At 63.8% G+C, this 54,662-nt stretch carries 57 protein-coding genes and 1 pseudogene (1 of these 58 running past the window's edge); 39 read left to right on the top strand and 19 right to left on the bottom strand.

Annotated elements, in window-relative coordinates; genetic code table 11:
• From HFL01S_RS17285 to HFL01S_RS17260, 6 genes are all read right to left on the bottom strand, one after another.
• Nucleotides 1-727 carry the 5' portion of a succinylglutamate desuccinylase/aspartoacylase family protein gene (locus HFL01S_RS17285; RefSeq protein WP_066260861.1) on the bottom strand. It extends 395 nt beyond the left edge of the window, so 727 of the gene's 1,122 nt are visible here — the first part of the coding sequence; its start codon is at nucleotides 725-727; its stop codon lies beyond the left edge, outside the window.
• Nucleotides 728-749: 22 nt separating this feature from the next.
• Nucleotides 750-1,466: an ABC transporter permease gene (locus HFL01S_RS17280; RefSeq protein ID WP_066260859.1), complete on the bottom strand. Its 717-nt coding sequence runs from the start codon at nucleotides 1,464-1,466 to the stop codon at nucleotides 750-752.
• The gene (locus tag HFL01S_RS17275) at nucleotides 1,466-2,167 is read right to left on the bottom strand and encodes an ABC transporter permease (protein WP_066260857.1); all 702 of its coding nucleotides are present in this window, start codon (nucleotides 2,165-2,167) and stop codon (nucleotides 1,466-1,468) included. Before HFL01S_RS17275 ends, HFL01S_RS17280 begins: the two co-directional genes overlap by 1 nt.
• 26 nt (nucleotides 2,168-2,193) lie before the next feature.
• Nucleotides 2,194-3,054, bottom strand: a complete 861-nt coding sequence (locus tag HFL01S_RS17270; protein ID WP_066260856.1) for a transporter substrate-binding domain-containing protein — start codon at nucleotides 3,052-3,054, stop codon at nucleotides 2,194-2,196.
• Nucleotides 3,055-3,485: 431 nt separating this feature from the next.
• Nucleotides 3,486-5,906 carry a MobH family relaxase gene (gene mobH, locus HFL01S_RS17265; protein ID WP_066260854.1) on the bottom strand — a complete coding sequence of 807 codons (2,421 nt, stop codon included), beginning with the start codon at nucleotides 5,904-5,906 and terminating at the stop codon, nucleotides 3,486-3,488.
• A gap of 133 nt (nucleotides 5,907-6,039) precedes the next feature.
• Nucleotides 6,040-6,579, bottom strand: coding sequence for a hypothetical protein (locus HFL01S_RS17260; RefSeq protein WP_066260852.1), 540 nt, complete (start codon nucleotides 6,577-6,579; stop codon nucleotides 6,040-6,042).
• Between the two features lie 560 nt (nucleotides 6,580-7,139).
• Here HFL01S_RS17260 and pilL2 point away from each other — a divergent pair.
• The 23 genes from pilL2 (at nucleotide 7,140) to HFL01S_RS17150 (ending at nucleotide 28,238) form a co-directional block, all read left to right on the top strand.
• Nucleotides 7,140-7,661 carry a PFGI-1 class ICE element type IV pilus protein PilL2 gene (gene pilL2 / locus HFL01S_RS17255; protein WP_084383447.1) on the top strand — a complete coding sequence of 174 codons (522 nt, stop codon included), beginning with the start codon at nucleotides 7,140-7,142 and terminating at the stop codon, nucleotides 7,659-7,661.
• A gap of 68 nt (nucleotides 7,662-7,729) precedes the next feature.
• Nucleotides 7,730-8,650, top strand: a complete 921-nt coding sequence (locus tag HFL01S_RS17250; protein WP_157538930.1) for a hypothetical protein — start codon at nucleotides 7,730-7,732, stop codon at nucleotides 8,648-8,650.
• The gene (locus HFL01S_RS17245) at nucleotides 8,647-9,231 is read left to right on the top strand and encodes a hypothetical protein (RefSeq protein ID WP_157538929.1); all 585 of its coding nucleotides are present in this window, start codon (nucleotides 8,647-8,649) and stop codon (nucleotides 9,229-9,231) included. Before HFL01S_RS17250 ends, HFL01S_RS17245 begins: the two co-directional genes overlap by 4 nt.
• 14 nt (nucleotides 9,232-9,245) lie before the next feature.
• Nucleotides 9,246-10,040 (top strand): lytic transglycosylase domain-containing protein, encoded by a 795-nt coding sequence (locus HFL01S_RS17240; protein WP_084383446.1) that lies wholly within the window; start codon nucleotides 9,246-9,248, stop codon nucleotides 10,038-10,040.
• A 110-nt stretch (nucleotides 10,041-10,150) separates the two neighbouring features.
• Nucleotides 10,151-10,624 (top strand): PFL_4695 family integrating conjugative element protein, encoded by a 474-nt coding sequence (locus HFL01S_RS17235; protein ID WP_169802349.1) that lies wholly within the window; start codon nucleotides 10,151-10,153, stop codon nucleotides 10,622-10,624.
• Complete coding sequence (traD, locus tag HFL01S_RS17230; RefSeq protein ID WP_084383442.1) at nucleotides 10,621-12,945, top strand: type IV conjugative transfer system coupling protein TraD; 2,325 nt, start codon at nucleotides 10,621-10,623, stop codon at nucleotides 12,943-12,945. Before HFL01S_RS17235 ends, traD begins: the two co-directional genes overlap by 4 nt.
• Nucleotides 12,946-12,950: 5 nt before the next feature.
• Nucleotides 12,951-13,697, top strand: a complete 747-nt coding sequence (locus HFL01S_RS17225) for a TIGR03747 family integrating conjugative element membrane protein (protein WP_066260841.1) — start codon at nucleotides 12,951-12,953, stop codon at nucleotides 13,695-13,697.
• A gap of 104 nt (nucleotides 13,698-13,801) precedes the next feature.
• Nucleotides 13,802-14,161 (top strand): integrative conjugative element protein, RAQPRD family, encoded by a 360-nt coding sequence (locus HFL01S_RS17220; protein ID WP_066260839.1) that lies wholly within the window; start codon nucleotides 13,802-13,804, stop codon nucleotides 14,159-14,161.
• Nucleotides 14,162-14,195: 34 nt separating this feature from the next.
• Nucleotides 14,196-14,429, top strand: a complete 234-nt coding sequence (locus tag HFL01S_RS17215; RefSeq protein ID WP_066260838.1) for a TIGR03758 family integrating conjugative element protein — start codon at nucleotides 14,196-14,198, stop codon at nucleotides 14,427-14,429.
• Between the two features lie 76 nt (nucleotides 14,430-14,505).
• The gene (locus tag HFL01S_RS17210) at nucleotides 14,506-14,928 is read left to right on the top strand and encodes a TIGR03745 family integrating conjugative element membrane protein (RefSeq protein WP_084383439.1); all 423 of its coding nucleotides are present in this window, start codon (nucleotides 14,506-14,508) and stop codon (nucleotides 14,926-14,928) included.
• A 48-nt stretch (nucleotides 14,929-14,976) separates the two neighbouring features.
• Complete coding sequence (locus tag HFL01S_RS17205) at nucleotides 14,977-15,474, top strand: TIGR03750 family conjugal transfer protein (RefSeq protein ID WP_066260836.1); 498 nt, start codon at nucleotides 14,977-14,979, stop codon at nucleotides 15,472-15,474.
• 23 nt (nucleotides 15,475-15,497) lie between these two features.
• Nucleotides 15,498-16,307 carry a PFL_4703 family integrating conjugative element protein gene (locus HFL01S_RS24760; RefSeq protein ID WP_084383438.1) on the top strand — a complete coding sequence of 270 codons (810 nt, stop codon included), beginning with the start codon at nucleotides 15,498-15,500 and terminating at the stop codon, nucleotides 16,305-16,307.
• Nucleotides 16,308-16,359: 52 nt separating this feature from the next.
• Entirely contained in the window at nucleotides 16,360-17,493 is a 1,134-nt protein-coding gene (locus tag HFL01S_RS24755; RefSeq protein ID WP_084383437.1) for a TIGR03749 family integrating conjugative element protein, read from the top strand.
• A gap of 15 nt (nucleotides 17,494-17,508) precedes the next feature.
• Complete coding sequence (locus tag HFL01S_RS17190) at nucleotides 17,509-18,951, top strand: TIGR03752 family integrating conjugative element protein (RefSeq protein ID WP_066260834.1); 1,443 nt, start codon at nucleotides 17,509-17,511, stop codon at nucleotides 18,949-18,951.
• Nucleotides 18,938-19,438, top strand: a complete 501-nt coding sequence (locus tag HFL01S_RS17185; protein ID WP_066260832.1) for a TIGR03751 family conjugal transfer lipoprotein — start codon at nucleotides 18,938-18,940, stop codon at nucleotides 19,436-19,438. The genes HFL01S_RS17190 and HFL01S_RS17185 overlap by 14 nt, the downstream gene beginning before the upstream one ends.
• A gap of 56 nt (nucleotides 19,439-19,494) precedes the next feature.
• Nucleotides 19,495-22,479: a conjugative transfer ATPase gene (locus HFL01S_RS17180; protein ID WP_066260831.1), complete on the top strand. Its 2,985-nt coding sequence runs from the start codon at nucleotides 19,495-19,497 to the stop codon at nucleotides 22,477-22,479.
• A gap of 17 nt (nucleotides 22,480-22,496) precedes the next feature.
• A complete protein-coding gene (locus HFL01S_RS17175; RefSeq protein ID WP_066260829.1) occupies nucleotides 22,497-22,754 on the top strand; it encodes a hypothetical protein in 258 nt (85 codons plus the stop codon).
• Between the two features lies 1 nt (nucleotide 22,755).
• Nucleotides 22,756-22,929, top strand: coding sequence for a hypothetical protein (locus HFL01S_RS25170; RefSeq protein WP_157538928.1), 174 nt, complete (start codon nucleotides 22,756-22,758; stop codon nucleotides 22,927-22,929).
• Nucleotides 22,930-22,987: 58 nt separating this feature from the next.
• Nucleotides 22,988-23,428, top strand: a complete 441-nt coding sequence (locus HFL01S_RS17170) for a TIGR03757 family integrating conjugative element protein (protein WP_066260827.1) — start codon at nucleotides 22,988-22,990, stop codon at nucleotides 23,426-23,428.
• 13 nt (nucleotides 23,429-23,441) lie between these two features.
• Nucleotides 23,442-24,773, top strand: a complete 1,332-nt coding sequence (locus tag HFL01S_RS17165; protein WP_066260826.1) for a TraU family protein — start codon at nucleotides 23,442-23,444, stop codon at nucleotides 24,771-24,773.
• Between the two features lie 30 nt (nucleotides 24,774-24,803).
• Nucleotides 24,804-26,174, top strand: a complete 1,371-nt coding sequence (locus HFL01S_RS17160; protein ID WP_084383432.1) for an integrating conjugative element protein — start codon at nucleotides 24,804-24,806, stop codon at nucleotides 26,172-26,174.
• Between the two features lie 12 nt (nucleotides 26,175-26,186).
• On the top strand, nucleotides 26,187-26,582 hold the full coding sequence (locus HFL01S_RS17155) for a hypothetical protein (RefSeq protein WP_157538927.1): 396 nt from the start codon (nucleotides 26,187-26,189) through the stop codon (nucleotides 26,580-26,582).
• Nucleotides 26,583-26,600: 18 nt separating this feature from the next.
• A complete protein-coding gene (locus tag HFL01S_RS17150; protein WP_066260821.1) occupies nucleotides 26,601-28,238 on the top strand; it encodes a conjugal transfer protein TraG N-terminal domain-containing protein in 1,638 nt (545 codons plus the stop codon).
• 305 nt (nucleotides 28,239-28,543) lie between these two features.
• Here the strand turns inward: HFL01S_RS17150 and HFL01S_RS17145 are convergent, their stop codons facing one another.
• From HFL01S_RS17145 to HFL01S_RS17135, 3 genes are read right to left on the bottom strand one after another with little or no spacing between them, the layout of a single operon-like run.
• Nucleotides 28,544-28,765, bottom strand: a complete 222-nt coding sequence (locus HFL01S_RS17145; RefSeq protein ID WP_066260819.1) for a hypothetical protein — start codon at nucleotides 28,763-28,765, stop codon at nucleotides 28,544-28,546.
• A 7-nt stretch (nucleotides 28,766-28,772) separates the two neighbouring features.
• Entirely contained in the window at nucleotides 28,773-29,201 is a 429-nt protein-coding gene (locus HFL01S_RS17140; RefSeq protein WP_066260818.1) for a type II toxin-antitoxin system VapC family toxin, read from the bottom strand.
• Nucleotides 29,202-29,206: 5 nt separating this feature from the next.
• Nucleotides 29,207-29,464 (bottom strand): type II toxin-antitoxin system prevent-host-death family antitoxin, encoded by a 258-nt coding sequence (locus HFL01S_RS17135; protein ID WP_066260937.1) that lies wholly within the window; start codon nucleotides 29,462-29,464, stop codon nucleotides 29,207-29,209.
• A gap of 94 nt (nucleotides 29,465-29,558) precedes the next feature.
• Between HFL01S_RS17135 and HFL01S_RS17130 the strand changes: the two genes are divergently transcribed.
• The 4 genes from HFL01S_RS17130 (at nucleotide 29,559) to yfcF (ending at nucleotide 33,090) form a co-directional block, all read left to right on the top strand.
• Complete coding sequence (locus HFL01S_RS17130; protein ID WP_066260816.1) at nucleotides 29,559-30,335, top strand: SprT-like domain-containing protein; 777 nt, start codon at nucleotides 29,559-29,561, stop codon at nucleotides 30,333-30,335.
• Between the two features lie 270 nt (nucleotides 30,336-30,605).
• Nucleotides 30,606-31,715, top strand: a complete 1,110-nt coding sequence (locus HFL01S_RS17125; protein WP_066260815.1) for a saccharopine dehydrogenase family protein — start codon at nucleotides 30,606-30,608, stop codon at nucleotides 31,713-31,715.
• A 4-nt stretch (nucleotides 31,716-31,719) separates the two neighbouring features.
• Nucleotides 31,720-32,208 (top strand): SRPBCC family protein, encoded by a 489-nt coding sequence (locus tag HFL01S_RS17120; RefSeq protein ID WP_066260813.1) that lies wholly within the window; start codon nucleotides 31,720-31,722, stop codon nucleotides 32,206-32,208.
• Between the two features lie 258 nt (nucleotides 32,209-32,466).
• A complete protein-coding gene (gene yfcF / locus HFL01S_RS17115; RefSeq protein WP_066260810.1) occupies nucleotides 32,467-33,090 on the top strand; it encodes a glutathione transferase in 624 nt (207 codons plus the stop codon).
• Between the two features lie 133 nt (nucleotides 33,091-33,223).
• On the opposite strand, the gene HFL01S_RS17110 is transcribed toward yfcF, so the two are convergent.
• Nucleotides 33,224-34,663: a sensor histidine kinase gene (locus HFL01S_RS17110; protein ID WP_066260808.1), complete on the bottom strand. Its 1,440-nt coding sequence runs from the start codon at nucleotides 34,661-34,663 to the stop codon at nucleotides 33,224-33,226.
• Nucleotides 34,660-35,316, bottom strand: a complete 657-nt coding sequence (locus HFL01S_RS17105; RefSeq protein ID WP_066260807.1) for a response regulator transcription factor — start codon at nucleotides 35,314-35,316, stop codon at nucleotides 34,660-34,662. Before HFL01S_RS17105 ends, HFL01S_RS17110 begins: the two co-directional genes overlap by 4 nt.
• Before the next feature lie 124 nt (nucleotides 35,317-35,440).
• Here HFL01S_RS17105 and HFL01S_RS17100 point away from each other — a divergent pair, with 124 nt between their 5' ends.
• The 3 genes from HFL01S_RS17100 to HFL01S_RS17090 all read left to right on the top strand — a co-directional run bounded on the left by HFL01S_RS17100 (nucleotide 35,441) and on the right by HFL01S_RS17090 (nucleotide 39,336).
• A complete protein-coding gene (locus tag HFL01S_RS17100) occupies nucleotides 35,441-37,423 on the top strand; it encodes a S9 family peptidase (RefSeq protein ID WP_169802348.1) in 1,983 nt (660 codons plus the stop codon).
• A gap of 62 nt (nucleotides 37,424-37,485) precedes the next feature.
• A complete protein-coding gene (locus HFL01S_RS17095) occupies nucleotides 37,486-38,463 on the top strand; it encodes a GNAT family N-acetyltransferase (protein ID WP_245644844.1) in 978 nt (325 codons plus the stop codon).
• 96 nt (nucleotides 38,464-38,559) lie between these two features.
• Nucleotides 38,560-39,336, top strand: coding sequence for an alpha/beta hydrolase family protein (locus tag HFL01S_RS17090; RefSeq protein WP_218008641.1), 777 nt, complete (start codon nucleotides 38,560-38,562; stop codon nucleotides 39,334-39,336).
• Nucleotides 39,337-39,489: 153 nt separating this feature from the next.
• Here the strand turns inward: HFL01S_RS17090 and HFL01S_RS25165 are convergent, their stop codons facing one another.
• The 3 genes from HFL01S_RS25165 to HFL01S_RS24750 all read right to left on the bottom strand — a co-directional run bounded on the left by HFL01S_RS25165 (nucleotide 39,490) and on the right by HFL01S_RS24750 (nucleotide 41,666).
• Nucleotides 39,490-39,930 (bottom strand): hypothetical protein, encoded by a 441-nt coding sequence (locus HFL01S_RS25165; RefSeq protein WP_157538926.1) that lies wholly within the window; start codon nucleotides 39,928-39,930, stop codon nucleotides 39,490-39,492.
• A 184-nt stretch (nucleotides 39,931-40,114) separates the two neighbouring features.
• Entirely contained in the window at nucleotides 40,115-41,056 is a 942-nt protein-coding gene (locus HFL01S_RS25160; RefSeq protein ID WP_157538925.1) for a hypothetical protein, read from the bottom strand.
• 103 nt (nucleotides 41,057-41,159) lie between these two features.
• On the bottom strand, nucleotides 41,160-41,666 hold the full coding sequence (locus tag HFL01S_RS24750; protein WP_084383428.1) for a peptide chain release factor-like protein: 507 nt from the start codon (nucleotides 41,664-41,666) through the stop codon (nucleotides 41,160-41,162).
• A gap of 134 nt (nucleotides 41,667-41,800) precedes the next feature.
• Between HFL01S_RS24750 and HFL01S_RS17080 the strand changes: the two genes are divergently transcribed.
• Entirely contained in the window at nucleotides 41,801-42,829 is a 1,029-nt protein-coding gene (locus HFL01S_RS17080) for an integron integrase (protein ID WP_066260803.1), read from the top strand.
• A gap of 292 nt (nucleotides 42,830-43,121) precedes the next feature.
• Here HFL01S_RS17080 and HFL01S_RS17075 read toward each other — a convergent pair whose 3' ends face one another.
• Together HFL01S_RS17075 and HFL01S_RS17070 are read right to left on the bottom strand one after the other, a co-directional pair.
• Nucleotides 43,122-43,322 carry a hypothetical protein gene (locus HFL01S_RS17075; protein WP_066260802.1) on the bottom strand — a complete coding sequence of 67 codons (201 nt, stop codon included), beginning with the start codon at nucleotides 43,320-43,322 and terminating at the stop codon, nucleotides 43,122-43,124.
• A gap of 242 nt (nucleotides 43,323-43,564) precedes the next feature.
• Nucleotides 43,565-44,239 carry an SOS response-associated peptidase gene (locus HFL01S_RS17070; protein ID WP_066260801.1) on the bottom strand — a complete coding sequence of 225 codons (675 nt, stop codon included), beginning with the start codon at nucleotides 44,237-44,239 and terminating at the stop codon, nucleotides 43,565-43,567.
• 44 nt (nucleotides 44,240-44,283) lie between these two features.
• On the opposite strand from HFL01S_RS17070, the gene HFL01S_RS17065 reads away from it, so the two are divergent.
• The 7 genes from HFL01S_RS17065 to HFL01S_RS17035 all read left to right on the top strand — a co-directional run bounded on the left by HFL01S_RS17065 (nucleotide 44,284) and on the right by HFL01S_RS17035 (nucleotide 50,252).
• A complete protein-coding gene (locus HFL01S_RS17065) occupies nucleotides 44,284-44,724 on the top strand; it encodes a LexA family protein (protein WP_157538924.1) in 441 nt (146 codons plus the stop codon).
• A gap of 31 nt (nucleotides 44,725-44,755) precedes the next feature.
• Entirely contained in the window at nucleotides 44,756-46,066 is a 1,311-nt protein-coding gene (locus tag HFL01S_RS17060; RefSeq protein ID WP_066260800.1) for a Y-family DNA polymerase, read from the top strand.
• Between the two features lie 173 nt (nucleotides 46,067-46,239).
• The gene (locus HFL01S_RS17055; protein WP_157538923.1) at nucleotides 46,240-46,725 is read left to right on the top strand and encodes a PH domain-containing protein; all 486 of its coding nucleotides are present in this window, start codon (nucleotides 46,240-46,242) and stop codon (nucleotides 46,723-46,725) included.
• Between the two features lie 98 nt (nucleotides 46,726-46,823).
• Nucleotides 46,824-47,525 carry a DsbC family protein gene (locus HFL01S_RS17050; RefSeq protein ID WP_245644843.1) on the top strand — a complete coding sequence of 234 codons (702 nt, stop codon included), beginning with the start codon at nucleotides 46,824-46,826 and terminating at the stop codon, nucleotides 47,523-47,525.
• A 38-nt stretch (nucleotides 47,526-47,563) separates the two neighbouring features.
• Entirely contained in the window at nucleotides 47,564-48,235 is a 672-nt protein-coding gene (locus HFL01S_RS17045) for a hypothetical protein (RefSeq protein WP_066260794.1), read from the top strand.
• On the top strand, nucleotides 48,232-49,161 hold the full coding sequence (locus HFL01S_RS17040) for a DUF3262 family protein (protein ID WP_157538921.1): 930 nt from the start codon (nucleotides 48,232-48,234) through the stop codon (nucleotides 49,159-49,161). The genes HFL01S_RS17045 and HFL01S_RS17040 overlap by 4 nt, the downstream gene beginning before the upstream one ends.
• Nucleotides 49,162-49,211: 50 nt before the next feature.
• Nucleotides 49,212-50,252, top strand: coding sequence for a hypothetical protein (locus HFL01S_RS17035; RefSeq protein ID WP_066260792.1), 1,041 nt, complete (start codon nucleotides 49,212-49,214; stop codon nucleotides 50,250-50,252).
• A 781-nt stretch (nucleotides 50,253-51,033) separates the two neighbouring features.
• Here HFL01S_RS17035 and HFL01S_RS17025 read toward each other — a convergent pair.
• Together HFL01S_RS17025 and HFL01S_RS17020 are read right to left on the bottom strand one after the other, a co-directional pair.
• Nucleotides 51,034-51,951 (bottom strand): NYN domain-containing protein, encoded by a 918-nt coding sequence (locus HFL01S_RS17025; protein WP_066260790.1) that lies wholly within the window; start codon nucleotides 51,949-51,951, stop codon nucleotides 51,034-51,036.
• 93 nt (nucleotides 51,952-52,044) lie between these two features.
• Nucleotides 52,045-52,416: a hypothetical protein gene (locus HFL01S_RS17020; RefSeq protein ID WP_066260789.1), complete on the bottom strand. Its 372-nt coding sequence runs from the start codon at nucleotides 52,414-52,416 to the stop codon at nucleotides 52,045-52,047.
• A 539-nt stretch (nucleotides 52,417-52,955) separates the two neighbouring features.
• On the opposite strand from HFL01S_RS17020, the pseudogene HFL01S_RS24745 reads away from it, so the two are divergent.
• Nucleotides 52,956-53,508, top strand: a pseudogene (locus HFL01S_RS24745) (IS5 family transposase); the annotation flags it as partial.
• 310 nt (nucleotides 53,509-53,818) lie between these two features.
• On the opposite strand, the gene HFL01S_RS24740 reads toward HFL01S_RS24745, so the two are convergent.
• The coding region (locus HFL01S_RS24740; protein WP_218008640.1) for a tyrosine-type recombinase/integrase at nucleotides 53,819-54,662 on the bottom strand (844 nt) is incomplete at its 5' end.

Below are 54,662 nucleotides of genomic sequence, written 5' to 3'. Positions count from 1 at the left end.
CGACGGTGGTGCTGGCGCAGCCCAGGGGGATGGGCGCCTGGTCGGCGAAGTGATCGCGCAAACGCCACCAGGGGCCGGACAGCGCCTCATCGAAGGAGATCGAAGGACCCGAGCCGCGCGCCCACAGCAGCGCCTGGGCGCCGAGCAGGCGCGCCAGCGGCGCCATCAGGTCGAGCATGGGCTGCTCGACATACATATGAAGAGTGGCCTCAAAGTCGCAGTGCAGGTCCAACACCACGTCGGCGTCGCAGGAAAGGCCCATCAGCACCCGGCGCAGGCTCTCCAGCTCGGTGGTTACTGGCTGCTCCTGCAGCACCTCGTGCATGGCGGCCCGAACGAGCCTCAAGTTGGTCTCCGCATCCTGCGTGAGCTTCGGCGCGATACGGTCTTTCACCAGGTTGAAGAAGTCCGGGTAGTTCCGGTTGAAGTTCTCCATGGTGAGCAGCTCGAAGCGGCCCATCTGGTGATGCATCAGGCTCTGGTCCAGACCGATCGGGTTGCACACCGGCACCAGCACGACCTCGCCCGGGATCTCGCCAGCGGCCTCGGCCGCGACCAGAAGGCCCCGGAGCTTGTGCGCGGTGAGCATGCCGGGCAGCTCGTCGGCGTGCAGGCTGGACTGGATGTAGGCCTTGCGACCGTTGGTGGCCTGACCGAAGTGCAGGCTGGTGACCTGGCGCTGGGTGCCCAGCGACGGAGAGAGCAGGGGGTGTTGGAGCTGTCGCATCCGGAAGAAGAGAAAACGGGGATCAGTGAGTGCGTGGGCGCAGATAGGCCAGGAAACGCTTTTCCAGCAGCCGGAACACGTAGACCAGGGCGAAGGTCAGTATGAAATACAGCACCGCGACCACGATGAACGGCTGGAACGCGAGGTAGTAGGTCTTGTAGATCGCGTAGGCAGCGTTGGTCAGGTCATACAGCGCCGGCACCACGCTCGCCAGCGAGGTGGCGTGCAGCATCATCACGACTTCGTTGGAGTAGCCGGGCAGGGTGCGGCGCAGGGCGCTGGGCAGCACCAGACGGAACATCATGTTCCACTTGCTGAAGCCTGCGGCCTGTGCGGCCTCGATCTCGCCGGCGGGTGTTTCCTTGATGGCTCCCGCCAGCATCTCGACCGTGTAGGCGCAGGTGTTGAGCGAGAACGCGGCCAACGCGCAGAAGAACGGGTCCTTGAACAGCGTCCAGGGCCAGACCGTGTCCCACAGCGCCTGCACCCACTCCAACTGGGCGATGCCGTAGTAGATGAAATAGACCTGGATCAGCAGTGGCGTGCCGCGCACCACATAGGTGAACAGCCAGACCGGCGTGGAGATCCAGCGGTTGCGCGAGACCCGCATCAGGGTGAGCGGCAGTGTCAGCAGGCCGCCGGCCAGCAGACTGATGGCCAGCAGTTCCATGGTCGCCAGGAACCCCGTCCAGTAGAGGGCCAGGTTCTGCGGCTGGAAGATGATCGCAAACTTGTCCATCAGAACTCACCCCGCTTCACGCCCACGGAGTAACGGGCCTCGGCCTTGCGCAGCAGGATCAGGCTGATGGTGGAGATCAGTAGGTAGAGGAAGCCGGCGAAGGCCATGAAGATGATCGCGGCGCCGGGGATGTCGCCGCGCGCGGCCGCACCGGCCTGCTTGGCGAGGTTGGTGATGTCGGCCAGTCCGATCACCGAGACGAGGGCGGTGGCCTTGAGCAGCACCAGCCAGTTGTTGGTGAAACTGGGCAGGGCGAAGCGAACCATCTGCGGCAGCACCATGCGGCGGAAGGTATAGAAACGGCTCATGCCGTAGGCCCAGCCGGCCTCCGACTGCCCTTTGGGCACGCTCATGATGGCGCCGCGGAAGGTTTCCGTCATGTAGGCGCCGTAGACGAAACCAATGGTCAGCACCCCCGCCACGAAGGGGTTGATCTGCGGGCCACTGCGGTAGCCCATGGCTTCGAAGATGTCGTTGATCAGAATCTGCCCGCCGAAGTACAGCAGCAGCATCCACACCAGATCCGGGACACCCCGGATCACTGTGGAATAGATGTCGCCGACCCAGTTGAGCCAGCGATAGGGCGAGAGTTTGGCCGCCGCGCCGGCCAGGCCGAGCACGGCGGCGACGACTAGCGCGCCCAGCGAGACGCCGAGGGTGACCAGCAGGCCCTGGAGGATCTGGATGAAATAGGTCGTCATCGGCGCTCGCGGTTCAGCTCAATGGATCAGGAACCCCAGATGTCCACGCCAGGGACGTGCTTCTCAGAGAGTTCTTTCCACTTGCCGTTGTCGCGGATGGCCTTGATGCCCGCGTCCAGCGCATCGCGCAGGGCGGTGTCTTCCTTGCGGATGGCCACGCCCGCGCCAGCACCGAAGTACTTGGCGTCGAACTCGACCGGAATGCGGCCACCGGCGCAGCTGTAGTCCTTGCCGTCCGGTGTGGACAGGAAGCCACCCTGGACTTCGACCACGTCGGCCACGGTGCCGTCCAGACGGCCGGACTTGATGTCCAGATAGACCTGGTCCTGGGCGTCGTACGGCACAACAGTCGCGCCTGCGGCCTTGAGCTCACCCATGGCGTACTTTTCCTGGGTGGATGCCTTCAGCACGCCCAGTTTCTTGCCCTTGAAACCCGCGGCTTCGGCGCCCAGGTTCAGTGCGGTCTTGACGACCACGCAGGACGGCGTGTTGTAGTACTTGCCCGTGAAATCAACCGACTGCTTGCGCTCTTCGGTGATCGACATCGAGGAAATGATGGCGTCGTACTTCTTGGCCAGCAGACCGGGAATCATGCCGTCCCAGGCCTGCTCGACGAACACGCACTTGCTCTTGAGTTCGTCGCAAAGGGCCTTGGCCACGTCCACGTCGAAACCCGCGGGCTCGCCCGCGTCGGTCTTGTAGGTGAAGGGCTTGTAAGTGGGATCGATGGCCACGCGCAGTTCCGGCCACTGGCTGGCAGGAGCGGGTGCCGGTGCTTCGGCGGTGGGCGCAGGCGCCGGAGCGGCCGGCGCGGGGGCTTCGGTCTTGCCACAGCCCACCAGGGTGGCGGCGCCGATCATGCTGAGGGTCAGAAACAGATGCTTCATGAACGTCCTTGAGAAGGTTGAATGGAACTGGCCGGATTGGACTCCTGCCGGTGGGCAACATTGTAGGTGTGGGCAGTCCACTTATCGGACGCACCAAGCTGGTGTTTCCCCGGATGCAGGTGTCTGCTCAAGAGGGCAAGAGCAACATTCAGGCCGAACCTGGAGTCGTTTCGTTCACGGCTCTTTTAGTTAACATAATATACATCGTGGAATATTGATAAGGCCGTAAAAACGGGCCTGAGCCCGTTCAACTTTCCACGATGTCTGCACAACTTTTGATCAGATGCCACAACTGATGTATGACGCCCTTCGCAGGTCCCAAGCAAGTTGGTTTCCCCTGATGCACGGTTGCAATGTAGTGATCATGACTGACTCTGTCAAACTTTTTCAACGCTCCCTGTCAGATCTACCAGCCATCCAGCACCTGCGGTTCAAACGAGCTTGAGGACCGGGTTGACCGGTGGCACGGGCACGACCCAGCGGTCCGGCTGAGTGAGCACCACGGCGCTGAGTTTGCCCACAGGCACGCCACCGCGCCCCATGACCTGGTACTTAAGGATGTTGACCTTGCCGGGCCCCATCAGATGCCATCCCGACTTGATCACTTCGCGCTGCACCTGCAGCGCCTGTGCGTCGACCTGGGCATCACTGGCTGCAACAGTTTCTGCGGCGTAGGTACGAAATACCAGCGGTGAGACCAGCGCCATGCCCTCGGCTACGAAATGCACCAGCGCGCCGGTCTCGTTGTACTTCAAGGCCCGGCTGGACAGGCCTTGCTGCAGCCATTCGATGAAGCCAACTGCAGCAGGAGTGGGTTCGCTGGGCCTGCCGGCGGTCTCATGCGGCAGCTCTGGCAGGAATGGACTGAGAATGACAGGCGCAGTCTGGAACTGTGTGGGAGCCGCCCTGGCAAGTACCTCGGGCGGCTGCCCAGAGCGAGCCAGCAGCGGTCGAACTGCTGGCAGCTGAGGCAGGCTTGGAAGCGCCTCTGTGGAACGGTTTGCGCCAGTGTCGGGCGATGTGGCCACGTCTGCTCCAGGTTTGGATGCACGTTTGCCCGCTGATGCAGGTGCCTTTGGCGGTGCGGTCGCGACCGACGGCCCTCGCGGTGCGGCTTTTTGCGTTTCCAAGGGTTGATGCGGCAGCTTCGGGTAGTCTTTGAACGCTGCAGCGTCGTCCTCGAAATCCAGCCACTTGTCCAGCGGAGGCTCCAGACTCGAAGCAGCCGCCGCAGGTGATGAGGTTGGTGGTACCTGCCGTGACTCGGTCGGGCGCTGCTCACCACGCGGTCGCATGTTCGAGGGGGCGCTTGTCACCCGTGGCGTGCCTTGAACCGGATCGCCAGGTTTGGGGCCGCCCGCCGCCTTGGTCGTTTCGGCTGGCTTGCCCGGCCGCTTGAAGGCAGGCGCTCGCAGTTGTTCGGCCTTGGGTTTGGCCTGCTTGGCCGCGCCAGAGGTCTCCTGATGACCCGCGCCGGGAGTCGGTGACCGGGTGGCCTGGTCGACATTGCTGTTCGATGGCGCATCTGCACCCTCACTCAGAGCCGACTGGATTCCCGATCCAGAATCCTGTCGAGCCGCTGGCTCAGCGGACGATTCGTTGGCCGCCTCGCCCGAAGCTGCTCCACGTTTGACCTGCACCTCAATGCGCCCGCGCATCGGGGGTGGGTATGCCACTGCTTCCTCGAACACCTTGTCCAGCGGGAATCTGAGCATGGTCAGCGAGTGACTGTAGGCCCCATCGTTCTCCCCTGCCCCTTGCACAGGAGCCACTGCAACAGACTCGGAACCGTCAACGGCCGAACCCTGCACCAGCACATACCAGATGGCCTGTCCGCTTTGCGGGTTGGGCTGGATGCAGCCGTATTCCTGCCAAGTGTCGAACAGCCGATCATTCTTGGCCTCGCCTGGCACAGCTTCATCCGGGTGGTGCTGTCGTATGTGCTGCCTCACCGCATCGGCCAGTCGCTTGGCCACGAACCAGATGCTCCCGTCGTAGACCCAGCCAGCGGCACCGGAACGGTTCAGCGGCAAGGCGGTGCCGCTCCTGAGCATCTCACGCACCGATTGCATCAGCAGGTCGATCAGCGGGATGCTCGTCGCGGTCGTGAAGCGCTCGCGGCTTCCGTTGGCCAGCGCCTGTTGTGTCGAGGTCTGGTCGGCCTTGCGCACCAACTGGGCCAGCATGCTGCTCTTGTCGCCGCCAGAGAGGTACTGCGTCAGTGCCTCGAATGCTTGCGGCCGGCGCGCCAGAAAGCTCAGCGCCGTGGCTGGCGCCACCTGTTGCAACAAGATCGTGGCCAGGCGGGAATGTGCCGCATAGTCCCGCGCCGACTTCGGTGTGAACTCCACCAGATACTCACCACCAGGCCGCGATTGCACCATGGCGGTCAGTGGCCCGGACATCGGGACCCAGCGCAACGGTGCCTCCATGCCGGTGCAGATCCAGGCGATGCGAAGGTCCGCCATGATCTTGCCCACGTCGTGGAGCAGAGCCGCGAAGAAGACCACATAGGTCCACTCGTCGCGCTGAGCGTCCATCTCCTCGACGCTCGCACCTTCCGGGAAAAAGTGACCGTTGCGCCAGGTCATCGCCGCTAGCGTCATCTCCAGCGTGTGCGAGAGCAGCCCACCGACATGGGCATGGTGATGCGACTCGGAAGCGGGCATGAGCTGCACGTACTCCGCATAGCGGTGGATCGCTGGAAGCAGATCCCGCTCCCAGACTATCTGTGCCAGACGCGACTGGCGCCACATCGTGTCCAGCACCTTGCTGCCATGCACCAGTCGCAGCAGGTCGGCCGCTGGCAGCACCTTCAGCCACCCGTCGGCGTGGCCACGGACCACCGGCATGGGCGGATCGACCTCATCGGTTGTCGCACGGGGTGGGATGGCGGTGGCTGGTGCAACGCTGGATGCCGGTCGTGGCGAACGTGGGTCCCAGCGTTTGATCCAGCGCAAGCAGTGACCGATCATGACCAATGCCTCAGCGCTCCAGCAGGTAGGCCATGAGCTGTTGGCGGATCTGACGTCCCTTGCGGTTGATATGTAAGGTGGCGTGGTCAGGCAGGACGATGTGCTGCCCCAGGAACGTCAGCCAGGGCTGCTCCAGCGGATTCCACGGGATGTCCATGGGCAAATCCTTGAACCTGCGTTCGAGCTTCCAGCGCGCGCCGAACAGTGTCACAGGCGAATTGGTCAGCAACACGGCGAGCCGGAACCGCAACGCCGCGGGGTCCTGTTCGGGTTGGGTGGCGCCGCTGCGCTTGCGCATGACCTCCTCGCGCAGGTCCAGGTCCGCCATGCAGGCCGCTTCGGGCATGCCGGTCTCCATCCACCGTGCCACGCCGTCGTACATGCGCAGGAAGCCGAAAACGCGCGGCAACCAGTCGACCATGCCCAACTCGTGCAGCGAGGCCGCCACCAGATATGGTGCGTGCTGAGCATCATGGACGCTGCGCCCATCGGCCATGTGCAGGGTGTTGGCAAAACCCATCTTGGGCGAGAGCGGCTGGCGCGTGGTCATTGTTGTGAATCCGTGCGAAAAAAGACCGGATCACTCTAGGCACACCAGCCCTTTCATTCAACTCAAAACCTGCCAGCACGTGCGGCAGGTTTTCGCTTGACGCCCGTGCGCTGTTTTGCTACCCGCATCCGAGTGCAGCCGCACGCCCCGCCGTGCGGCTGCACTGCCTGTGCCCGTATCCCCCGTATTGCCCGTTCCAGTAGGCCCTTTGCCCCCCGAAACCTTGGGAGGGGGGTGCCCTTTGGATAGGGCCATTAACCGGTAAACCGCCTTTGCCCGTCCCTGCCCCGCCCTCGGGGCAGCGCACCTTTGTCGTCACTTTGCCACGACTGGAAATGGCGCATACCGCTAAAGCATTGCCCTGTCAAGCGAAAACCTGCCTTTTCTGCGGCAGGTTTTCGGTGGCGACAAACCCTCTCGATTCAGAAACTGCCCAGCACTGGCGACGCATCTCTTGGGGGCGTCATGTTTGCCTGGTGACCCTCTCGGGTCACCAGGCGCTTTCTTCCCAGCAGGTCCCAGGCGCGTCCAGTGATTTCAACCAGTGAAGAGGCGGGTCCATGTCATTCAAAGCACTTTTGTCCCTTGTGTTGCTGGCGGTGGTCGCAGCGGCAGCTCATCCCGTTCTCGCGCAGACCGTCACCCCCGACGGCAGCCAGGTCCAGGTGGGGCGCTACACCACCCAGGCCGGCGCGCCCACCGAAAGCCTGGCCGACCCGCTGTCGGTGTACGCGCAGCTGAGCTACCCGCGCCAGACGGTCAACACCGTGGGCGAGGCACTGGCACACACGCTGGTGCGCACTGGTTTTCGGCTGGTCCCAGCCGAGGCGCTGGATGAAGCCGCACGCAACTTCCTTGCCCTGCCCTTGCCCGAGTCACAGCGGCGCATGGGTCCGCACCGTGTGAGCGACCTGCTCAAGACCTTGCTGGGTCCCGCCTGGCAACTGCACAGCGAGCCGGTGAGCCGTCAGGTCTGGTTCACCCGCTCGGCTTTCAAGGGCACCCCGGCGCCTCAACCGCCCAGACCCCAGGCGCAAGCCGTGGAGACCGAACGTCACGCCGATGCATTCGGCTCACCCTGAGCCTTGCTCACCGCGCACCGCCTTCAGTTCCCTTTCGACCACTTTTCACATTCGCCGTGAGGACCGCCATGGACCCAGATGCAGAAATGCAGGAGTTTCAGCGCCAGCAGGACGACGAGTTCTGGGACAACAAACGCCGCGATGCAGAGCAGTCACGCGCGTCACGTTCCCCCCGTGCTAAGGCCGCTGCCCATCAATCCGAGGGCGAGTTGCCCGATCCGCCCGAGCCGGCACGCAGCAGCACAGACCCGACCTTCGTGCGCCCCACGTCCGTGAGCGCCGCGCCGGTCAAAAAGGGCAAGCCGGTGCTGACCGGTGCCCTGGTCCTCCTGCTCATTCTGGGATCGGTGGCCGCGTTCATGATGTGGTCCTCGGACGGATTGCCATTCGTTCGCAAGAAGGAGGCATCGCCCGCAGTGGCTGCGCTGGCTGATCCCACTGCGCAGGCGACCCCGGGTCTGCCACCTGCCTTGCCGGCCACAGCGCCGGCCGAGGCCGTGCCTGTTGCATCGGTTGCGCAAGACCCCAAGCTGCAGGAACAGCTGGAGCGTCTGGAGAACCGACTGGACCAGCTGGTCGCCGGCTTCAAGGCCCAGGGCTACATCAAGGAAGGCGCCGGCCAGGATGGCGCGGATTTGCAGGTGGCCGACTTCCTGCCCCACCCCTCGATCCTGCCGCCGCCCACCGCACCGCAGACGGTCGCATCAGCGGCGGCAAGCCGTCCGGCGCCGCGCAAACCCGCAGTCCGCCGCCCGGTCGCTGCCGTGGCTCCCCGGCCGCCCCACCAGGTGCTCAGCGTAGACATGTGGGACGGCCGGCCTTCGGTGTTGGTCGGTGAAGTCGGAGGCAACCCGGCGCAAGTGCGAGTGCTCTCGCCCGGCGACTCCTACCAGGGTGTGACGTTGACCTCCGTGGATGTGGCCGGCCAACGCGCGACGTTCAGCGACGGTGCCCGTTCGGTGAGCATCGCAGTTGAGCGTCAGCCATGAGGACCCCGCTACTTCGCCCGGTGCTGGGCTATGTGGGCGTGCTGGGCCCCGCATGCCTGCTGATGTGGGTGCTGGTGCAGCCGGCAGGGGCGCAAACCGCCACCACACGCATTCAGGAGGCCCAGACGCAACTGGGTCAGACCAATGCGCAGCGCATCGCCCAGGCGCATTCGCGCCTGGATGCCAACGATCTGCTGGTGGCTCAAATCTGGGGCCTGAGCGAGGAAGAGATGATCCGCGCCAAGGTCCTGCTCAAGGGACCCCGGGCCGCGTTCTCTGTCGAAAACCTTTCTCCCGTGGAGGCCCTGGGCATCCACGCACGCGATGACGCGGAGCGCCAGCGCTACGCCGAGATGTTCGCCCGTGCCCTGCAGGCCGATGTCGAGCGCTCGCTGGCCTGGAACCGCGCGTTCCAGCAGGCCCAGTCGCGCCTGTACCCGAACCAGAAGGTCGTGGACTTCGAGGGACTGCCCATGGTGGAAGGGCCAACCTCTGCCGCCGATCTGCTGGGCATTCCGCGCAAGCTGGTCAAGGACTCATCCCGTCCCTTGGCTCCAGCCAAGGCCGAACCCCGCCGCTGAGCCAGAACACGGACATGCAAGCTCAGCACCACCTTTTGTCCCTCTCGAACCGCCCAGTGTTCAGGCGCGTGGGCGCGTGGGTGCTGTGCGTCGGCGCGGCCCTGGTGGGGACGCAACCCTATGCGCAGGAGTCCGAGCAGGGTGCGGCATGGATCAGCGGTGCGGAACATCAGCGCGTGATCCTGCCCCGGATGAGCAAGCAGCCCGCAGCACGGAGCCACACGGCCGCACGAGGTCTTTCTGAGCCTGTGCCGGTGGGCACAACCCTCCCCTCCGCGACCTCCGACACGGCGGCAGCCGTGGCCGAGCAGCTGCTGCAGCGGCCCGTGCAAGCCAACAGACGGGGGCGCCAGATGACCCCGGAGATGGCACAGATGCTCCAGCGAGCGTCTCACCACTTCGCGGTCGATGCCCACCTGGTGCAGGCGGTGATCCATGCCGAGTCGGCCTTCAATCCCCATGCCGTCAGTCCCAAGAACGCCATCGGGCTGATGCAGGTGCTGCCATCCACCGCGCGTGATCTGGGTCTGCAAGATTTGCAGGGTCTGTCGGTGGAGCAGTTGTTGGCCGACCCGCGCGTGAGCATCGTGTTGGGCACCAAGTACCTGGCCGAGCAACTGGCCCGCTTCGGCGGCGATGTCGAGCTCGCCGTCGCTGCCTACAACGCCGGACCGGGAGCTGTCATCAAGGCGGGCCACCGGGTGCCCAACTACCCGGAGACGCGGCACTACGTGCGCCGTGTGCTCAGTCTGGCGCAGACGTACCGCCGTCAGGGCTCGCGTCAAGGCTCACTGGGAGCGCCGGCATGAAGGCCATGCGCTTGGTCGCCGCCTCGTTCTGGTGTCTCATAGGAATGGGTCTACCAACGATGGTGCTGTCGCAACCGGTGGTCATTCACTCGGGGGCCGGTGCCGTACCCATGGGCACCTACCTCGGTCACCTGGTGGCCGGGGTGGACCAGGCGGGTGTGCTCGAAGGCGTGCGATTCCCGATCCGCTCGGGCATGGTGCCGGGCGTGCTCTCCGAAGCGCAGGCCCGCACCGCCAGCGGCCTGTTCCGGCCCGAATGGCTGGCTCATCCGGTGTTCCTGGTGGGCACCGATCCGCTCAGCCGCCAATGGCTGTCGCAGCACCGTCAGGCCCTGATTGACCTGGGAGCGTCCGGTCTTGTGGTGCAGGCCGAATCCGAACGCGCTTTCAAGCAGGTCCAGTTGCTCGCCGGAGGCACATCGCTGGCCCCCATGGTGGGCGACTGGATCACCACCACACTGCGCCGGGCCGGCGTCCAGACCTATCCGCTGCTGGTGCTCGCCGATGGCCGTCTGACCAGCACACCCCCGCGCGCATTCAGTTTCTCGTCCGCTCCGACGCCGATGCAGGAGGCCAGGCCGTGAAGCCCGACGACGCACTCGAAGCCCTGCTGCGGCCTCCGGTGGAGCTGTGGAGCACGATGACTGTCTGGGGCGTGGCCCTGGTGGCCATCGTGGCGCCGTGGGCGCTGATGATGCCGCCGTGGATGGGCTGGGTGCTCGCGGCCATCGCGGGCTACTTCGGGTGGGTGCGCTGCAAGCAGGCGCTGCACATCCTGAAGTACCAGCACGGGATGAAGTATTACCCCGTGACGCGCATGGCGCCTCACGAAATCCCGGTCGAGCCCGGGCAGTTCTACCTCGGGCATGGCTTCGAGTGGTCACAGCAGCACACCCAGCGCAAGCACGAGGCCAGCCGGCCGGACGCCGAGCGCTTCGTCAAGCCGCAAGCGCGAGAAAAGGCCCTGCGACAGCTGGGCACACGCCTGTCCGCCTGGAGCCAGGAGGCCGCAGTGGCGGCCACCTCCGATCAGGCCCCGCCCTCAAAGTTCACCGGTATCCGCATGGGTGTGGCGGGCCTGACCGCCCAGATGGTTCAGTGGGACCACTGGCTCAACCCGCTCAAGGCCTATGACGACCTGGGCGGCTCCCCGTTGCTCCATGGCGTGGGCGCCCTGGAGGAACGTCCCATCACCATGCGGCAGGCCTCGCGCACGGGCCACATGATCGTGCTGGGCACCACGCGCGTGGGCAAGTCGCGGCTGCTCGAAGTGCTGGCCACGCAGGACATTCACGCGGGCCATGTGGTGATCGTGATCGATCCCAAGGGGGACGCCGATCTGATGATGCGGCTGTACGCCGAAGCGCACCGGGCCGGCCGCGGCAACCAGTTCTACCTGTTCCACCTGGGCTATCCCGACATCTCTGCCCGCTACAACGGCATCGGCAACTTCTCCCGCATCACCGAGGTGGCCGCCCGTGCCACCAACGCCCTGCCCTCCTCGGGCAATTCGGCCGCGTTCAAGGAGTTCAGCTGGCGCTTCACCAACCTGGTGGCGCAAGCCCAGGTGGCGCTGGGCCGGGTGCCGACCTACGAGAGCCTGCTGGCCGACGTCACGGGCATCGACCCCCTCTTCATGGACTACGCCCACATGGTGTTTCGCCAGAAGGCAGCAGAGGGCCAGTACACCGATTACCAAGACCGGCTGGGCCATCTGGAGGGCCTGATCGAGAAGAAGAAATACCCGGTCTCGCGCGCGCTCTCCGACCGCGATCCGCCGCTGGTGGCCATGATCTCTCTGATCAAGGAGCTGCGGGTGCCGGACAAGGTGCTCACGGGCCTGGCGGCGGCGGTGTCCTACGAGCGGTCCTTCTACGAGAAGATCATTGCCAGTCTCGGCCCGTTCCTGGAGAAGTTGACCTCCGGCGCCGTGGGCAAGCTCATCAGCCCGGACTACTTCGACCCCCACGACAAACGCCCGATCTTCGACTGGATGAGCGTCATCCGCCAGGGCGGAATCGTCTACTGCGGGCTGGACGCGCTGACCGACTCGGTCGTGTCCTCGGCCGTGGGCAATAGCATGCTGGCCGATCTGGTCAGCGTTGGCGGCAAGCTCTACAAGACGGGTCTGGACCCGCACCACCCCACGGGCAAGATCGTGCTGCCCACGATCTGCTGCCACTTCGACGAGGTCAACGAGATCGCCGGCCCCGAGTTCGTGCCCATGGTCAACAAGCTCGGTGGCTCGGGCTTTCGGATCACGGCCTATACCCAGTCGATGTTCGACATCGAGGCCAAGGTGGGCGACAAGGCCAAGGCCGGCCAGATCCTGGACAACTTCAACCACCTGGTGATGCTGCGGGTGCGCTCGGTCAACACGTCCAACCTGCTGGCCGAGCAGGTGCCGCAGGTGGACGTGGTGCACATCACACCCAGTACCGGTGTGAGCGACAGCGCGGCCGACGGCAGCGGCGTGGACTTCACCTCGCGCAACGTGGACATCGTCACCAGCACCAAGGTGCCGATGATCCAGCCGGCCGACATCCTGAGTCTGCCGCAGGGTCAGGCGTTCGCCCTGCTCGAAGGCAACCGGCGATTCAAGCTGCGCATCCCCCTGCCCAGGAAGGATGCCGACCCGTTCGTGCCCGAGTCCATTCGCCAGGTTGCGCTGGACATGAAGGCGCGCTACCGGACCTCCGAGCAGTGGGCGCGCGAGACCGACTGGCTGGGCAACCAGCCCATCGGCCTGGCCGGCGCCGGGGTGATCGACACGGCACTGGCGCTGCGCGACCAGGTCCAGGACGAGCAGGATGACTCGGACGGCGACGACAGCTTGGCTACGCGAACCGAGCCGCGCGAGATGGACTTCAACAGCTCGGCCAACGCCACGGGGGTGCTGGAATGAGTGCCATGGTCGCCAAGACGCCGGGCCGGCCGCGCGCACGTGGTCCGGTCGAGCTGGGCCTGGAGATGGGCTTTGGTCTGTTGTTCATCACCCTCTTCGCCTGGTTCATCGGGATGATGATCGAGATCGTGGGCTCGTTCACGCTCTGGCGGGATTTGCAGGAGAACCACGCCCAGCAGATCGTGGAGCAGGACCTGGAGTACATCGCCCAGGCGCCGCGCAGCCTGCTGGTGCGCGATACCGTGGCCTGGTCCGAGCAGCTGGTGCGCAATGTGCGCCTGCCCTACGAGCGGCTGGGGGTGATTGCCTGGTATGAGCGTCAACAGGCCATTTTCCAGGCCACGCAGGATGCGCCCTCGGGCGATCTGCGCCACAACGCCGCCCGCGCCAACCGCTCCATGCAGATTCTGCTCAGCCGCTGGGCGGTGACCTCCATGTACGTGCTGCAGGACGTGCTGCTGCGCCTGTCGGTGGCGGCGTTTGCCGCCCCGGCCTTCATCCTGGCCTGCCTCGTGGGTGTGGTCGATGGCCTGGTGCGCCGCGACCTGCGCCGCTGGGGGGGCGGGCGCGAAAGCTCCTTTGTCTACCACCACGCCAAGCGCTACACGGCCTGGGCGCTGACCGGCGGGTTCGGTCTGTACCTGGCCTGGCCGTTCGGCAACTTCAACCCGTCCCACATGGTGATCGTCTTCACCGTGCTGGTCGCGTTCGCCATGTCCACCACGGTGGCCACCTTCAAGAAGTACGTCTGATGCTGCCCAGCTACCCAGCCCACCGAATCACGTCGCACTGCATCCCGTCGCTCTTCGAGCCCGGCGCCGCGCAGAGCACCCCTGTTTCACCCCAAGGAGTCCCGATGAACACCACTGTTTCCAAGCACCGGTTCCAGTCGCCCCAACAGGCCACACCAGGCTCGCGCGTGCGCCGCAGCTGGGTGCTCGCCGTGCTCTATGTGGCGCTGAGCGCCACCAACGCCCAGGCGGGCGACGCCGACACCGAGCGCGAGAACCTGGCGCGCATCGCCTCGGAGATCGAGCGCGTGCAGGTCATGGTCTCCGAAGCCGCTCAGACTGCGCCCACGGGCGAGCGGGTGAAGTTCCGATACGACTGGCTGCTACGCGACCTGGGCCAGTTGCGAGAGGGCATCACCTCCCATGTGGATGCGCCGCGCCAGCCGCGTCCGGTGCCCCCGCTGCGTGGCGACTACCGCCAGTGAGCCCATCCGCCCTATTTCCCTCAGGAGCTGCTGCATGGACCCCACGACGAGTCTGGCATTCGAGGCGGGATCGGGTGTCTCGCCCACCGCCCTGCGGACCACGGTCCAGCTCATTGCCAGCGGCGTGATCCTGCTGGTCTTCGCCTGGGCCATGTTGGCCATCTTCAACGCCTACAAGGAAGAGCGTGCCTCGCTGATGTCGGCCACCTGGTCGGCGCTGAAGGTGATGGTGATCCTGGCGGTTCTGTTCTTCGCGGTGTTCCGGTGACGCGAGTGATGTTCTGACCCATCCACCGGTTTTCCTTCCCTCATCCATCACCTCTTCAACTTCAAGGAGCACACCCATGACCCAGCGTCAACACCCACCCGCCCGGCAGGCCGCTGCCGCAGGGTTCAAACACTTGGGCGACTGCCTGCAGCGCTGGGCGCTGGCACCGGTCGTGGCCGTGATGTGCAGCCCGGCCCTGGCCGCGCTGCCCACCATGCCCACCCCCGGAACGGACATGAACGGCGCCACCTGCGCCGCTGGCGACTGGATGTGCGCCATGAGCGCCTACTTCAAGGCGGGTATGGCCATCCTCGGCCTGGTGCTGGTCGCCCTGGGCTTTCTCTACGTGGTCGGCGGTGCGCTGTCCAAGTGGCGCGAGTACACGGCCGGCCGCGCGCAGATCGCCGACCTCAAGGAGTATTTCATCATGGGGATGATCCTCACGGTGTTCCTCGTGATCCTGGTGACCTACGCCTTCCAGGTAATCGGGCAGACCTGACCGTCCCGCGCAGCAAATCACATCCAGGTTCAAGCAAGGGAACAGGTCATGAGCGGCACACCGACGGCGTCCGACGACACCCAGCGCAGCGCCGAGCGCAGCCATGCGTTCGAGCGGGTGCCACTGACCCACCGCGTCAACGTGGAACCGTCCGTGCTTCGCGGCATGACGGTGACCGAGGCCAAGGTCATGGCGGCGATCTCCATTCCCGTCTGCTTGCTCCTGGGTTTGGTGTTGCTGCTGTTCACGGGCCTGTGGCAGCTGATGCTGCTGCCGGCCATCTTCGGGCCGATTGCCGCCCTGTGGTTCGGATCGGCCAAGCTGCAGGACCTTAAGCGCGGTCGGCCCGACGGCTACTACACCCAGGCGCTGCACCTGTGGATTGCGCGCAAGGGACTGAGCAAGAGCCGCTTTCTCACCCACCACGGGCAGTGGTCGCTGGGTCGCTCTCTGCCGTTCTCGCTGAGTCACCCCCTGGACCCACAGGCCGGCCGTTCCCTCTGGCGCCGACTGGCGCGGCTGCGCCGCACGCCCCATGAATCCTGAGTTTTATCAACGAGCCGATCACCATGTCCAGATACCTTGATGCCCTTGCCGCCGAACGCGCCCACAACGCCCGCCTGTTCCGGGCTCTCGTGGTGATCGGCCTGGTGGCCGTCGTCGGGATGGCCCTGCTGTGGGCCAGGCCGCGCCAGATCGACCTGCACATCAACCCTGACCTGCGCGCCGGGGAGCGCGTGTCGGTCACCGGTGGCGTGGCGCCCGTGCCCAACCCCAACGTGTACAGCTTCGCCTACTACGTCTGGCAGCAGGTCAACCGCTGGCAGAGCGATGGCGGCAAGGACTACGGCAAGCAGATCTACGACTTCCAGTCCTATCTGACTCCGCGCTGCCAGGCGCAGTTGCAGGGTGACATCGACAACCGCAACCGGGCTGGCGAGCTGCACCAGCGCACGCGTCAGATCAGCGAAATTCCCGGCCTGGGATTCCAGGACAACCGGGTGATCGGTGAAGGTCCCTCGGCCTGGACCGTACTGCTGGACATGCAGGTGACCGAGACTTTCCGAGGCCAGGCGGTCAAGGACGCCTTCATCCGCTATCCCGTTCGCGTGGTGCGCTACGACGTCGACCGCGAGCGCAACCCGTTCAGGCTGGCCGTGGACTGTTTCGGCTCTGCCGCGCCCGCCCGGCTGGACATCAAGGACAGCGCCATCGGCGCCGCTCAGGGACTGACCCCTGCAGCACTGCCAGCGATCAGCGCCCAGGCACCGATTGCGGTGTCGCCATCGCCGACCACGACACCGCTCGCTGCCGAAAGCGCCAACACCGCGACCGGTGCGCCAGCAACCACCCCCTCCGCACCGGCATCGAGCCGATGAAACGCCATCCCCCTCTGCGCTGCAGCAGGCCATTCCACCCAAAGGACGACCCATGTCTGATCACACCCCAACCCTTGCGGGCCATGTCCTGCGCGTCAGCCTGGCGGCGCTGGCCGTGTTCGCAGCCGTGCCGTCGCTGGCGCAGCAGGTGCAGGACATCGCGCCTGCTGCGACCCAGCCACCGCTGATCGCCCTGCCTGCTGCAGGCCAGAAGCCGGTACCGGCATCGAGCACCGCCTCCCCTCCCGTGGTCGCCGAGGTGGATCTGGGACAGGCCGGCGCCGTCGCTGCCGGCGCTTCACCCGCTCCCATGCCCCAGGGCGTGGCCGCGCGCGCGGCCGCTGCGGCCCGCGACTCGGGAACGCCTGCGTCTTCGAACCAGGCCGCGCCCACCCCCAAGGCCAAGCCAGCTACCAAGAATGCCAACCGCGCGGCAGCATCGTCCGGCGCTGCTGCGCCGTCGGATCGCCCCGGTGTGGAGCGGGCGGTCTTCAACCGGCAGCCCGTGCGGGTCGGCCTGCCGGTCCAGCGCGAGCGCTTGATCACGCTCCCCGGCCCTGCCGCCCTACATGTGCCCGCCGACATCGAGTCGGTGGCTCGCGTGGAGGCCATCGACCGCACCATCTATGTCACCGCGCTGGTGCCCTTCGCCAAAATCCGCATCGTGGCCGAGCTGATCGACGGTGGACGGCAGATCCCGCTGGACCTGGTGGCCAATGCCCAGACCTCGGGCGCCAGCGCCGAACTGGAGGTTTTCCTGGACCGATCCGGCAGCCGTGAGGCGTCTGTCGGCGCAGCAGCGGCCACCGAGGCCGGCCCACCGGCTGCGGACATGGTCGAACTCACGCGCTTTGCCTCCCGCATGCTGTATGCGCCACGTCGCCTGGCCACCACGCGGCCCGGCATCTCTCAGGTGCAGGTCAGCACCAAACCGGTACCCGGCTTGGTTCGCGGTGGCTTGGTCGAGACAGTGCCGCTGGGTCAGTGGCGCTCGGCCGGCCTGTATGTCACGGCGGTTCGCGTGACCAACAAGTCGACTCAGCCCTTCGAGCTGCCACTGGAGCACCTGCGTGGGCGCTGGCTCGCAGTGACCGCGCAGCACGGGCGCATCGGTCCCGCTGGCAGCGAGACGGACACCACGGCGCTGTACCTGATCTGCGACCGTGCCTTTGACGCCTGTCTCTGAGCGGAGGAACTGTTCATGGCCATCAAACAGAACACCTTGCTGCCCGTCCTGGGCGTGCTCTCCCTGCTGATCGTGGGGGTCATCCTGTACCAGCAGTTCAGCGGCTCGCAGGGCGGCGCACCCGCTGCACCCATGAAGGCGGTGCCCCAGCCCAGCGAGCTGCCGCCCACCAAAGGCGCCGACAACGACAACGCGGGCGAGACCCTGGCCACGGTGGTGGCCAGCAACGCCGAGTTGCGCAAGCAAGTGGCCGACATCGTCGAGCGCAACAAGAAGCTCGAAGAGGAAGCGGCCCGGCGCGGCGCAGCGCGCCCAAGCGCGGGGTCTGGCCAGAAAGACGGGGAGTTCGGGGCGACCGTGGACGCTGCTGGCCAGGCCGCTGAATCGCTGCTGGGCGCTTTGCCCACCCTGCCCACGTCGCGCCCTGCGCCAGGTTCGCAGGTCGGTCGCACGGTCAATGGTGGTGTCGCAGCGCCCATCACTGCGGACCTGAACCTGGGCGAGCAGGAGGCGGCGCCGGGCGCCGTGGCCTACAAGACCGTGGCGCCCATGGGCTACGCGGCCTTCGAGGACACGCGCAACCGTAATCAGGGACCTCCCTCGACGCGCTACGTGCGCACCAACGCCAGCGCCCGCACCGGCACAGAACCGGCAGTTGCAGGTGGCGCGGCCACCGGGGGCGCGGCAGGTGCCGCCGAGGCAGAACAGGACGAGGCCTACTTCACGCTGCCCGAGAACTCGACGCTGGTGGGTGCAAAGGCCATGACCGCCATCATCGGCCGGGTGCCGATTGACGGCCGGGTGACCGATCCGATGCAGTTCAAGCTGATCGTCGGGCGCGAGAACCTCGCGGCCAATGGCTGGGAGCTGCCCGAGGACATCGCCGGCATGATCCTCACCGGTGTGGCCATCGGCGACATGGCGCTGTCCTGCTCCGAGGGCAAGATCCGCTCGGCCACCTTCATGTTCAACGACGGCACCATCCGCACCGTCTCCTCGCGCGGTCGCGGAACGGCGGCCGGATCGAGCGGCGACCTGGGCTTCATCAGCGACCCGCGCGGCAACCCCTGCATCGTCGGCAAGTTCGTCACCAACGCGCCAGCGTACCTGACCGACATCATCGGTGCCAAGACCCTGGGAGTGGCAGGCCAGGCCTACGCCGATGCCGCCAAGTTGGTAACCCAGAACGCCCTGGGCTCGACCACCACCCAGATCACCGATACCAGCCGCTACGTCATGGGCCAGGCCGTCAGCGGCGCCACCGACGAGTTCACGGCCTGGCTGCTCTCGCGCCTGAAGAACTCCTTCGACGCGGTGGTCACCCCCTCGGGCCACGAGGTGGTGATCCACCTGGATCAGGAGCTGCGCCTGGACAAGGCCGTCGCCGCCCGAAAGATCGCGCACCGCGCCCAGAACACCAGCAACGCCCAACGCGGAGGAAACCATGGCCTCGAATGACACCCCACGCCACACCCACCACCGCTGGCATCGCCCAGCGCTGCTCACACTCTCGGTGCTGGTGCCACTGGTCCTGGCCGCATGTTCGGCCGCTGGCCCGCGCGAGTCGCCTCTGATCGGCGCCACCGAGGGCAGTCCCACGGTCACCGAGGTCTACCGCGACCAGCAGTCGGGTCAGGGAGCTCAGGGCCGCAACCTGCAGGCCCGCGACAACTTGCAACTGGCCAGCCGCGCACGCACGGTGGACGGGCGCGATGCGCGTCAGAGCAAGTACTGGGACCCGCTCAATCCCACGCAGCAGCGCTTTGCCCGTGTGCCCAACCCCGACCTGGTGATGGTGGTCTACCCCCACCTGGCCAAGGGCAAGTATCCCGTGCCCGGCTACGTGACGGTGCTTCCCATGTTCGAGTCGGTGGAGTACGCCCTGCCCGGTGAGATCGAGCAGGAAGACAGCCAGGCGCGCGAGCGCTTCATCCCGTCCCGCTGAGCCGCAGAACGTCCTCTCCGAATCCAACCACCCGCCCATCAAGAGGGATGCCGTCCATGGCTGCTACACAAAAACTCGGTCTGTTGTCCGTGGTCCAGGCCCTGGGTCTGATGCCCAAGGGGCGTGCTGGTGCCACAGGCGCTGCGGGTACGGAGCCGAAGAAGCCCAGCGCTGCCCGTCAAGGGCCCAAGGATGCGGCCCCGCGTGAGCCCATGACCGTAGGGCGCCGTCAGGGCATGGCCCAGCGTCCGCCTTCGTTCACCGACCTGCTGCCGTATGTCAGCTACGAGGCCGATGCCAAGACCTTCGTCCTGGGCGATGGCACCACGCTCGGGGCGCTGTTCGAGCTGGGTGCGGTGCCCACCGAAGCCCAGGCACCGGCCTACCTGATCGACAAGGCCCGCAAGGTGCAGGAGGCCCTGCAGGCGTTGCCCGAGTCCACCGACACACCATGGGTCGTGCAGTTCTTCGTCAACGACGACCGAGATATCAGCGGCCTGAACACCTACCTGCGCGACTACATCGCCCAGGTGCACGAGCGGTATCCCGAGCGGCGCGACGCCATCCTGAGTTCCCCCTACACCCAGGCGGTGCTCAAGGAGTTCGAGAAGCACCTGGCCCTGGTCTCTCGCCCGCAAGGCCTGTTCACCGACACCCTGGTCAGTGGCCAACCCTGGCGCGGGCAGCAGCGGCGCGTGCACTGCGCGGTCTACAAGCGCTTCACCCGCCTATCCGAGGACCCCTCGCCCGCGCAGCAACAGATCGAGGCGGTTTCGGTCACCTTGATGGCCACGCTGCAGGAGTCGGGCGTCCAGGCCCGCCGCTGCAGCTCGCGCGAGTTCTACGAGTGGCTGCTGCCCTTCTTCAATCGCAAGGTGCCTTGGGCCAGCCGACATACCGGCGACTTGCTGGAGCAGCTGCCCTACCCCGGCGATCAGTCCCCCGCACACGATGCCGACGGCCGCGAGGCGGCGCCGGTTTTCGGGTGGGACATGGCCGATCTGCTGAGCGTGAGCCCACCCGTCTCGGATGCCGAGGCGGGCCTGTTCGAGTTCGATGGCGTGCCAGTCAAGGCACTCACGCTCGACGGCATGCGCACCAACCCGAACATCGGCCACTTCACCGCCGAGCGCAGCCTGGGGAAGGAAGCCTTTGCGCGCTTTGACCGGCTGCCGGCCGGCTGCATGCTCTCCATCACCGTGACCGTGGAGCCGCAGCACCGGCTGGACGAGCACATCGCCCGCATCCGCGACGCCTCGCGCGCCCAGACGCCGCTGGCCATGGAGACGCACAAGGAATGCGTGCAGGTGCTCAAGCGCATGATCGAGGGCGACAAGCTATATCCGATGCTCATGACGCTGTACGTCACGGCCCCCACCCGCGAGGAGCTGGGCGCCGTGATCTCGCAGGTCAATGCCCAGCTCGTGCCTTCTGGCTTGCGCTTCATCGACGCCCGCCAGGACCTGGTGGCCCTGGACAGCTTCATCCGGGGTCTGCCCTTCGCCTTCGATCCGGCCTTCGATGCCAAGCAGCTGCGCCGCACCCGCCTGACCTTCGCCTCGCAGATCGCCGCCCTGCTGCCGGTCTACGGCCGCTCGCGCGGCACGCCGCATCCGGGCATGTGGTTCTGGAACCGGGGCGGCGAACCCCTGTGGGTCGATCCGCTCAACCGGCACGACCGCAAGAAGAACGCCCACATGCTGGTGTTGGGTCCAACAGGTGCCGGCAAGAGCGCGACCTTGAACTACATCGCCATGCTGACCATGGCGGTGCACCGCCCTCGCCTGGTCATTGCCGACGCCGGCCGCTCCTTCTCCCTGCTCATGGACTACTTCAAGACCATGGGCCTGTCCACCTACAGCGTGACGCTGACCAACGAGGCGGACGTGTCCCTGCCGCCGTTCTTCCACGCCCACCGGCTGCTGGGCGACCAGGACGTGATGTCCTCCTACCGCGCCGCCGAGCAGCAAGCCCGGCAGAACGCCGGCATGCCCGACGATGCCAGCCTGGATGCGCTGCTGGACGGCAAGAAGCCGGCCGAGATCGAGCGCGAGCCCACGGCCGCAAGTGGTGATGAGGCCGACGCCGACGACGAAGGCACCGACAAGCGCGATTTGCTGGGAGAAATGCTGATCGCTGCGATCATGATGATCACCGGTGGCGAGCAGCAGGAGGTCGAGCGCATGTCCCGCGCCGACCGATACCTGATCACCAACGCCATCATCCGCGCTGCCACCCGATCCGCAGCCGACGGCCGCAAGCACCCGCTGACGCACGACGTGGCCATCGCCCTCATGGGCATGCACGCCGATGCCACGCTCTCCCCTGCACGCCAGGCGCGCGCCGAAGAAATGGGTCAGGCCATGATGAGCTTCACCCAGGGCCTGCGCGGCAAGCTCTTCAACCGCGAGGGCGTGGACTGGCCCGATGCCGATGTGACCCTGGTGGAGATGGGCACACTGACCCAGGACGGCTACGGCGATGCGCTGGCCGTGGCCTACACCAGCCTGATCGACTCGGTGCAGTCGCGCGGCGAGCGCGCACAGGCCGAGGACCGGCCGCTGATCATGCTCACCGACGAGGGGCACCTGATCACCACCAATGAGCTACTGGGGCCCAAGATCGCCAAAGGCACCAAGATGTGGCGCAAGCTCAACATCTGGTTCTGGCTGGCCACGCAGAACCTTAAGGACTTCCCCGACAGCATGAGCCGCGTGCTGTCGATGTGCGAATACTGGATGCTGCTGACCATGGACCGCTCCGAGATCGAGGAGGTGGCGCGGTTTCGCAGTCTCACTCCCGAACAGCGCGCCCTCATGGAGTCGGCTCGCAAGGAGCCGCCCAAGTACACCGAGGGCGTGCTCATCTCGGCTTCGGACCAGGCGCTGTTTCGCAACGTGCCGCCGGCCCTGCCGATTGCCCTGGCCATGACCGAGGGCCACGAAAAAGCCCACCGTCGCCGCCTGATGGATCAGCACGGCTGCTCCGAAATGCAGGCCGCGCAGTTGGTGGCCGACGAACTGACGGCCAAGCGCGGCTGATCGAGAAGGGACGGACCATGGACCAGGAAGTCACCAGCTTCAACGCGGCCCGTTGGAACGAGCTGTGTGTGCAGTTGGCCGCTCAGGCCTCGCGCAATTGCGGCAGCGCCCATGACCGCTACCAGCGCCTGTTCTCCGAATTGGTGGACGAGCGCCTCAGGGCGATTCCCGAAGTGCATCACACGGCGGCACTGGAAGTGGCCTACCGCTGGGACTATCTGAACCCGGAAGGTCGCGAGAAGGCGCTGCAGGAATTCGACACCGGGGGACGCTGAAATGACTCATCAAGAGGTCAACACGTTCGGTCTCAGCGCAGGTGTCGTCCGCTCTGCCCTGCTTTGCATCCTGCTGGTGATGCTGGCGCTTGGCAGCGGCACCGTCCAGGCGCAGTCCAGAGCAGCGGTCGTGGACCGGGCCGTCGCGATTTTTCAGAAGCTCCAGGGGAATTGACATGCTCTTGCACAAGCCAACCACTGAGTCGAACAGGCAGCTTGCCAGAGCGCGCCGCATGCCCTCGCTGGCAGGCTGGATCCTGGCCGCTTCCGTCCACGCCCAAGCTGCCTCCACGGACCTCTACCGGGGCATCACCAAGGTCGAGGTGTTTGCCAACTCGGCCATGGTCATCACCGGGGGTGAACCCCTGCGTTACCAGTTGGCCATCTACCGGCTCGACGCGCTCAAGAACGTCGAGGCGGCGATCAACCAGCGCCTGCCCAAGACCGAAGCGGCCGCGCGCGCGTACTTCCAGGCCAACCAGGCCGAAATCAAGAAGCAGATCACCCCGCATGTGCTCAGTGCCGCCAACGGCATCGCGCTTGCCAGGCACTACAAGATCGACCGTCTGCCGGCCATCGTCGTGGATGGCGCCAACGTCATCTATGGGGTGCCCGACGTACCACAGGCCCTGGCGCTGGTGCAGCAGCACCGCGCCGCAGCCGCCAAGCGCTGAATGGAGATCCTCCTTGACACGACGGCTCGACCCACTCACCCGCGCCGCCCAGGCGCTCCTGCGTGGCCTGGTGTGTGCCCTGGTGCTGGCACGGCCGGCCTGGGCCCAGTCGCCCGCGCAGCCACCGAGCACCAACACGCTCGGCGTGCTGGCCGCGACCGCTGCTTCAGCACCCAGTTGCATCTCCTACATGGTCACCGGGGTGTGCTTCTTCCTGCGCTGCACACCGTTCGGCTGCACGGTGGAAACCTCCATCCGGGTCAGCCACTACATGCCCGACGTGGTGGTCAGCACCTACAACGACCAGTACATCCACCCCTGGCGCGACGTGGGCAGCGCCGTATCCAGCATCGGCGACCGCATCGGCGCCTCAATCCTGGGAAGCCCGTTGGATGCAACAGCCAACACGTCGGCCAAGCGGCGCGGCGCTGCCGAACCCGTGACCATGAAAACGGTCGACGCCATCGGCAATCCGGCGGTACTCATCAACAACTCGGGCACGCGCATGGTGGTGCCCGGCATCACCGAGCTGATGAGCTTTCCCTCCACGCTGCCCGACATCCTGGCCGAGTGGGCCGTGGCGCCCGTGGGCCTGATGCAGCAGACCGGCGAAGGAGTCATCAACCTGCTGACCAACCCCAGCGCCTTGATGAACACCGTGACCGGCGTTGGCAACCTCATGGGCAACATGGGCCCCGACATGAGCAGCATGGGACCCGCTGCCTCAGGTGGGATGGACTCGGCCAGTCAGGGCGGTTTTCAGGAGCAACTGGGCCAGCTGCGCGGCATGCTAGAAGGCGCGGCCGACGCTGGCGGCGGCAACGACTTCCTGTGTCCCAGCTCGGCCGATGCCTTCGGCGTGTATTTCAGCTCCGACGTCGACTCTCTGTTCTGGCGCAGCATGATCCCGCTGGAACTGCTCTACGTGGGCTCCTGGTTTCCCGGTTACAAGGAAGTCTCGCAGACACCGGTTTTCAGCACGTGGGGCAGCAAGTACCCCCGTATTGGCGAGGTGGTCCAGCAGCACCCGGTCAAGGCCTCGGCCGTGCTGGCCGAGCGCTCGGCCCAAATCATCCTCAAGCCTTCGCAGCCGCACATCTATGCGCACCTGCGGCCCAAGAGTCCGCACTCCTACGTGTGGTTCGCCCAGGTGGCCGATCCCAAGTGGTCGATGGTGCACCCCTACCCCTCGGGCTGCCACACCTTCGGCGCCAACGACTCGGTGGCCTTGCTCGGATACGGCGACTACCGCAACACACCCAACAACAGCTTCGTCTGGAACCTCTGGACCCGGTACGAGTGCTGCCGGCGCCGCACCGAGATCTTCCTGTTCGCAGTCCCTTGAGTCGCGAACCCACTTCTTCCTGGAACCACCATGACCCTCAACCGACTTCGTTCTCGTGTGCGGCCCCTGCTGGCCGGCTTCGCCCTGGCCGGCCTGGTGGCACTGACCTGGTCCGCGCCCGCCAGCGCGCAGGCCTCGCGCGGTGCGCTGTACTACCAGCTCGGCGGCAACTCGCCGGGTGGCAACGCCAACTACCGCTCTCAGATCCCGCTGCAGCTCAGCCTCGCGGCCAACCTGCGGCTGAACTACTCCTGCGGCAAGTTCGACATCGGCCTGTCCTGGCAGACGCTGATGAACAACATCGAGCAGTTCGGCGACACGCTTTCCAACGCCATTCGCGCCGGCATCGCGGCGCTGCCGATGTACATCTTTGAGCGTGCCCAGCCCGGTCTCTACCAGCTGTTCCAGACCTACTCGCTCAAGGCCGACGCCATGATCGCAGCGGCCTTGAAGACCTGCGAGGAGATGGAGGCCGCGATCAAGCAGGGCGACAACCCCTACGAGGAATGGGCGGGCATTGCCAAGGGTGAGTCCTGGCGCATGCGGGCCTCCCTCAACGGCGACGTGGTCGAGGCCAAACGGGCCATCAACGAACAGGAGGAAGGCCACCGCAACGGCGTGAGCTGGATCTTCGGACAGAGGGCTGGAGGGGTTGGTACCCAGCCGCTGCGGCCGGTGCGCGACCTCTCGGTTGCGGGCTACAACGTCACGCTCAACCGCCAGCCTGGCTCCTCCGGTGGAGGCCCTGTAGACGCCCGGATGGTGGCGGCGTTCCCAACGTCGGACGCGCTGGCGGTGTTCACCACCAAGGTGCTGGGTGACCAGCAGATCTACCTGTGCGAGGGCATCGCCAACTGCCCTGCGGCCACCTCCACCTCGACCGCCACGGGTCTGGGACCCCTGCTGGAAGAAGAAATCCTATTTGTGCGCCCGCGCCTGGAGGCTATCGTCAACGGCACCACTATCCCCACCAGTGCGGCCCTCGCCGAAATCGGCGCACCCGGCATCACCGTCAACGCCCAAGTCGTGCAGGCCCTGCGCAGCATGCCTGCAGAGAACCGTACCCTGGCCACCAGCCGCCTGGCCCATGAGCTGGGCATGCAGCGGGTGGTGGACAAGGCCCTGATCGCGCGCAACGCGCTGATCACCGGCATGAGCCTGCCCGAGGTCACGGCTGCCGGCAAGGTCTCACAGGACATGCAAAGCAAGGTCGCACGCATGACGCAGCACATCGAGGACCTGATGTTTGAGCACCGCATCCGCAAGGAAATCACCGCCAACAACGCGCTGGCCATCCTGGAATCGGGCACCCAACGCGATGGCCAGGCCACCCGCGTACCGCCAGCCGGCCGCCCCGATCCCGCACCGCTCAATGGTGGCCGCGTGCGAACCACTCCCTGAGCCGAGGTACTCATGAACAACCCCCTCCCCGTCCAACCCATGCCCAGTACCAGCCGCTCAAAGCGCTGGCTGCGCAAGCTGCTGCCCGCCCTGAGCCTGCTGGCGCTGGTGCTGCTCATCGGCCTGATCGTCGCCATCTTCCTCGCCCTGGGCGTCAAGTTGGAGGCCCAGCTCGATACGGTCCGGGTGTTCAAGCCCTGGGGCATTGCTATCCAGGGTGCGCTGATCGTGCTCATCGGCTTGCGCTGGACGCAGGTGGTGACCTGGGGGCGCCGCCGCGGCATCGTCCAGGAGTGGGAGTACGAGCAGGCCCTTGCGGCGCGCGGCAAGGTCATGCTGATGCTGCTGGCCTACTGGCTCTTGATCCCGGTGGGACCCGCGACCTTGCTGCGAGTGCTTGGCGGCTGACACAGGAAAGATCGCACCATGCAACTGGACTCCTACCTGGAAATCTTCACCACCATGTACGGCTGGGCCTTCGCCAACATCATTGGCGAGGCCTTGACCGGCACCGGCCTAGTCGTGCTGCCCTTCATGGTCATGGCCTTCAACGCCTGGCGCCAGGCCAAGGAACAGGGCGCCGAACAGATCGGCGTCTTCGGCCTCGTCGACAGCATCGGAACCCAGCTCATCGTGGGCCTGTTCGTCTTCATGACCTGCTTTGCGACCAGCCCGCTCACTTCGCTGCATTCGATCAACCTGCGCTACCAGCCGCCGCCCACGGCGCTGGAGCCCAACCCACCCGAAGTCTCCCGCGACAGCGGGACAGGTTCGACATACGACGCCGCGCTGGTCGATGCCATCGACGGGAGCATGAGCAACGTTAGCGGATCGCTGGCCCACGTGCCAGCCTGGTGGATGACCGTGATGGCGATCTCCTCAGGCATGAACCACTCGATCAAGGCGGGCCTGAACGCCGGCCAGAGCGAGTTGCGCGCGGTCGAAGAACTGGCGCGCATCGCCACCATTGAAGACCCGCGCCTGTTACACAACATCCAGCGCTTCTACAGCGAATGCTTCGTGCCGGCGCAAAGCCGGTTCATCCAGATGGACCCTGCGGACCTCACGGCGGCTGGTCGCGCCATCATCGCCACCACCAACACGGAATACGGCCCGGACGACACCGGCTGGATGGGCTCGCAGCTGTTCCGCACCGAGCCGGGCTTCTACAGCGACATGCGCTCGGTCAATCCGGTCACCGGCTTTGCCGTGGACTTCTCCCGCGACGTCGACTACTACAACGCATCCTCGGGCGAGCCTTTGCCGTTCGAGGGCTTCGCCAATTCCGACTGGGGACGCCCGACTTGCCGCGAGTGGTGGGAGGACACCCGCATCGGCCTGCGCGAGGCCATGATCACCCATTCTTCCGACTGGCAGGCCTTGTGGGGGCGGGCGCGCACGCTGTTCTCCAGCGAGGACCGGACAAAGGACGAGTTGGCCCGCCTGGCCCAGGTCAAGGCCAACCCGATGTTCGTCGATCCGACACAGGCGTTGGGCGACCGCTGGTACCAGAACGCACGCATCAGCGACCCAGCCGGCATGGCCGATGGCGTGGCCAGGACGGCCGGAGGTGTGCTCTCCAACGTCGGGCTGGGCATCGTCTCGCTGCTGAGCTACATCACCTCAGGGCCGCTCAAGAACGGGCTGCTGATGATGCAGGCGCTGATCCTCATGGGGATGTACATGTTCCTGCCCCTGGTGACCTTCTTCTCCGGCTACAACCTCAAGGTGATGCTCTACGGCGCCATCGGCGTCTTCACGGTGAAGTTCTGGGGCGCCCTGTGGGCGATCACGGTGTGGGTGGATGCCCACCTGATCCGCGCCATGTACCCGGTCGGCAGCTTCACCCTGACCGACATCTTCGGGTCGGCCATGCAGGGTCACAAGCGGATGCTGCTGAACCTGCTGATGCTGGGGATGTTCATCGGGTTGCCGCTGCTCTGGACGGGGATGATGGCTTGGATCGGGATCAACATCAATGCGAGCCTGACGGACATCGTCAAGGGCGCAGATGGGACCGCCCGCAACATCACTTCATCATCGGCAGGAAGAGGCAGAAGATGAAACTACTTACGGCCAACCGTGTGGCCGTAAGTAGCATCCCAATTCAGATGGGTCACGTCCGACGCGTCCGGGAAATCGCTTCCAAGTACCGCCTCGTTTCGGCTTCCGTGCGCTGCTCCACGAGCCATACCATCGAGAACTGCACCCCCGACCGCAGGCCCGAGCACGGTCGCAGCGCGGTAGACCTTCTCGGCTGCCGCATCGACCAGGCGATAGAAGAGCTTTGCAGACATGGTGTTCTCCCTTTGGGTTTGGGGGGGATTTTCGTCGAGTCCTTCCCAGTGCGCAACCTACGTCGGCACGCGTCAATCGCTGTGATTGATCTTCACCGGTTTGCGCGGCGCCGTCACCAGCCGGAAATACTTCCAGGCCTCCGCCGGCACGGCCGTCATCGCTGCCAGGCACCAGTAGCGCCGGTCGGCCTCGGATAAGCCGTTCCACCAGGCCATGCCGGCGACGTCCAGTTCCTGCAGGGTGCCGTCCACGGGCTCCTCAATGTCGCCAGCGCCGGATTTGTTCAACAACATGCGCTCCTCATTGGCCAATCGGGCTGCGCTCCCAAGGGTTCAAGAGCTTGAGCCCGGGGATCTGGAAGTCCGCGACGTTGCGGGTGACCAGGGTAAAGCGATGCTCCAGCGCAGTCGCAGCAATCATCGAATCGCGATACGGCCGCTTGTCGGGAACATGCAGCGGTGCGCACACCATCGCGGTGGCCTCCGCGAATGGCAGGATGCGTTGGGCAAACTCCTCGAACACCTGCGTGCACCAAGCGCGCAGTCTCTGGCCCTGCGCTGCGTCCTTGCGCTCCATGGTTCGCACCCCGACTTCCAGCTCGAACACGGTGACCGCCGAAAGGTACAGCATGGCCACGTCCTGCCCTCTCGCCCAGGCGAGCACGTGCTCATTGCGCACTGGCTTGCCTTGCCGTAGCTCGGAAACGACATTGGTGTCCAGCAGAAACATCGGGCTCAATCGAACGACGCGGGCTTGAACTCGCCGTCCATGCGGGGCACCTCGAAGTCGAAGTCACCACCCGGAATTGCGTCCATGACCTCCAGCAGGCTTCTTGGCTTGGTCTTGCTCAAGCGGTAGTAGTCCTCGATTTTGAGCAGTGCAAAGGCAGGTTTGCCCCGGTCCGTGATGAAGACCGGTCCGTCGCTGGCCAGGCGCTTGGCATTGCTCACGTCCCGGGCGAAGTCCCGGCTTGGTAGTGTGTGAACAGACATCTTGATCTCCATTGAACCCGGCTACGGGTTGATGTCGGCATGTTACGACAATAGAGCACTCAATACAAGAGATTTGTAATGCACAATACAAGAGATGACGCAAAAGGGCTCCACCCCCACGGCCCAGAACTACACCGAGCTGCAGCGGGCCTACGACCACTTCAACCAGGCACTGTTCGAGGGCGCGCTCCCGGCGTGTCTGATCACCCTGCAGCGGGAGAAGCGCACCTGTGGCTACTTCTCGCACCAGCGCTTTGCTGATCTGGACGGCCGCACTACCGACGAGATCGCGCTGAACCCTGCCTACTTCGCCGTGGTCCCTCTGGTCGAGACCATGCAGACCCTGGTCCATGAGATGGTCCACCTGTGGCAAGCCCACTTCGGCAAGCCTGGTCGAGTCCGGTATCACAACGGCCAGTGGGCCGACAAGATGGAGGCCATCGGCCTGATGCCCTCCTCTACCGGAAAACCAGGTGGTCAACGGACCGGCGACTGCATGGCCGACTACGCCATCGAGGGCGGGCGCTTCCTGCAAGCCTGCGAGGCGCTGGTGACGGCGGATTTTCGGATTAGCTGGTACGACCGGTTTCCGGCGCCCGAAGTGGTGGCCGCTGGCCAGCAGTGCGAGGCGATGCAGCTCAGCGCGGCCGTCGGCGGCGGCTCGACGCCGGCGCAGGCCTTGCCGGTGGCCACCAGCCTGGTGGTCCGGCCGACCGTGACCAACGGAGTAGTCGCGCCGGCCGCGAACAAGTCGAACCGTGTGAAGTTCACCTGCGGCTGCGGTCAGAACGTCTGGGGGAAACCTTCACTGCGCCTCTTCTGCTTGGACTGCGATACTCATTTTCGGGAGTTCCGACCAACGAATCCATAAGCTGCAGCAACCTTTGACCTAATCAACTGATGGGCGTTGTTCAAGGTCGCACATGCAGCGAAACCAGCCGGTAACGAACACCCGCTTTTGGATAGTCCAATGACCGCCTTCTGCCTCTCAGAGGAGCTGTCGACCTCAAATCCAAATTTGTGCGCAACGCAATTTAGCCTGATGTCGCACACATCTTAGGCACCGCTTAGGTCCGCAGGGCCCCAGGCGCGGCCCACTATATTGCGGGCTGATCTACATGGCGGTGACTAGGATGAAGCGATGATGAAGGTTATGGTTCTGGGGGGATATGGCAACTTTGGGGCCCGCATCAGCCGGGCCCTGGGCGGCGATGACCGCATTCAATTGCTGGTAGCTGGGCGCGATGGCCAGCGGGCAGAGGCCTTTGCTGCCGCGATGCCGGGGCACGCGCAGGGTGTGGCGGTGGACATGTATGGCACCGGCTTTGCGCAAGCGCTGAAAAACCTCGATGTAGGCTTGTTGATCCACACTGCGGGCCCCTTCCAGGGACAGGACTATGCAGTAGCGCGCGCGTGTGCTCAAGCTGGCGTGCACTACATCGATCTGGCCGATGGCCGCCGTTTCGTATGCGACTTTCCGAGGGCACTGCATGCAGCGTTTGTGGACACAGACCGCGTGGCCATCAGCGGTGCCAGCACCGTGCCGGCCTTGTCATCGGCGGTGGTCGACAGCCTGTGCGCGGGTTGGCAGCGCCTGGATACCCTGGATATATGCATCGCACCTGCACAAACAGCACCGCGCGGCGTTGCCACCTTGCGTGCAGTGCTGAGTTATTGTGGCGGCCCTATCCAGGTTTGGAACGGCGGTCAGTGGCAGACCTACGTTGGATGGGCCAAGCCGAAGCGTATGGTGTTTCAACGTTTGCGGCCCAGGCTGGGTGCGCTGTGTGACATCCCCGACCTGGAGCTTTTCCCTGCCCATTACCAAGTGCGCAACCGCATGGAGTTTCGCGCTGCGCTAGAGGTGGGTCTGGCCCAGCGAGCGTTTGCCTTGCTAGCCTGGCTGCGGCAGACTGGTGTGTTGAAGAATCCGTCAAGCTTGGCCGGTCTTCTCAACACCACCGCCAAACTGTTTGACCCCTTGGGCTCGGCTCTGGGCGGCATGGTGGTGCGCGTGGCGGGGCTCGATGCTGCTGGCAACCCCATCAAACGAGAATGGCATATCGCCGCAGACAACGACCATGGCCCCGAGATACCCTGCATGGCCGCCATCCTTCTGGCCCGGCGACTCGCAGACGGCGAACCCATGGCCTGCGGCGCCTATGCCTGTGTGGGTTTAAACAAGTTGGCCGATTTCGCGCCCGAGTTCGCTAAATGGGGCATGGCGACCGACGTAGTGGAAAAGGACTGAGGCCGTGTCACACCGCAGTTTTGACTTTGCCATGCCCGCACCTGCTGCCGTGGTGTTTGACGCCTTCCACCACCACCACTGGCGCCACCGTTGGGACAGCTTGGTCAGCGCCACAGCAGTTGAAGGCGGCGCACCGTGCCCCTATGTCGGTGCTGTCACCCAAAACGCGGGCGGGGGCTGGATGCGCAACCTGTCTATGCGCACACAGTTCGTGGCCTACGACAGGCCACGCCTGGCCGCAGCGTCCATGCTGGGCCAGTCCTTTCCATTCACAAGCTGGGCCGCGTCCATGCGCCACAAAGATTTGGACAATGGGCAGTCTGTACTGCTGTACACCTATACCTTTCAGGTGGGCCCGCCCCCTATCGCCTGGATCATCCGGCCCTTTGTAGAGCGTATTTTTGATTACCAAACGCGCAAACGCTTTGGGCGCTTGCGCACCTATCTGGCAAGCCACGCTCACGAGATCACGCGTTGGCAGCAGGAGCAATGAACATGGTCAACACGTTAGAAACACTGGGGCCGTTGCAGAGATGGTATTTGTGCCTGAACCATATCCAGCGTCCGGTAAGGAGCAAGCAAAGCTCGATTCGCCAGGTCCGCTTCCAGCCTTCACCGGTCATGCGCTGATGCCTGGTGAAACAATACATGTAGGAGCGCATTGGGGTGATGAGGCTCGGTGACAGGTGGCTGGTTGCCGACTCCCAGTTTCGGCGTCGGCGTTTTTCTTGGTGAACCAGCACTGCAACCTATGAAGCTACTTCTCTACGTAGATGCTCAATTCGCGAGCCCATATGCCATGTCGGTATTCGTGGCCCTGACGGAAAAACAGCTGCCGTTTGAGCTAAAGGCAGTTGATCTGTCTGCGAACGCGAATCACGAGGCTTCTTACGCGGCCACTTCTTTGACTCGACGTGTTCCGACCTTGGTGCACAACGGTTTCGCGCTGTCTGAGTCCTCCGCGATCACTGAATACGTCGACACGGTTTTTGAGGGCGTACCGCTGTATCCGACCGGAACGCAAGAGCGCGCGCGAGCCCGCCAGGTACAAGCATGGCTTCGAAGCGATCTCATGCCAATTCGGCACGAACGTTCTACCGAGGTCGTGTTCTACGGAGCGATCAAGCCGCCGCTTTCTTTCGAGGCGCAGGCCACAGCAAAGAAGCTTTTTTCTGTTGCGGAGGCGCTGGTGCCTCCGGGCGGCGAAAACCTGTTCGGGCAGTGGTGCATCGCCGATGTTGACTTGGCTCTCATGCTCAATCGCCTGGTTCTCAACGGGGACGCAGTGCCTGAGCGATTGACCTCATATGCGCGACGGCAGTGGCAACGTCCGTCGGTGCAGCTATGGGTCAACCAGAGGCGGCCCCCTCTGTGAAAGAGATCGGTAGATGAGTCAACAGGAGGTGCTGCGATGACAACGAACGTCACGGACGGCTACGTCACCACCGATAAGCGCCAGGAGGTGCTCCGCCGTTTGGCCGCCAGCAAATGTGCCTGCGACGCTCGGGTCAGGACATTCGGTTGAGCGACATCCTCACGAAAAAGCCCACCCCCGGACCACCTGGCCCACCCAGCCCATCGCCCACCTGTACCTGACCACCCATGCGCAAGGCCGCTTGCCGCACGATGGCCAGGCCCAGGCCCGAGCCATTGGCGGCATGGCCAAGGCCCCGGTAGAAGCGCTCGAAGATGAGCTGGTGTTCGGTGCCGGCAATGCCGGGTCCGTCGTCCTGTACCGCCAAGTGGAGGTGGTCTCCGTCCTGCCGCAGCGTAACGGATACGTTGCCGCCATCCTGCACGTAGCGCAGTGCGTTGTCGATGAGGTTGTGCGCGATGGACTCCAGCGCAGGCAGGTCCAGCCGCGCCTGCAGGTTGTCGGGGGCTTCCAGCGAGAGTTCGATGCGCCGCGCCATGGCCTGGGGCGCGGCGTGCGCCAGGGCAGCGCGCAGCCACTGCGCCACGTCCAGCTCGCGCGGCGCAGGGCGCTGCGCCTCATCGAGTGCGGCGAGGTCCAGCAACTGCTGCGCCAGGTGCGAGGTGCGGGCGATGGCCTCTTCCATGTGTGCCTGCGCCTGGGTGCGCTCGTGCTCGCTGGGTGAGCGCGCCATCACATGCACCTGCGCGCTGATCACGGCCAGCGGCGTGCGGATCTCGTGCGCCGCGTCCTGCACGAAGGCGCGTTCGCGCTCCACCTTCTGGCGCAGGCGTGCGAACAAGTGGTCCAGCGATTGCTCCAGGGGCTTGAGCTCCCGGTGGCGAGCGTTGAAGCCCACGGGCTGCAGTTCATCGGTGTTGCGCTGTGCAATGCGGCTGGCCAGTTGTTGCAGCGGTCGCAGCCCGTTACGCACCGACAGCCAAACGGGCAACAGCACAAAGGGCAAGGCCAGCAGCAAGTAGGGCAGGATGAAGCGCCCGTTGTGGGCCAGAAAGGCCGAGTCCGCGCGTTTGGGCTCGATCACCCGCAGGGCCCAGCGCGCGTTGTGGCCGGTGTAGATGCGGTACACCGTGCCGTCTGCGTGGGCCTCGGTGATCACGCCCACGGCGTCGGGCGTTGAGGGGGGCAGGGCCAGGCGTTGCAGGCCGGGCGATGCAAACACGAGCTGACCCTTGGCGTCCTTCAGCTCGTGCAGCGCTGTGCCGGGCAGCAGGCCAATCTGGCGGCGGCGGATGTTGGTCCAGATGTCGGTGGAACCCAAGACAGCGGCGGCGTGCGCCGGGTCGCTCAGGCCCTGCAGCGATACCAGAAGCGCATCGCCGTACTTCTGCAGGCCGGGCTCGTTGGTGATGGTTTGTTTGTAGGTGAAGAAGATGTAGCCCAGCAGCACCGCCCACACCACCACGAAGGCCAGTACCACCGACGCCACACTGCGGCGCACCAGCGTGGGCTCGGCCAGCCGCCGCCACAGAGCGCGCAGCGGGTGGGCGGGTGTTTGCGCGGTGGTGTTCATGGCTGCAGCAGATAGCCCACGCCGCGCACCGTGCGGATCAGCTCGGCCCCGATCTTGCGGCGCAGATTGGACACGTGCACCTCAATCGCGCCGAAGTCCATGGGCTCGCCCAGCGGGTCCAGCCGCTGCGCCAGCACGCCCTTGGGCACCACGGCGCCGGGCTCGCGCGCCAGCTCCAGCAGCAGTTGGAACTCGCGCGGCGACAGGTCCAGCGGCTCGCCGTCGCGCTGCGCGCAGTGGCGCCGGGGTTCTATCACCAACTCGCCCATCACCCAGCGCTCGCTCGCCTGGCGCGCGCTGCGGCGCAGCACCGCGCGGATGCGCGAGAGCAGCTCGGCCGTGGCAAAAGGCTTGATCACGAAATCATCCGCCCCGCCATCCAGCCCCGCCAGCCGGTCTTCCACGGCCGAGCGCGCGGTGATCACGATGATGGGCACTTGCACACCCTGCCCACGCCAGCGGGTGAGCAGATCGAACCCGCTGCCGTCGGGCAGCATCAGGTCGAGCAACACGCAGTCCACCGTGGTGGCATCGACCGTTGCGGGGGCGTCCACGGCACGGCGCAGCCATTCGCTGGTCAGGCCCTCCACCTTCAACGCGGACTGCAGCGCGCGGCCCAGGTCCAGGTCGTCTTCGATGAGCAGGATGTGCATGCTGCGATTGTGGAGGGTCTCGTGTCTGCTGCGCCGGGCCAGAATGTGCGCCTTTGGCTGGCCTTAAGACAGCGTTTTGCACAATGGCCGGATGAGATGTTTCAACACACAGGGAGAGGTCGGTATGGCACAGAGAACAAGCACGGTGCGGCGATGGTGGAGCTGCGTGGCGCTGGTGGGGTTGGCGGTCCTCGCTGGCTGCGCCACAGGGCCCACGCACCCTTCACTGGCGGAGGCGCAACTGCCCGAGCTGATTCCGGTGCGTGACTTTGTGGCCAGCTTGGAGGCCACGGGCTACCACCGTGTGTCACCCGACGGTACCCAACTGGCATGGCAGGGCGTTCAGGGCACACGCCCCGCCATCTGGGTGCGCACGCTGGGCCAGGACGATGCCCGCGCATATCCCATCCGTGCTCGCGGCTTTCGCTGGACGGCCGATAGCCGCTACCTGGCCGCCACCGTGGACGCCACGGGCGACGAGAACGCCCACATTCATGCAGTGGCCGTGCGCGAGCCCGGCGCCGCCTGGGTGGACCTGACCCCTTTCAAACAAACCGTCAGTCACATCCTGCAGACCGTGGACGGCGGCCCCGACCTGATGGTGACTACCAACCGGCGCGACAAGAAGCTGTTTGACCTGCACCGCGTGGACCCGCGCACGGGGTCGCACACGGTCGTGGCCACCAACCCCGGCAACGTCAGCGGCTGGGTGGTGGACCACCAAGGCGGCCTGCAGGCGCGCGTGACAGTGGCGGGCGAGGTGGCCACGCTGCAACGCCCTGATGCCCAGGCGACCGGCGGCTGGGTCAGCTCAGCGCGATGGGATCGCTTTGATTTCGTGCGCCTGCTGGAGGTGGACGCGGGCGCCTCCCATGTCTGGGCCATCTCTGCCCGGGGGCGCGACAAGAAGGCACTGGTACGCATGGGCCTGGCCGATGGGGCCGAAACCGTGGTGCACGCCACCGCAGACGTGGACCTGGACCATGCCCTCATCAGCCAGCGCACGCACCAGCCGCTGGTGGCCTACTCGCTCCCCGGCTACCCGCGCCGCGAGGTGTTCGACCCGGCCTTGCGCGAGCGCCTGGACGCGCTGGCCGGTGGGCAACCTGCCGAGGTGTCCATCACCAGCATGGACCAGGCCGAGCGCACGATGACGGCGGTGGTGGCCACCGACCGGGGCTCGCTCACCTACCTTCTGCCTGCCGATGGTCCCCCGCAGCTGCTGGGCGAGAGTCGTTTAAGGCTGATCGAAAACAAGCTCGCCACCGCCAAGCCTGTGGCGTTGACCGCACGGGACGGCCTGCCGCTGCATGGCTACCTCACGCTGCCCGCGGGTGCTGAGGCACGCAAGTTGCCTATGGTGCTGCTGGTGCACGGCGGCCCATGGGCGCGCGACCGCTGGGCTGAAAACGGCGCCAACCGATGGATGCCCCAGTTCCTGGCCAATCGCGGCTACGCGGTGCTGCAGATCAACTACCGGGGCTCGTCAGGCTATGGCCGCGCGTTCATGGAAAAGGCCATCGGGGAATTTGCCGGCCGCATGCACGACGATCTGATTGATGGCGTGCAATGGGCCGTGCAACAGGGCATTGCAGACCCCGCGCGCGTGGCGATCCACGGAGCCAGCTATGGCGGCTATTCGGCACTGGTGGGGGCCACCTTCACACCCGAGGTGTTTGCCTGTGCGGTGAGCTTCGTGGGCGTGTCGAGCCTGCCGCTGTTCCTGGAGAAAGTGCCCCCGTACTGGGAGATGGGCATCATCGGCTGGCACCGCTACGTGGGCGATCCGGCCAAATCCGAAGACCTCCGCAACATGGACGCGCGGTCGCCGCTGTCCAAGGTTGGCCCACAAACCCGCCCGCTGCTCATCATGCACGGTGTGAACGACGTGCGCGTGAAGCTGGAGCAGTCCGAGCTGATGGTGCAGGCCCTGCGCAAAGCCGGGCGCCCGGTGGACTACGTCACGTTCCCGGGCGACGGCCATGGCAACCAGCGCTGGCCCAACAACCTCACGATGTACCGCAAGACCGAAGACTTCCTCGCGCAGTGCCTGGGCGGGCGCAGCAGCGGGTTCGACTACTACCAACTTGGGGCGTGGGCGTTTTGAATGCGCCGCAGAACAGACCGAACAACCCGGAGCAGGCCTTTCTGCGCAGCCAAGCGCAGGGTGTGAAATTCCGGGCCTTTGCCGGGCCCGCCGACTTCGAGGCCATGGTCGCCTGCGCCAACGCGAGCTTCGCCGCCGACCAGACCGGGTTTTTCCGCAAGGTCGAAGACGTGGCGCGCGACTACGCGGCTTTCACCAGCTGCGTTCCGGAGCGTGACGTGTGGATCGCCGAGGTGGGGACGGAGATCGCCGGCTACGTGCGTTCCTGGCACTGGGCGCAGGCAGACGGCCTGCGGCTGTATGGGCAGTTTGCCGTCATGGCGCCCCAGTGGCGCCGGCAAGGGATTGGCGCCAGTCTGCATGCGTGGCTGGAGTCGCGCCAGCGCGAGACGGCGGCGGAGCACCGCAGCGCACCCAGGCACGCCCACCATGCCTTCGTCACCCAGGGCGAAACCGCGCGCGCGGCCTTGCTGGAAAAGTCCGGCTACCGACCAGAGCGCTATTTCCTCACCATGGAGCGCCACACGCTCAATGACATTGCCGACTTCCCTCTGCCCGCCGGGCTGGAGGTGCGGGCGGTACAACCCGAGCACCACCGCACCATCTGGGATGCCCATGCCCGCGCGTTCCAGACCCACTGGGGCTATGCACCGCCAGACGAGGCCGACCACCAGCGTTGGCTGCTCAGCCCGGTCTTTCAGCCGCACCTGTGGCAGGTTGCCTGGGATGTACAGACCAACCAAGTGGCCGGGCAGGTACGTGGGTACATCGACGATGCTTGGAACGCAGCGAATGGGCGCAAGCGCGGCTGGACCGAATTCATCAGCGTGGGCGAAACCTGGCGCCACCGTGGCCTTGCGAGAGCGCTGATTTCACGCAGCCTGCGCGCCCAGGCGGCGGCGGGCATGTACGAATCGGCCCTGGGCGTGGACAGCCAGAACCTGAGCGGCGCGAACCGCGTGTATGAAGACTGCGGCTTTGTCGTGGCGCGGCGCAACTGCGTGTACCGCAAACCGTTGGAGCTGGGTGATAAGGGGTAGGCCAGAGCGGCAGGCGTCTCCTGAAGACAACCACTTTTTGAAACTCCAAACTGACCAGCCATGTGGGCTTTCAAAATCAGACCCGTTGCAATCCGCATGACAAACGCAAACCACATCACCACAGAAATGATTCCGACGCGACTTCGCGAGCGCGGCGTACCGGTGGAGCTGGAGATGGTGGTCTGCAAGCCTTCAACGGCTGGCCCGTATCCCACGGTCATCTTCAACCATGGCTCCACGGGGTCGGGCAATAGGCCTGCGCTGTTCCGTCACACCAGGACGAACCCATCGGTCACAAACTTCTTTCTGGATCGTGGCTGGATGGTCGTCTATCCCCAGCGGCGCGGCAGGGGAAAGTCTGGGGGCCTTTACGACGAAGGCTTCAGGCTCGACAGAACCGAGTACGCCTGCGAGCCCGAACTTTCCCTTCCGGGTCTGGACCGTGCGATTGAAGATCTGGACGAAGTGATGGTGCACATCAAACAGCGCCGGGATGTCGACCAAGATCGGCTGCTGATTGCGGGTGCATCACGCGGTGGCGTGCTTGCAGTTGCCTATGCAGGTTCACGACCCGACCCCTTCATGGGTGCCATCAATTTCAACGGGGGATGGCTGGGACAGCTTTGCCCGACGCATCCGGAAGTAAATCGCACGGCGTTCGTTCGCGGCGCCCCGTTCACCAATCGAACCTTGTGGCTGCATGGAAGCCATGACAGGTACTACCGCATTGCCCAATGCCGTGCGAATTTCGATGCCTTCCGCGCTGCTGGCGGCAGTGGATCGTTCCACGCGCTCAAGGGCGGGCATGGGCTCGTTGAGCAGCCCGAACTTTGGGCAGAAGTGGTGGCCGGCTATCTGGCTGCGATTGCGTAGGTCAGATTGCGGCCAGGAGCTGCCATCGCACAAACGGGAAAGCAGTCGCTCAACGTTTGACGTGAGGGGCCGCCGTAGCGGCGAAGCCGCGAAGGGAACCCACAAGCGCAGCTTGTGGGCGGTCCCTCTCGACGGAATTGTTGGGCGTCAGGGTTACGCTAGCCATCGGTCTGTGTCTCTATGTCGCCCTAACCCCACAGCCTCGAACTCATCAAAGGCATTGCCTTTACTCACGCCAAGACCGCGCAGTGCTTGGTTGATTGCATCGTCGGCCACGATAGGCTGGCCGACCTGAACCCCATTGCTAAAGATGACACTCGCTTGAGTGCCGGAACCACCGAAAATCTCTGCCTCAATGTACGCGATGGTTCTGTTCTGACTCAAGACCTCACACAGCCTTGCCAGTGGTGATGGTGCTTCGGTTTCTCCTTCGTCCGTAAAAGGAAGCAATGGGATGCCGTGAAACTTAGCAGCATCATCACCAAGCGGAAGCATATGAAGCGATGCCTTCAGGGAGACCCAGCGAAGATGCTCTGGCAGTTGCTCCGTCGCGTCGCGTTCTTTAGTGACGATAGCCTGGATCATGTAGGCCATATCTATGACGCCCAACGCCCAAGGTAAGCGGCGCCGGAGCACCGAAGGTGCGCAGGGCACCAACAAAGGCCATGAGAATGCCGAAGGCATGGCCTTTGTTGGCGTCCGCTTGACCGCCCAGTTAGGCCAGGCTGCTGACTTTCAGTGGTGCCCATCGCTAGTTCCATTCCTACAACTTGCCCATTCATTTGCGAAGGCGGTCACGGGTTTCGAAGACGTAAGCCATTTCGTGGCCTGATTGCCAATGCTTCATATCATGGCGCTTCTCAGCGACGTTTAGCGCCACCTTGCCCAACTCAATTGCGGCGGCGCTAAGGAGTCCAACCTCTATGCCGCCAAAAAAGCCGGCTAGAACACCTGCGCCAGCAGAAGCTTGAAGTGACTTGGCATCTAGCAGCATGCCAAGAGAGGAGGTGAACGTAGTGAAGCCAAATTTTTTGGTGGTTAACTCGTAGTCTTCGACTCGACGAAGCAGATCGTCCTCGATGAAAGTGGCGGGTTTGCCTTGAAAGTCCTCGTGCAGAAATAGGCGCAGACGAGCTAGCTTCTTCCGCGATGTGTCGTCCTTGCGGACGTCTAGGATTTGACGCCAGTCAGCAGAGGCTGCATCGATCAACTGCAGGTTTGAGAGCATCAGACTTGGATCGGCTTCATTCCCGCTTACAGCGGTAGGTAGGGCGACGGAGAAGTTCTGTACGCCAAGCGCATTGGCGTATTCGCTAAGTGCTTGGCGTATTGGTGCTCCGCCATTAAGGTGGGCGTCCGATAGGTACGCAGTTAATAGCTTCTGGTGCTCTTCTTGCGGGTCATGCTGCTTTTCGCGACGCGGGTCCGGTGCCCACAATTGCGCATATGGAGATACCTTCTTTGCGAACTCAACCCACTTGTCCGCGGTGAATTCCATGACCCGAGTGGCATGGCTATAGGTAACCGTATTTCCTTCGACTCCATCTATTAGGTGCGAAAGCGCAGCAGACGGAATGGACTCGGGGTAGCCGACGAGAATGTCGCCGATATCCGGGTCACCCTGCATTCGACCCATATTGAGTGGCAGGACTTGGTCAAAGTACAACGCTGCTTCCTTGAAGTTTTGAAAGCAAAGAATTGCGCTGCTGCGGTGATACATAATTTATTTTGGTGTAGAGGCCTAACGTGGAAGTGAGGGGCAGCCGGAGCGCAGCGCAGGGAACCAAAAGCGCAGCTTTTGGCTGTCCCTCTCGACTGTAGTGTTAGACGGCATGGCTCTTCGTTCTACTATGAGCTGAGAGTTTGGCCTTGAGGAAGGAGAGCGCTTCAGCATAGTTCCTAGCTCTGTTTCGATGGGCTTGACAGCGGGCATCAACGCCGGAGGGCCGATGTACGAGCCGTACACAACCATCTGTCCAATGAACAAAGCCGTCTACCTTTGTTTCATCTCTGTAATAGCTCACCTCAACCTCGACCACCTCGTCTAGATCGGGCGAGTCTTCGTTTAGCGGAAAGATAGTGATTGAGAGATCATTTGAATTGCAGGCAACCAAATGTTTGACCGCTTCAGTGGCAACTAAAAATGCGTCTGGGCAGCAAACGCAGAGCACGTACTCGGCGGTTACAGAAGTTCCGGAAAAGTAACGTTCGTCAATAATCTCGAGCTCACCATCTGGGGGAGTTGCTTTCAGGCACTCTCTTAACACCTCATTGAGCAGCGAGGTGACGGAACTACTAGCGGCTATTGCTTGAACGTAGGCTTTAGTCATAGCACGATAATGCCGTCTAACGTAATGTCCAGAGCAAAACCTGCTCTATAAGTTGGGCGCTGCTCCATAAATTGGTCATGTGTCCCTCCTGAAAGTGGCTTGCAGACTCGCTCGCCGCTCAATATACTGGATATATGTCCAGTTATAAAAACTCTGTGAAACCCGGCACGCCTGTGCTGCAGTCCACCCGAGTTCTGGACCAGCTACGCGAGCGCATTCGGTACATGCACTATAGCCTCAGCACCGAGCAGGTCTATGTTTACTGGGTCCGCTTCTTCATTCGCTGGTCGGGCCATGGAGGAGCCATGCGGCACCCGCGCGAGATGGGTGCCAGCGAAGTCGAGGCCTTCCTGACGCATCTCGCCACCGACCGCAAGGTATCAGCGTCTACCCACAACCAGGCATTGAGCGCGATCCTGTTTCTTTACCGGGAAGTTCTTGCTATTGAATTGCCCTGGCTGAACGGCATCAACCGCCCCACCCAAAAACGCCGCATTCCCAGCGTGTTGACCAAAGACGAGGCGGCGGGGTTGCTGGCGCAGATGGACGGCGTAACCGCGCTGATAGCCCGATTGCTTTACGGCACGGGTATGCGATTGATGGAGGGTATGCGTCTTCGCATCAAAGATGTGGACTTTGACCGCCAAGTGATCATCGTGCGGGATGCCAAAGGCGGCAAAGATCGCGTGGTGATGTTGCCGCGCTCGCTGGTTGCGGCCTTGCGTTTGCAATTGCAGGCAGCACGCGCCCTCTGGGAAGCTGATCGGCGGGCGCAGCGCGGCGGCGTGGAAACGCCTCATGCGCTGGAGCAAAAGTATCCCAAGGTGGGTTATTCGTGGGCTTGGTTCTGGATGTTTCCGTCACCCACTTTGTCAATTGATCCGAGGAGCGGTGTGGAACGGCGCCACCATTTGTACGAAGACCGGGTGCAGCGCGCGCTGAAAAAGGCGGTACCGATGGCAGGCATTGTCAAACCGGTGTCCGTTCACACGCTGCGCCACTCATTTGCCACGCATCTGCTGCAGTCGGGTACAGACATCCGAACAGTGCAAGAACTGCTGGGCCATTCAGACGTGTCCACCACCATGATCTACACCCACGTGCTGAAGGTGGCTGCGGGCGGCACGGCCAGCCCGCTTGATGTTCTCGCCCATGGGCACTGAGTGACCACTTCGAGGCTCGCGGACAAAGGACAGCTTCGGGTCGGGCACAGTCGCTCACCTCGGGGCGAGGAGTCGTTCTCGGAGCGCGACTTGGCTGGCATGTGTCGAGAGGCCGGTGACGGAAGTGCAGCGGTCGCTCGACCTTTCCATCCTTGAAGGACAGGTGACCTCGGCTGCCGACATTCAGGAGTTCAAGGTCACCGACAGCAAGCAGCCTTGACCAGTCGTATTGATGGAAAAACAAAATGCTTCGATCGCTGTCAAAAGCACAAGCAGCACAAATCACCAAACCTCAACTCAGGTCCTCGGCGCTCAAACCAAGCTGACGCATGGTGGTGATGATCTCAACGATTGCGGCCTCTCGCTGTGCCAGCCACTGCTCATGCTGGCGCTCACGTTCTCTGGCCAGCCTGCGCTTCTCTTCACCATCATCGGCTTGGGCGAAGGCCGCACCTATCTGGCTCATCAACTGACGAAAGCGCTGCTCACCCATCGGTACATTGGGAAGGCTGTGATCAGGTAGAAGGACTCGTCGGGTGCGAAGACTCTTGTCTGCAAATGGCATTTGCGCGTCAGTATGATTTTCCCAGGCGTTCGGCGTTCATCATAGTTCGCCAGTGGTGATGCGGCGCCCGCTCAGTCAATCGCACGACCACGCTCGCCATCTTCGTGTTCATCGTCATCCCCGTGATGTGCACTCATGTTCGTCAGCGCGTCGGTGCCTGGTCAGCCCTGTCAACGTTTGCGTTTCCCCCGCTCCGGATCCGGCACCGAGATCAGCATGTGCGCCGGAAACTGCCGCATGAACTCCATGGACTTGGCCGGAGGCGCGCTCAGCCACTCGTCGTACTGGTGCTCGTGCAGGATGACCACCATGCGCTTTTCGTCGTCTGGTTTGTGAAAGTGCTTGAACAGCTCATGGTCGTCGGCGTTCACCGTGAGCATGGTGAAACTCAGGACATCCTCACCTGAGTCCAACCGCTTGGTGGCCCACAGACCAGCAACGCCCATGGGCAACCCGTCCTTGCGCTTGATCTTGGTCGGGATGACTTTCCCACTTCGCCAGTCCGGCTCTACCACCGCTTCCACCGGCACGATGCAGTGTTGCCCCTTGCGCCACGCATCTCTGAAACTCGGCTTCTCGGCCGCGGTCTCCGACCTGGCGTTGTAGGTGCGCCGCCCGAAGGTCACCTCTCCGGCCCAGTGCGGCACCAGGCCAAAGAGCCCCTGCAGCGCCTCGCGTGGCGGTACGGCGTCGTCGCCCGCATCGGCGTTCGGATGGCGCCGCACGAAGGGCGCTGAGTAGGTCGGCCACACGTCCGTGCGCAGGTTGGTCCCTGGCGGCAGCGATACACCGAAGTGCAGGCGAAGGCGCTCAGTGTTTGTGCAGGCGTCGTAGTTGGAGCACATGGCCGCATTCTTGTCATAAACGGCCAATTGGATATACTGGATACATGAACAGTATTTGCATCAGCTCCGCACCCCAGCCGCTGGCGGCAGTGCCGCTGGTGCTGTCCATGCCGGAGGCCCGTGTGCGGGCCGGGTTCCCTTCGCCTGCTGAGGACTTCGCGGTCAACCGGTTGGACCTGACGGAGATCCTGGTCCCACACCCCCAGGCCACCTTCTTGATCCGCGTGGCGGGTTCTTCCATGCAGGACATTGGGATCAATGACGGCGACCTGCTGGTGGTGGACCGAGCGCTCAAAGCCGTGCACGGGCATGTGGTGGTCGCGGTGGTGGACGGGGACTTCACCGTCAAGCAGTTGCACCAGCGCGCTGGCCGTATGCGGCTGAAGGCAGCGAACCCCACCTTCCCGGACATCGTGCCCAAGGACGGACAGACCATCGAGGTCTGGGGTGTGGCCACGAGCTGCATCAAGCGCTTCGTCGCCTGAGTGAATCGCCCAAGGTGCTGAGGATGTGGCCATGTACGCCCTGGTCGACGGCAACAACTTCTATGTCTCCTGCGAACGGGTGTTCCGGCCCAGCCTGAACGGGCGCCCGGTCGTGGTGCTGTCGAACAACGACGGTTGCGCCATCTCTCGCAGCAACGAGGCCAAGGACCTGGGCATCAAGATGGCCGCGCCCTGGTTCAAGATCCGCCACCTCGAAGAGTCGGCCGGGCTGGTGGGACTGTCGGCCAACTTCGTGCTGTACGGGGACATGAGCGACCGCATGATGACCCTGGCGGCGGGCCTGGGGCCGACCCAGGAGATCTACTCGATTGACGAGAGCTTCATCGGCCTGCACGGTGTGCGCGGCGACCTGGTGGTGCGAGGCCGCAAGGTGCGCGAGCGCATCCTGCAGTGGACTGGCATCCCTACCTGCATCGGCATGGCGCCCACCAAGACGCTGGCCAAGCTGGCGAACCACATCGCCAAGACCGCCGAGCGCAAGCCAGGCAGCTACCCCAGGGAGTTGGCCCAGGTGTTCAACCTGGCCGCCCTGCCCGCCCAGGACCTGGACGACCTGCTGCAGGCGACCGACGTGGGGGATGTCTGGGGTGTAGGTCCGCGGATCTCCGAACAGCTCAGGGAAGGCGGCATCCGCACGGTGCTGGACCTGACCCGGATGGACCCGGCCACTGCGCGAAGGGGTTGGAGCGTGACCCTGGAGAAGACGGTGCGGGAGCTGCAGGGGCAACCGTGCATTGATCTGGACGATGCCCCGGGCCCAAAGCAGCAGATCGCCTGCACACGCTCGTTCGGCAAGCCGGTTCACCAGCTCGCCCCGCTGATCGAGGCCGTGAGCGAGTTTGCAGCGCGGGCCGCTGAGAAGCTTCGCAAGCAGAACTGCCTGGCCACCGAGCTGCTGGTGTTCATGCACACCTCGCCCTATCGTCCAGGGCCCCAGTGCTCACGCAGTGTGGTGGTACCGCTGCGCAGACCGACCGACGACACCCTGGCGCTGGCCAAGGCCGCGGCCGACGGCATGCGGTTCATGTACGTGGCCGGCTACCAGTTCATCAAGGCGGGCGTCATCTTGATCGATTTGCAGCCGGCCAGCGTGCAACAGAGGGAGCTGGAACTGGGCGACCCGAATGAGCCGCCGACGACGCGCGATCGTTCACGGCTCATGGCGGCCATGGACCTGATCAACACCCGATTCGGGAAAGGGACCGTGCACTCCGGTGGAACCGGCAAACCGGGAGCGAATCGGGTGTGGACGATGAAGCAGGAGCGCCGGACACCGGCATACACCACCTGCCTGGCCGACGTGCCCGTGGCTAGGGCTTAGCCGTATCAATCTTCCTCGGGTTGAGACGTGGTTTGTGCCATTTACAACTAGATAGCTTGCCGATTGGTAGACCCTTCTCAAGCAGATTCCCACTCCCGTGTCAAGCGAAAACCTGCCCTTTCTGCGGCAGGTTTTGAGGTGCAAGGCCCTGCCCTTCTTCATAGATTGAAGCCATGGACCAACCCGATCCCCATCTCCTTGCCAGAGGCGCACCGGAACCAATGCGTGTCGGCGCTCAGGTGCGCGAGACCCACGTGCTCTGGAGCGCCAGCGAGGGCCAGGTCAGCAATGCCGGCGTCTACCTGATCGCCGTTCTCACGTTTTGGTTGGTGTTGCCTGTCCTCTACGCCGGCTACCGCTATCTGCGCACCGCGCGCCACAGGTACAGCCTGACCGACCAGCGTTTCATCGAAGAGAGCGGCATCCTGGTCAAACACGTCGAGTCCGTCGAGTTATACCGGGTCAAGGACATCTCCGTCAAAGGCACCCTTGTGCAGTCCATATTCGGCCGTGGCCAAGTCGTGATCCAGAGCACCGACGCCACCTGCCCCACCCTGCTCGTCAATGCCGTGGCCAACCCTGTGGCCGTCTCTGAACAGATTCGCCATGCGGTCGAGATTCGCCGCACCGAGCGGGGTGTTCGGGCATTCGATTTCTGACGCTCCCTGTTCCAGTTCTTCCCCAGCCCACCACCATGAAAACGCTTCAACTCTCCAAACTGCGCAGATCTCTTCTGATGTCAGTGACGGGCCTTCTCATGTCCTGCACTGCAATCGCACAGAACGCCGTTGCGGAACCCAAGGCCACGCAGCTGCGCGCCACCATCGAGCGAAACACCCAGGGCAAGGTCAAGCCCGGCGCCATCCGCAGCACCCCGATTGCCGGCATGTATGCGGTCGAAGTCGGCTCGGAGATCTTCTACGTGGACGAGTCGGGCCGGTACGGGTTTTCTGGAGCGGCACTGATCGACATGCAGCAGCGACAGGACCTCACGGCTGCCCACATGGAGCAGATGCACCGGGTGGGCTTCGGTGATCTGCCCCTGCAGCATGCGATCAAGGAGGTCCGGGGCAACGGCTCCAGAAAGCTCGCCGTCTTCGAAGACCCCAACTGCCCCATCTGCAAGGTATTCACCAAGTTCGTGGACCAGCTGGACAACGTCACCGTCTACAAGTTCATGTTCCCTGTGATCTCGCCCGAGTCGGTCCCCCTGGCTCGCACCGCGTGGTGTGCGCAGGACCGCGGCGCAGCGTGGCGCGCCATCATGGCCGGCAGCAGGCCCATGGGCGGCAAGCAGGACTGCGACACCTCTGGCCTACTGGCAATCCTCAAGGCTGGCGAAAAGTACCGCATCCAGAACACGCCCACAGTGTTCCTGGCCAATGGCAAGCGCCTGGTCGGCGCTACACCCCCTGAGGTGTTCATGAGCGAACTGGAAGCCGCCAGCTTGCCTCATTAGAGTGGCGGGTCTTCAGATCAATTCAGCCGGAGGAAACCATGCACTCGACCATTCCGACCAAAATTCCGTTCGTCATGCAACGCGGCTTGCATGCCTTGTTGTGGTCCCTGATGTTCGTCGCGGCATCGATCTGTGGCCTGGCTACCAGCGCTCGCGCCCAAGGAGGCGGAGTGCGCGCCACGAGCACCGATCAGGTCAAATTCCCGGCGGGCTTGAAGTGGGAACCAATGCGCGAGGTGCGCTTCCAGGACCCTCCCAAACCTGGCGCAAGGCCTTTGTCGAAGGACTACGCGGCAGCTCTTGCGGTGTGGTCCGATGAGGTCAAGCGCTCGTTCGATCAGGCACCCGCCTTCAGCGTGGGGGTCTTGCTGGCCCAGGCGCGAAGCGCCAGGAACTCCGTGCTGACGTTCTCCCTGTTGAGCGTCATGGACTTTGACCGTTGCGAGCCACCCCTGAATGGCAAGAACGTGGTGGACATGTTCTCCAAGTGCCTGGCCCGGGTCCACGTCGGCCACACGCCACAACCGGTGATGAAGGAGTTTGCGGGCTTTTGCTACCTGCACATCGACAACAACCCCGACACGCCGCTGGCCAAGAACCACACGGAGTTCGCCTTTGATGTCCAGACCAACACGGGGTACTTCAGGGTGATCCAGTATGGCAAAGAGGTGTCGGCCTGCCGCAGGGCTATCGTCGTAGAGGGCGCATGATGGCTGCGATGTCACTTTGGCTGCGAAGGGTGCTCTTGCCGTTGACCTGCGCGCTCGCCCTGGTGTCCACCATCGCATGGGCCCAGAGCAATACCCGTGTCACGTCCGATCAGGTGGCCGCAGCCATTCTCGCTTCGCCCAACGCCAGTTCTCAGCTGCGAGACTATGCCAACGCCATCGGCAATCTGGCCATGTTCGAGAGTGGTGGGCGACTCGATGTCTACAACGGCTCGTGCTGCTACGGCGTGCTGCAGATGAACACGGCCAACATCGCCAGCATCAGACCGCCCATAACTACCGAGCAGTTTCGCAACCTGCCCCTGCAGGACCAGGTCAACGCCTGGGCGACCGTGATGTCGCAGGCTCTGCGCACCACCGCGCCAGCACAACTGGCGGCAATGACCACCTTCGATGGCCGTCCAGTCACTCCGAGCATGGTCCTGGCCTGTGTCCAGCTGGGGGTGGGCAACTGCCTGACCATGATCCGCTCCGGCCGCTGCGAAGGGTTCAACGACCGCAACGGCACCTCCATCTGCGAGATGGCCGACCGCATCGACGGCGTGACCCGTCCGCCCATGACCAACCCTTCTCCTTCACCTAATCCCGGCACCGGGTGGACCCTCACCCCGCAGACACCGAACACCGCGCTCCAGAACTGCCTGACCGATGGCTACGGCAACTGCATGTCGCTCTCTTCGGCCGTGGAGGCAGGCTTCGAGAACGGCTCGGGCGTTTCAATGTCCCAGCTTCGAAACACCATTCAGATGCTGACCGTGGCCATCACCTTCCTGATCTGCGCCAGCATGCTGCTGGCGATGTGGAGACAGTACGCCGATGGGCGGATTGCCACGGCTGATTTGTGGATGGGCGTTCGCCAGGTCAGCATGGTCGCCTCCATCATCCTGATCGTTTTGACAGTGGCCTGAGCACGGCTGCAGCACTCCGGTAGTGTCGGAGATTGCATCAGGGAGAAAACATGATCAATCGCCGACAATGGCTCCTGGGCGTTCCTGCGCTGATGTCCGGCTGTGTCACCATTCACGGGGAAGACTCGGTCATACGGGTTAGCCAGGACATCACCAGGCAGGATTTCAAGGGCGACAAGCAGGTTCTTCGTTCCGACGGAACCTGGGCAAGCGCCGCCCGGCCAGAGGCCAACATCACCCGACAGACCGTCTGGCACCTCACCGCGCAGGAGTCCGGCTTCAAGGCATGGCGCTTCGGGTGGGAGCACGACCACAACGTGCGCTACGTGGACCCACTCTCCCCCATCGTCGAAGTCGGCGGCTTCAGTGTCACCGGCTGGGCAACGTACCTGGTCAAGGGCAGCGGGGTTCAGGACTACGTCGTGCGACGGGTCCATTTCATCAAGTCTGGCCAGCCCGATACCATTGGCCATCTGGAGGGCTTTCGAGGGGAGTGGCGTTTCACGCCCGTGGATGGCCCGACCGCGGCGGCCTACGACTACCACCTCAGCTCCCGGGGCATCCTACTTCTGCGCAGCAGCAGCGCATTCACGTATTTCCCGACCACGAGCATTGCCACCAGGCTGCTGCCTGAGAAATGGCACCTGGCATGGACGCAGCGCGCCGACATCGAGGCATCGCGCCTCGTGGTCGTGCGCCGGCATGTCCCTCAATCGCTGGAACCGGCCCGTTACGAGATTGGCTTCTACGACGTGGACAAAGCCCAGTTGCTGCCCACCCGGCTGGAGATGAGCCTGATCAGGGGTTCCGAAGAGTCGAACTTCCGCAACCGCTTCTACCTGTACGACACCCCCAAGGGACCGATCACGGTGGCCAAGGAAGACGGCATCAAAAAAGTGGTGGTGCGCAATATCCGCACCGGCCAACAGCGAGTGGCGTTCTCGCGCGATGCCGGTATCTCGCACATCAAGGCCGAGCAGACCAACACTGGCCGCATCACGGTGAAAGTTGCGGTGGGTTTCTCCGACGAAACGATTTATGACGCAGAAGACTTTCTCTACAACGGACGCCTGGCGCCACCCTCTTCGTGATGCGCTTGGTACGAGACTGCACCAGTACGAGAGTTCGCGAAGTGTTGGAATAGCGTTACCTGTACGGCAACTTTGCAGCGTTAGGAGCCAGTGGCTGCCGGCGGGCCAACTCACGGTGAGCGCAATAAAGTCGACGTTCAGTCTTGAGGAAAGTGGTGCGCGAACGGCAGCAATGCGGTGGTCAGTTGCTTTTCCCGTTTGCGAAGCGCGGTGTATCGAAATGATTTGCGCGTTTGAACTGGAGAGTCGGGCTGCAAGTCACCGGAATACGGAGCCAGATCAGACCAGGCTGCGACGCTGGTCTAAGAGTTAGATCGAGGCGCAGAAGAGCTCATTTTCCGGCACCTCGATTGCGCTGAGCGCGATTTGTGGGTTAGTGGTCGCTGCAGCAACCACGCTGAGGTGAGCAATTTGCGGCATGTTCTGCAAGTACAGACCATCGCACGGGCTGCCGCCGTTGTCCCGTCCGGTCTCGGTTGAAGGGTATCGTTCGTCTGCCCCGCTCATCGCAAGTGGTGGGGCTGTCTGGCATCTCCGGTAGTTGTCCAACTCAAAGCGTCAAATCCTCAGGCAAACGCCCAGATCTTGCCGGCCTTGGTAACCGAGTCGATGATCAGTACCACCGTGGCAGCAACGGCGCGCAGAAAGCGAAAGAACTTCATAAAAATTTCCTCGGTGCGTCCGATAGGACGCGGTTGAAAAACCCATTCGCATGCCGCGTGGTCCGCGCCCACACGAATGGGATTAGAGTGCGATGACAACGAGACCCGTTGCCGTCACCTCATTCCTGTGGGGATGGATCCAACTGCACGCTGCGGGCCACCGGTCCCCGATCACCCATCACCATGGTGAACAACACCCGGTCCTGAACGGAAAGAGACAGGAACTCCACGCCCACGGTATCGGTCGCATGGAAAAACAGGTTGTCTCCTCCGCCGGCAGGCTTGATGAAGCCGTAGGGTTTGTCCGCAGGAAGGTTGACCACCGTGCCCTGACGGAGCTCGCCATCGACCAAGGTGGGCCGCGCCGGCGGCCGAGGGCTGGGCTCAGCGACGCGAGGCAGGAACAGATTGTTTACTACGGGGTCAGAGCGCCGGTCTCGAGCATCGATCACTTTGTCCATCAAGATGGGGTAGTTGACCTGCTCGATCAGGCCAGACGAGACGTACGTGCGATAGGTCTTGCCCTCGCGCTCGTAGGAGAAATCCCAGCCCAGGAGCATCACGCGCGAACCCAGCGTATTGAGCTTGCGGACCAGCGGGACGAAATCACCGTCACCGGTCAACAGGACACAAACGTCGTAGCGCTTGAGGGTCGCCATCTCATAGGCTTCAAGTGCGAGCCAGACATCGATGCGCTTTTCTTCGAGGGTGCCGTCGCTGTGGGTCGAAAGATGCTGCTGGAACATCGTGATGTCGGCGCGCATCAGCACGTCTTCGAACGTGCGCTCGGACATCAGGCGATCTTGCTCGAAGGCTTGCTGCGCGGTCAGGCGTCCGCGGAAGTAGGAGGCGTCCACGATCTGGCAGTGTCGCGAGTCGAGGTTTTCCTTCGACGCGACCTCGGCGCAGATGAAGTCGTGCAGGCCCTTGATGCTGATGCGAGCGCGCCGCTCGTGTTGGTACAGGTAGTAGTTCGACACCTTGCTGAAGTAGGTGCCGTCGTAGAACACGGCGATGCGGCAGAGCTTGTTTTCCATAGTGTGAGTAGAAGGTTGATTGAGAATCGTCCATCGGCGCTCCTGGATCAACCTAGAGTACCGAGGCCGGATTGTTGGGGCCGTGGGGCCTGGCTAGCAGCGAGCCTGAGCCACCATGGCGTCTGCAACGGGAGTCTCCACAAGCAGGACCTGGATGGGCGCGGCGAAACCCGCATATCGCGGCCAGACCGTTGCCTTGGTGGCAGGCTGGGCGCGATACCACTGTCGCAGCCAAGTGCGAAGGGTGGATTCCTTGAGGTCGAGCCCGTGCACCGAGTTCAGCTGGGTGGTGGCAGCCGCCACCCGCTGGCGCTCCGAGCCGACGAACCTCCTTAGATCCGTGGCGAGCATCTTGGGGCTGGCAGAAAAGCGACAGCAGAGCTCGGTGTGGTACCGCTCCTTCGCTGCAGTGGTCAGTTTGTGACGGCACTGCGCGGCATGACGCTGGTGGTCAGGCGTGTTCATGGTCTAAGTTCTCCATTTGCTCTTGCGTTCGGTCGATCCGTCCTCGGCAAGTCTGATAAACGCGTCGTCTTTCTGTTCGACGCGGGTAGGTGAGGCTGTCGCCCCGTGAAAGTGGTTTGGGCTAAGTTGAAGTAAACGCGTCGTCTTTCTGTTCGACGCAGGTAAGTGAGGCTATCGCCCCGTAAAAGTGGTTTGAGCTAAGTTGAAGGAACAGCCATGGGGCCGGGGTGACGAGGGCTTGTTAGTTCTGTCAGTAACGTGGGCTGATAGTACAGCGACCACTGTGCGCAGTGGGGCACGCGAGCAGCATTCCCCGTGTAAAAACTTTCAGTCTGCCGCCCAGCTTGCCGAGCCAATACGCGAGCCCTCCCCAAGACGAGTCGGTAGCGCGGGGCTTGATCAGGCCAGTAGGGCATCTTCGTGCGAACTCGGGCCAGGCGTGTGCGGCAGAACTGCGACAGAGCACGCGCCAGGGATAGTGCATAAGTCGCCCCATGCCGCGCATAGCATCAGCGTGAGGGGCTGAGACGATACGGTCCATGAAGCAGCACAGTCTGGGCCTGGGAATGACGGCCAAGCGAAAGCGGCGCCGGGAGTTCCTGGACAAGATGGAGAATGTCGTGCCGTGGGCGGACCTGGTAGCGCTGGCGTCGCCGTACCTGTCAGAGGGCGAGCGCGGACGCCCGCCGTGTTTACCCGAGACCATGCTGCGCATTCACCTCATGCAACATTGGTTCGCGCTGAGCGATCCAGCCATGGAAACGGCGCTGCACGACATGCCAGTGTCCCGCGAGTTCGCGGGGCTCGAAGACTGGGGCGAGCGGTTGCCTGGCGAGAGTACGATCCTGCGGTTCAGGCATGTGCTGGAGAAGCACAAGCTGTGTCGCCCAGAGCCTGCAGACCGTCGACGACTTGCTGAGCGCCAAGGACGTGATGATCAAAAGCGGCACGGTGATGGATGCCGCCTTGATTGAGGCACCGAGCTCGGCCAAAAACAGCAGCGGTGAGCGCGACCCGAAGATGAAGCAAAGCAGCAAGGGGCAGCCGTGGTACTTCGACAGGATGTGCCACATCGGCGTGGGCCAAGCATCGAACGGGTCGGTATCGCCACTTGGCGCCGAGAGAGCACTGACATGGGCAAGCACCTCGCTTGCCGCGCCGAGTCGGACCTTGCGACCAGATCCAACGCCAGCTCCTGGGGCACAGCAGTCACAGAGCCGGGCCGAAGTCGAACAGCCGGTTCTGGCTGCTGCCGGCACTCAGCGTTGCTGAACGAACGACCGGCCCCAGCCTATACCTGACTCTGGTTTTACTCTGGCGGTAAGCAACACTTTTCATGATGTTGCGAGGAGATAACTGGCTTCAGGACGGGCCGACAAAACATCTATTTGATGTGAACTGCTCATCGTCGACCGTACAGGTGCCCACGGGGGTGGTGTCGTTCGATGATTTCGTGCAATCGTGGCGTCAGTGCCTGCGTATACAAAGTGGTAGTGGCCAAGTGGGCATGGCCCAGAAGAAGCTGAATAGATCGCAGATCTGCTCCCCCTTGATACAGATGAGTCGCAAAGGCTCGACGGAGTGTGTGGGCTGTAAGCAGTGGCATGTTCGCCTTCAACGCATATTCCTTGATCCGAGCTCGTAGCGTGCCGTAGCTCAAAGAAGCTGGCGTTTTCGTTGACGGAAAAACGCACCTGTCTCCCCCGGATGGAAGGGCTGCCAGGCGTCGTCTGCGCAAGAGCCTTGGGTGTACGACTTTTAGGTAGTAGCTGAGCCACTTCGCGGCCGACTCATTCAAGACCACGAGGCGCTCCTTGTTCCCCTTGCCCACGACTGCCGCTCGGCGTTCAGATGGCCACACACTATGCACCTGCATGCTCAGCAGCTCGTGCGAGCGAATCCCAGTTGCGTAAAGCAGTTCCAGCATGACTCGGTCGCGTATCCCGTCGAGGCTGACAGGATCAGGCAATTCCATCATTCTTTGCAATTGCTCATAGGTGGGCACGAACCACGGCGTCTTTGCCCTGGGTGAACGGGCCAGCGAGGCCAAGTTCAGTGCGAGGTTCGCCAGAGCATGGCCTTCCCTGTGTAGCCAGGCGTAAATGGACTTGAGGTGCCAACGGATTACACCGATGGTCTGATCAGCCAGGTGATGCCGATCACCAAGGAATTTGTTCATGTCCCCAGGTGTCGCTTGGAGCCAATTTCGCTCGAAAGCGTTTCTCCGAAGCCACGCTTCCCAAGAG

It is taken from the genome of Hydrogenophaga flava NBRC 102514 (genome assembly GCF_001571145.1).
Taxonomy (GTDB): domain Bacteria; phylum Pseudomonadota; class Gammaproteobacteria; order Burkholderiales; family Burkholderiaceae_C; genus Hydrogenophaga; species Hydrogenophaga flava.
This window is presented reverse-complemented; position numbering and strand designations above follow the sequence as displayed.

What these genes read in the sequence shown, in the direction of transcription:
- HFL01S_RS17280 (WP_066260859.1), bottom strand. Translation starts at nt 1,466, where the DNA reads ATGGACAAGTTTGCGATCATCTTCCAGCCGCAGAACCTGGCCCTCTAC.
- HFL01S_RS17275 (WP_066260857.1), bottom strand. Translation starts at nt 2,167, where the DNA reads ATGACGACCTATTTCATCCAGATCCTCCAGGGCCTGCTGGTCACCCTC.
- HFL01S_RS17270 (WP_066260856.1), bottom strand. Translation starts at nt 3,054, where the DNA reads ATGAAGCATCTGTTTCTGACCCTCAGCATGATCGGCGCCGCCACCCTG.
- mobH (WP_066260854.1), bottom strand. Translation starts at nt 5,906, where the DNA reads ATGCCGGTGGTCCGTGGCCACGCCGACGGGTGGCTGAAGGTGCTGCCA.
- HFL01S_RS17260 (WP_066260852.1), bottom strand. Translation starts at nt 6,579, where the DNA reads ATGACCACGCGCCAGCCGCTCTCGCCCAAGATGGGTTTTGCCAACACC.
- pilL2 (WP_084383447.1), top strand. Translation starts at nt 7,140, where the DNA reads ATGTCATTCAAAGCACTTTTGTCCCTTGTGTTGCTGGCGGTGGTCGCA.
- HFL01S_RS17250 (WP_157538930.1), top strand. Translation starts at nt 7,730, where the DNA reads ATGGACCCAGATGCAGAAATGCAGGAGTTTCAGCGCCAGCAGGACGAC.
- HFL01S_RS17245 (WP_157538929.1), top strand. Translation starts at nt 8,647, where the DNA reads ATGAGGACCCCGCTACTTCGCCCGGTGCTGGGCTATGTGGGCGTGCTG.
- HFL01S_RS17240 (WP_084383446.1), top strand. Translation starts at nt 9,246, where the DNA reads ATGCAAGCTCAGCACCACCTTTTGTCCCTCTCGAACCGCCCAGTGTTC.
- HFL01S_RS17235 (WP_169802349.1), top strand. Translation starts at nt 10,151, where the DNA reads ATGGGCACCTACCTCGGTCACCTGGTGGCCGGGGTGGACCAGGCGGGT.
- HFL01S_RS17225 (WP_066260841.1), top strand. Translation starts at nt 12,951, where the DNA reads ATGGTCGCCAAGACGCCGGGCCGGCCGCGCGCACGTGGTCCGGTCGAG.
- HFL01S_RS17220 (WP_066260839.1), top strand. Translation starts at nt 13,802, where the DNA reads ATGAACACCACTGTTTCCAAGCACCGGTTCCAGTCGCCCCAACAGGCC.
- HFL01S_RS17215 (WP_066260838.1), top strand. Translation starts at nt 14,196, where the DNA reads ATGGACCCCACGACGAGTCTGGCATTCGAGGCGGGATCGGGTGTCTCG.
- HFL01S_RS17210 (WP_084383439.1), top strand. Translation starts at nt 14,506, where the DNA reads ATGACCCAGCGTCAACACCCACCCGCCCGGCAGGCCGCTGCCGCAGGG.
- HFL01S_RS17205 (WP_066260836.1), top strand. Translation starts at nt 14,977, where the DNA reads ATGAGCGGCACACCGACGGCGTCCGACGACACCCAGCGCAGCGCCGAG.
- HFL01S_RS24760 (WP_084383438.1), top strand. Translation starts at nt 15,498, where the DNA reads ATGTCCAGATACCTTGATGCCCTTGCCGCCGAACGCGCCCACAACGCC.
- HFL01S_RS24755 (WP_084383437.1), top strand. Translation starts at nt 16,360, where the DNA reads ATGTCTGATCACACCCCAACCCTTGCGGGCCATGTCCTGCGCGTCAGC.
- HFL01S_RS17190 (WP_066260834.1), top strand. Translation starts at nt 17,509, where the DNA reads ATGGCCATCAAACAGAACACCTTGCTGCCCGTCCTGGGCGTGCTCTCC.
- HFL01S_RS17185 (WP_066260832.1), top strand. Translation starts at nt 18,938, where the DNA reads ATGGCCTCGAATGACACCCCACGCCACACCCACCACCGCTGGCATCGC.
- HFL01S_RS17180 (WP_066260831.1), top strand. Translation starts at nt 19,495, where the DNA reads ATGGCTGCTACACAAAAACTCGGTCTGTTGTCCGTGGTCCAGGCCCTG.
- HFL01S_RS17175 (WP_066260829.1), top strand. Translation starts at nt 22,497, where the DNA reads ATGGACCAGGAAGTCACCAGCTTCAACGCGGCCCGTTGGAACGAGCTG.
- HFL01S_RS25170 (WP_157538928.1), top strand. Translation starts at nt 22,756, where the DNA reads ATGACTCATCAAGAGGTCAACACGTTCGGTCTCAGCGCAGGTGTCGTC.
- HFL01S_RS17170 (WP_066260827.1), top strand. Translation starts at nt 22,988, where the DNA reads ATGCCCTCGCTGGCAGGCTGGATCCTGGCCGCTTCCGTCCACGCCCAA.
- HFL01S_RS17160 (WP_084383432.1), top strand. Translation starts at nt 24,804, where the DNA reads ATGACCCTCAACCGACTTCGTTCTCGTGTGCGGCCCCTGCTGGCCGGC.
- HFL01S_RS17155 (WP_157538927.1), top strand. Translation starts at nt 26,187, where the DNA reads ATGAACAACCCCCTCCCCGTCCAACCCATGCCCAGTACCAGCCGCTCA.
- HFL01S_RS17150 (WP_066260821.1), top strand. Translation starts at nt 26,601, where the DNA reads ATGCAACTGGACTCCTACCTGGAAATCTTCACCACCATGTACGGCTGG.
- HFL01S_RS17145 (WP_066260819.1), bottom strand. Translation starts at nt 28,765, where the DNA reads ATGTTGTTGAACAAATCCGGCGCTGGCGACATTGAGGAGCCCGTGGAC.
- HFL01S_RS17140 (WP_066260818.1), bottom strand. Translation starts at nt 29,201, where the DNA reads ATGTTTCTGCTGGACACCAATGTCGTTTCCGAGCTACGGCAAGGCAAG.
- HFL01S_RS17135 (WP_066260937.1), bottom strand. Translation starts at nt 29,464, where the DNA reads ATGTCTGTTCACACACTACCAAGCCGGGACTTCGCCCGGGACGTGAGC.
- HFL01S_RS17130 (WP_066260816.1), top strand. Translation starts at nt 29,559, where the DNA reads ATGACGCAAAAGGGCTCCACCCCCACGGCCCAGAACTACACCGAGCTG.
- HFL01S_RS17125 (WP_066260815.1), top strand. Translation starts at nt 30,606, where the DNA reads ATGATGAAGGTTATGGTTCTGGGGGGATATGGCAACTTTGGGGCCCGC.
- yfcF (WP_066260810.1), top strand. Translation starts at nt 32,467, where the DNA reads ATGAAGCTACTTCTCTACGTAGATGCTCAATTCGCGAGCCCATATGCC.
- HFL01S_RS17110 (WP_066260808.1), bottom strand. Translation starts at nt 34,663, where the DNA reads ATGAACACCACCGCGCAAACACCCGCCCACCCGCTGCGCGCTCTGTGG.
- HFL01S_RS17105 (WP_066260807.1), bottom strand. Translation starts at nt 35,316, where the DNA reads ATGCACATCCTGCTCATCGAAGACGACCTGGACCTGGGCCGCGCGCTG.
- HFL01S_RS17100 (WP_169802348.1), top strand. Translation starts at nt 35,441, where the DNA reads ATGGCACAGAGAACAAGCACGGTGCGGCGATGGTGGAGCTGCGTGGCG.
- HFL01S_RS17090 (WP_218008641.1), top strand. Translation starts at nt 38,560, where the DNA reads ATGACAAACGCAAACCACATCACCACAGAAATGATTCCGACGCGACTT.
- HFL01S_RS25165 (WP_157538926.1), bottom strand. Translation starts at nt 39,930, where the DNA reads ATGGCCTACATGATCCAGGCTATCGTCACTAAAGAACGCGACGCGACG.
- HFL01S_RS25160 (WP_157538925.1), bottom strand. Translation starts at nt 41,056, where the DNA reads ATGTATCACCGCAGCAGCGCAATTCTTTGCTTTCAAAACTTCAAGGAA.
- HFL01S_RS24750 (WP_084383428.1), bottom strand. Translation starts at nt 41,666, where the DNA reads ATGACTAAAGCCTACGTTCAAGCAATAGCCGCTAGTAGTTCCGTCACC.
- HFL01S_RS17080 (WP_066260803.1), top strand. Translation starts at nt 41,801, where the DNA reads ATGTCCAGTTATAAAAACTCTGTGAAACCCGGCACGCCTGTGCTGCAG.
- HFL01S_RS17075 (WP_066260802.1), bottom strand. Translation starts at nt 43,322, where the DNA reads ATGGGTGAGCAGCGCTTTCGTCAGTTGATGAGCCAGATAGGTGCGGCC.
- HFL01S_RS17070 (WP_066260801.1), bottom strand. Translation starts at nt 44,239, where the DNA reads ATGTGCTCCAACTACGACGCCTGCACAAACACTGAGCGCCTTCGCCTG.
- HFL01S_RS17065 (WP_157538924.1), top strand. Translation starts at nt 44,284, where the DNA reads ATGAACAGTATTTGCATCAGCTCCGCACCCCAGCCGCTGGCGGCAGTG.
- HFL01S_RS17060 (WP_066260800.1), top strand. Translation starts at nt 44,756, where the DNA reads ATGTACGCCCTGGTCGACGGCAACAACTTCTATGTCTCCTGCGAACGG.
- HFL01S_RS17055 (WP_157538923.1), top strand. Translation starts at nt 46,240, where the DNA reads ATGGACCAACCCGATCCCCATCTCCTTGCCAGAGGCGCACCGGAACCA.
- HFL01S_RS17050 (WP_245644843.1), top strand. Translation starts at nt 46,824, where the DNA reads ATGTCCTGCACTGCAATCGCACAGAACGCCGTTGCGGAACCCAAGGCC.
- HFL01S_RS17045 (WP_066260794.1), top strand. Translation starts at nt 47,564, where the DNA reads ATGCACTCGACCATTCCGACCAAAATTCCGTTCGTCATGCAACGCGGC.
- HFL01S_RS17040 (WP_157538921.1), top strand. Translation starts at nt 48,232, where the DNA reads ATGATGGCTGCGATGTCACTTTGGCTGCGAAGGGTGCTCTTGCCGTTG.
- HFL01S_RS17035 (WP_066260792.1), top strand. Translation starts at nt 49,212, where the DNA reads ATGATCAATCGCCGACAATGGCTCCTGGGCGTTCCTGCGCTGATGTCC.
- HFL01S_RS17025 (WP_066260790.1), bottom strand. Translation starts at nt 51,951, where the DNA reads ATGGAAAACAAGCTCTGCCGCATCGCCGTGTTCTACGACGGCACCTAC.
- HFL01S_RS17020 (WP_066260789.1), bottom strand. Translation starts at nt 52,416, where the DNA reads ATGAACACGCCTGACCACCAGCGTCATGCCGCGCAGTGCCGTCACAAA.